At 72.5% G+C, this 56,158-nt stretch carries 51 protein-coding genes (1 of these 51 cut by a window edge); 27 read left to right on the top strand and 24 right to left on the bottom strand.

Annotation, left to right across the window (positions count from 1 at the left end; all coding sequences use genetic code 11):
- Window positions 1-1,351 carry the 3' portion of a prenyltransferase/squalene oxidase repeat-containing protein gene (locus ACWEVS_RS33240; protein WP_452554636.1) on the top strand. The gene continues 296 nt to the left of window position 1, outside the view, so the window shows 1,351 of its 1,647 coding nt (coding positions 297-1,647); the start codon falls outside the window, past its left edge; it ends in the stop codon at window positions 1,349-1,351.
- On the opposite strand, the gene ACWEVS_RS33235 is transcribed toward ACWEVS_RS33240, so the two are convergent.
- Entirely contained in the window at window positions 1,348-2,382 is a 1,035-nt protein-coding gene (locus tag ACWEVS_RS33235; protein WP_452554634.1) for a terpene synthase family protein, read from the bottom strand. The genes ACWEVS_RS33240 and ACWEVS_RS33235 overlap by 4 nt on opposite strands.
- Before the next feature lie 206 nt (window positions 2,383-2,588).
- On the opposite strand from ACWEVS_RS33235, the gene ACWEVS_RS33230 reads away from it, so the two are divergent.
- The 5 genes from ACWEVS_RS33230 to ACWEVS_RS33210 all read left to right on the top strand — a co-directional run bounded on the left by ACWEVS_RS33230 (window position 2,589) and on the right by ACWEVS_RS33210 (window position 8,437).
- Window positions 2,589-5,177: a nitrate- and nitrite sensing domain-containing protein gene (locus tag ACWEVS_RS33230; RefSeq protein ID WP_452554632.1), complete on the top strand. Its 2,589-nt coding sequence runs from the start codon at window positions 2,589-2,591 to the stop codon at window positions 5,175-5,177.
- Entirely contained in the window at window positions 5,174-5,590 is a 417-nt protein-coding gene (locus ACWEVS_RS33225; protein ID WP_449918828.1) for a roadblock/LC7 domain-containing protein, read from the top strand. Before ACWEVS_RS33230 ends, ACWEVS_RS33225 begins: the two co-directional genes overlap by 4 nt.
- The gene (locus ACWEVS_RS33220; protein WP_354908079.1) at window positions 5,587-5,964 is read left to right on the top strand and encodes a DUF742 domain-containing protein; all 378 of its coding nucleotides are present in this window, start codon (window positions 5,587-5,589) and stop codon (window positions 5,962-5,964) included. Before ACWEVS_RS33225 ends, ACWEVS_RS33220 begins: the two co-directional genes overlap by 4 nt.
- Window positions 5,945-6,532: a GTP-binding protein gene (locus tag ACWEVS_RS33215; RefSeq protein WP_354908080.1), complete on the top strand. Its 588-nt coding sequence runs from the start codon at window positions 5,945-5,947 to the stop codon at window positions 6,530-6,532. The genes ACWEVS_RS33220 and ACWEVS_RS33215 overlap by 20 nt, the downstream gene beginning before the upstream one ends.
- A 351-nt stretch (window positions 6,533-6,883) precedes the next feature.
- The gene (locus ACWEVS_RS33210) at window positions 6,884-8,437 is read left to right on the top strand and encodes an amidohydrolase family protein (RefSeq protein ID WP_452554630.1); all 1,554 of its coding nucleotides are present in this window, start codon (window positions 6,884-6,886) and stop codon (window positions 8,435-8,437) included.
- A gap of 32 nt (window positions 8,438-8,469) precedes the next feature.
- Here ACWEVS_RS33210 and glpK (ACWEVS_RS33205) read toward each other — a convergent pair whose 3' ends face one another.
- Together glpK (ACWEVS_RS33205) and ACWEVS_RS33200 are read right to left on the bottom strand one after the other, a co-directional pair.
- Window positions 8,470-9,978, bottom strand: coding sequence for a glycerol kinase GlpK (gene glpK / locus ACWEVS_RS33205; RefSeq protein ID WP_452554628.1), 1,509 nt, complete (start codon window positions 9,976-9,978; stop codon window positions 8,470-8,472).
- A gap of 35 nt (window positions 9,979-10,013) precedes the next feature.
- Window positions 10,014-10,781, bottom strand: a complete 768-nt coding sequence (locus ACWEVS_RS33200) for an IclR family transcriptional regulator (protein WP_452554626.1) — start codon at window positions 10,779-10,781, stop codon at window positions 10,014-10,016.
- Window positions 10,782-11,084: 303 nt separating this feature from the next.
- Between ACWEVS_RS33200 and ACWEVS_RS33195 the strand changes: the two genes are divergently transcribed.
- The 3 genes from ACWEVS_RS33195 to ACWEVS_RS33185 all read left to right on the top strand — a co-directional run bounded on the left by ACWEVS_RS33195 (window position 11,085) and on the right by ACWEVS_RS33185 (window position 15,234).
- Complete coding sequence (locus tag ACWEVS_RS33195; protein ID WP_452554624.1) at window positions 11,085-11,912, top strand: MIP/aquaporin family protein; 828 nt, start codon at window positions 11,085-11,087, stop codon at window positions 11,910-11,912.
- Between the two features lie 33 nt (window positions 11,913-11,945).
- Window positions 11,946-13,463, top strand: coding sequence for a glycerol kinase GlpK (gene glpK / locus ACWEVS_RS33190; RefSeq protein WP_452554622.1), 1,518 nt, complete (start codon window positions 11,946-11,948; stop codon window positions 13,461-13,463).
- Between the two features lie 70 nt (window positions 13,464-13,533).
- Entirely contained in the window at window positions 13,534-15,234 is a 1,701-nt protein-coding gene (locus ACWEVS_RS33185) for a glycerol-3-phosphate dehydrogenase/oxidase (protein ID WP_452554620.1), read from the top strand.
- Window positions 15,235-15,377: 143 nt separating this feature from the next.
- On the opposite strand, the gene ACWEVS_RS33180 is transcribed toward ACWEVS_RS33185, so the two are convergent.
- The 7 genes from ACWEVS_RS33180 to ACWEVS_RS33150 form a co-directional block, all read right to left on the bottom strand.
- A complete protein-coding gene (locus ACWEVS_RS33180; RefSeq protein ID WP_452414928.1) occupies window positions 15,378-16,481 on the bottom strand; it encodes a methyltransferase domain-containing protein in 1,104 nt (367 codons plus the stop codon).
- Between the two features lie 130 nt (window positions 16,482-16,611).
- The gene (gene clpB, locus ACWEVS_RS33175; RefSeq protein WP_452554618.1) at window positions 16,612-19,227 is read right to left on the bottom strand and encodes an ATP-dependent chaperone ClpB; all 2,616 of its coding nucleotides are present in this window, start codon (window positions 19,225-19,227) and stop codon (window positions 16,612-16,614) included.
- Window position 19,228: 1 nt separating this feature from the next.
- Window positions 19,229-19,534, bottom strand: coding sequence for a chaperone modulator CbpM (locus ACWEVS_RS33170; protein WP_354908092.1), 306 nt, complete (start codon window positions 19,532-19,534; stop codon window positions 19,229-19,231).
- Window positions 19,531-20,454: a DnaJ C-terminal domain-containing protein gene (locus ACWEVS_RS33165; protein WP_452554616.1), complete on the bottom strand. Its 924-nt coding sequence runs from the start codon at window positions 20,452-20,454 to the stop codon at window positions 19,531-19,533. The genes ACWEVS_RS33170 and ACWEVS_RS33165 overlap by 4 nt, the downstream gene beginning before the upstream one ends.
- Window positions 20,454-20,933 carry a nucleotide exchange factor GrpE gene (locus tag ACWEVS_RS33160; RefSeq protein WP_449919707.1) on the bottom strand — a complete coding sequence of 160 codons (480 nt, stop codon included), beginning with the start codon at window positions 20,931-20,933 and terminating at the stop codon, window positions 20,454-20,456. Before ACWEVS_RS33160 ends, ACWEVS_RS33165 begins: the two co-directional genes overlap by 1 nt.
- 5 nt (window positions 20,934-20,938) lie before the next feature.
- On the bottom strand, window positions 20,939-22,843 hold the full coding sequence (gene dnaK, locus ACWEVS_RS33155) for a molecular chaperone DnaK (protein ID WP_452554614.1): 1,905 nt from the start codon (window positions 22,841-22,843) through the stop codon (window positions 20,939-20,941).
- A 24-nt stretch (window positions 22,844-22,867) separates the two neighbouring features.
- Entirely contained in the window at window positions 22,868-23,317 is a 450-nt protein-coding gene (locus ACWEVS_RS33150) for a general stress protein (protein ID WP_452554612.1), read from the bottom strand.
- A gap of 251 nt (window positions 23,318-23,568) precedes the next feature.
- Between ACWEVS_RS33150 and ACWEVS_RS33145 the strand changes: the two genes are divergently transcribed.
- Window positions 23,569-26,328: a helix-turn-helix transcriptional regulator gene (locus ACWEVS_RS33145; protein ID WP_452554610.1), complete on the top strand. Its 2,760-nt coding sequence runs from the start codon at window positions 23,569-23,571 to the stop codon at window positions 26,326-26,328.
- A gap of 20 nt (window positions 26,329-26,348) precedes the next feature.
- On the opposite strand, the gene ACWEVS_RS33140 is transcribed toward ACWEVS_RS33145, so the two are convergent.
- The 4 genes from ACWEVS_RS33140 to ACWEVS_RS33125 form a co-directional block, all read right to left on the bottom strand.
- Window positions 26,349-27,518 carry a zinc-dependent alcohol dehydrogenase gene (locus ACWEVS_RS33140; protein WP_452554608.1) on the bottom strand — a complete coding sequence of 390 codons (1,170 nt, stop codon included), beginning with the start codon at window positions 27,516-27,518 and terminating at the stop codon, window positions 26,349-26,351.
- Window positions 27,515-28,423, bottom strand: coding sequence for an SRPBCC family protein (locus ACWEVS_RS33135; RefSeq protein WP_452554606.1), 909 nt, complete (start codon window positions 28,421-28,423; stop codon window positions 27,515-27,517). Before ACWEVS_RS33135 ends, ACWEVS_RS33140 begins: the two co-directional genes overlap by 4 nt.
- A 189-nt stretch (window positions 28,424-28,612) precedes the next feature.
- Window positions 28,613-29,092, bottom strand: coding sequence for a Dps family protein (locus ACWEVS_RS33130; RefSeq protein ID WP_354908102.1), 480 nt, complete (start codon window positions 29,090-29,092; stop codon window positions 28,613-28,615).
- A gap of 129 nt (window positions 29,093-29,221) precedes the next feature.
- A complete protein-coding gene (locus ACWEVS_RS33125) occupies window positions 29,222-30,334 on the bottom strand; it encodes a glycosyltransferase (protein WP_452554603.1) in 1,113 nt (370 codons plus the stop codon).
- A 267-nt stretch (window positions 30,335-30,601) separates the two neighbouring features.
- Here ACWEVS_RS33125 and ACWEVS_RS33120 point away from each other — a divergent pair, with 267 nt between their 5' ends.
- Window positions 30,602-31,387, top strand: a complete 786-nt coding sequence (locus tag ACWEVS_RS33120; protein ID WP_449918861.1) for a SigB/SigF/SigG family RNA polymerase sigma factor — start codon at window positions 30,602-30,604, stop codon at window positions 31,385-31,387.
- Window positions 31,388-31,509: 122 nt separating this feature from the next.
- On the opposite strand, the gene ACWEVS_RS33115 is transcribed toward ACWEVS_RS33120, so the two are convergent.
- A complete protein-coding gene (locus ACWEVS_RS33115) occupies window positions 31,510-32,751 on the bottom strand; it encodes an MFS transporter (RefSeq protein WP_452554601.1) in 1,242 nt (413 codons plus the stop codon).
- 103 nt (window positions 32,752-32,854) lie between these two features.
- On the opposite strand from ACWEVS_RS33115, the gene ACWEVS_RS33110 reads away from it, so the two are divergent.
- A complete protein-coding gene (locus tag ACWEVS_RS33110) occupies window positions 32,855-33,400 on the top strand; it encodes a CGNR zinc finger domain-containing protein (RefSeq protein WP_452415030.1) in 546 nt (181 codons plus the stop codon).
- 174 nt (window positions 33,401-33,574) lie between these two features.
- Here ACWEVS_RS33110 and ACWEVS_RS33105 read toward each other — a convergent pair whose 3' ends face one another.
- A complete protein-coding gene (locus ACWEVS_RS33105) occupies window positions 33,575-34,177 on the bottom strand; it encodes a cadmium resistance transporter (RefSeq protein ID WP_452554599.1) in 603 nt (200 codons plus the stop codon).
- A gap of 227 nt (window positions 34,178-34,404) precedes the next feature.
- On the opposite strand from ACWEVS_RS33105, the gene ACWEVS_RS33100 reads away from it, so the two are divergent.
- From ACWEVS_RS33100 to ACWEVS_RS33090, 3 genes are all read left to right on the top strand, one after another.
- Window positions 34,405-35,307: a DNA-3-methyladenine glycosylase family protein gene (locus ACWEVS_RS33100; protein WP_452554597.1), complete on the top strand. Its 903-nt coding sequence runs from the start codon at window positions 34,405-34,407 to the stop codon at window positions 35,305-35,307.
- A gap of 82 nt (window positions 35,308-35,389) precedes the next feature.
- Complete coding sequence (locus tag ACWEVS_RS33095) at window positions 35,390-36,946, top strand: phospholipase (RefSeq protein ID WP_452554595.1); 1,557 nt, start codon at window positions 35,390-35,392, stop codon at window positions 36,944-36,946.
- Between the two features lie 80 nt (window positions 36,947-37,026).
- Window positions 37,027-37,227, top strand: coding sequence for a hypothetical protein (locus ACWEVS_RS33090; RefSeq protein ID WP_452414915.1), 201 nt, complete (start codon window positions 37,027-37,029; stop codon window positions 37,225-37,227).
- A 35-nt stretch (window positions 37,228-37,262) separates the two neighbouring features.
- On the opposite strand, the gene ACWEVS_RS33085 is transcribed toward ACWEVS_RS33090, so the two are convergent.
- Entirely contained in the window at window positions 37,263-37,796 is a 534-nt protein-coding gene (locus ACWEVS_RS33085) for an NUDIX hydrolase (RefSeq protein WP_449918870.1), read from the bottom strand.
- A 192-nt stretch (window positions 37,797-37,988) separates the two neighbouring features.
- Between ACWEVS_RS33085 and ACWEVS_RS33080 the strand changes: the two genes are divergently transcribed.
- Window positions 37,989-38,621, top strand: a complete 633-nt coding sequence (locus ACWEVS_RS33080; protein ID WP_449918873.1) for an RNA polymerase sigma factor — start codon at window positions 37,989-37,991, stop codon at window positions 38,619-38,621.
- Window positions 38,622-38,701: 80 nt separating this feature from the next.
- On the top strand, window positions 38,702-38,941 hold the full coding sequence (locus tag ACWEVS_RS33075) for an anti-sigma factor family protein (RefSeq protein ID WP_449918875.1): 240 nt from the start codon (window positions 38,702-38,704) through the stop codon (window positions 38,939-38,941).
- A gap of 31 nt (window positions 38,942-38,972) precedes the next feature.
- Here the strand turns inward: ACWEVS_RS33075 and ACWEVS_RS33070 are convergent, their stop codons facing one another.
- Window positions 38,973-39,179, bottom strand: coding sequence for an anti-sigma factor family protein (locus ACWEVS_RS33070; protein WP_452554593.1), 207 nt, complete (start codon window positions 39,177-39,179; stop codon window positions 38,973-38,975).
- A gap of 138 nt (window positions 39,180-39,317) precedes the next feature.
- On the opposite strand from ACWEVS_RS33070, the gene egtA reads away from it, so the two are divergent.
- From egtA to ACWEVS_RS33035, 7 genes are all read left to right on the top strand, one after another.
- Window positions 39,318-40,559, top strand: coding sequence for an ergothioneine biosynthesis glutamate--cysteine ligase EgtA (gene egtA, locus ACWEVS_RS33065; RefSeq protein ID WP_452554591.1), 1,242 nt, complete (start codon window positions 39,318-39,320; stop codon window positions 40,557-40,559).
- Window positions 40,556-41,848: an ergothioneine biosynthesis protein EgtB gene (gene egtB, locus ACWEVS_RS33060; protein WP_452554589.1), complete on the top strand. Its 1,293-nt coding sequence runs from the start codon at window positions 40,556-40,558 to the stop codon at window positions 41,846-41,848. Before egtA ends, egtB begins: the two co-directional genes overlap by 4 nt.
- Complete coding sequence (gene egtC, locus ACWEVS_RS33055; protein ID WP_354908121.1) at window positions 41,848-42,567, top strand: ergothioneine biosynthesis protein EgtC; 720 nt, start codon at window positions 41,848-41,850, stop codon at window positions 42,565-42,567. The genes egtB and egtC overlap by 1 nt, the downstream gene beginning before the upstream one ends.
- Before the next feature lie 19 nt (window positions 42,568-42,586).
- Window positions 42,587-43,570: an L-histidine N(alpha)-methyltransferase gene (egtD, locus tag ACWEVS_RS33050; protein WP_449918885.1), complete on the top strand. Its 984-nt coding sequence runs from the start codon at window positions 42,587-42,589 to the stop codon at window positions 43,568-43,570.
- 387 nt (window positions 43,571-43,957) lie between these two features.
- Complete coding sequence (locus ACWEVS_RS33045; RefSeq protein WP_452554587.1) at window positions 43,958-45,673, top strand: ABC transporter ATP-binding protein; 1,716 nt, start codon at window positions 43,958-43,960, stop codon at window positions 45,671-45,673.
- Window positions 45,670-47,385: an ABC transporter ATP-binding protein gene (locus ACWEVS_RS33040; protein WP_452554585.1), complete on the top strand. Its 1,716-nt coding sequence runs from the start codon at window positions 45,670-45,672 to the stop codon at window positions 47,383-47,385. Before ACWEVS_RS33045 ends, ACWEVS_RS33040 begins: the two co-directional genes overlap by 4 nt.
- Window positions 47,386-47,626: 241 nt before the next feature.
- The gene (locus ACWEVS_RS33035) at window positions 47,627-48,343 is read left to right on the top strand and encodes a DUF4097 family beta strand repeat-containing protein (protein ID WP_449918890.1); all 717 of its coding nucleotides are present in this window, start codon (window positions 47,627-47,629) and stop codon (window positions 48,341-48,343) included.
- 14 nt (window positions 48,344-48,357) lie between these two features.
- Here ACWEVS_RS33035 and ACWEVS_RS33030 read toward each other — a convergent pair whose 3' ends face one another.
- The 4 genes from ACWEVS_RS33030 to ACWEVS_RS33015 all read right to left on the bottom strand — a co-directional run bounded on the left by ACWEVS_RS33030 (window position 48,358) and on the right by ACWEVS_RS33015 (window position 51,922).
- On the bottom strand, window positions 48,358-49,248 hold the full coding sequence (locus ACWEVS_RS33030; protein ID WP_354908127.1) for an NAD(P)-dependent oxidoreductase: 891 nt from the start codon (window positions 49,246-49,248) through the stop codon (window positions 48,358-48,360).
- Between the two features lie 60 nt (window positions 49,249-49,308).
- Window positions 49,309-50,169 (bottom strand): ACT domain-containing protein, encoded by an 861-nt coding sequence (locus tag ACWEVS_RS33025; protein WP_452554582.1) that lies wholly within the window; start codon window positions 50,167-50,169, stop codon window positions 49,309-49,311.
- 102 nt (window positions 50,170-50,271) lie between these two features.
- Window positions 50,272-51,417 (bottom strand): hypothetical protein, encoded by a 1,146-nt coding sequence (locus tag ACWEVS_RS33020; protein WP_452554580.1) that lies wholly within the window; start codon window positions 51,415-51,417, stop codon window positions 50,272-50,274.
- A 46-nt stretch (window positions 51,418-51,463) separates the two neighbouring features.
- Window positions 51,464-51,922 carry an Lrp/AsnC family transcriptional regulator gene (locus ACWEVS_RS33015; protein WP_354908132.1) on the bottom strand — a complete coding sequence of 153 codons (459 nt, stop codon included), beginning with the start codon at window positions 51,920-51,922 and terminating at the stop codon, window positions 51,464-51,466.
- Window positions 51,923-52,007: 85 nt separating this feature from the next.
- On the opposite strand from ACWEVS_RS33015, the gene ACWEVS_RS33010 reads away from it, so the two are divergent.
- Window positions 52,008-53,207: a M20 family metallopeptidase gene (locus ACWEVS_RS33010; RefSeq protein ID WP_452554578.1), complete on the top strand. Its 1,200-nt coding sequence runs from the start codon at window positions 52,008-52,010 to the stop codon at window positions 53,205-53,207.
- Window positions 53,208-53,232: 25 nt separating this feature from the next.
- Here ACWEVS_RS33010 and ACWEVS_RS33005 read toward each other — a convergent pair whose 3' ends face one another.
- The gene (locus tag ACWEVS_RS33005; protein WP_452414899.1) at window positions 53,233-53,673 is read right to left on the bottom strand and encodes a DUF4383 domain-containing protein; all 441 of its coding nucleotides are present in this window, start codon (window positions 53,671-53,673) and stop codon (window positions 53,233-53,235) included.
- Window positions 53,674-53,811: 138 nt separating this feature from the next.
- Window positions 53,812-54,309 carry a MarR family winged helix-turn-helix transcriptional regulator gene (locus tag ACWEVS_RS33000; RefSeq protein ID WP_452554576.1) on the bottom strand — a complete coding sequence of 166 codons (498 nt, stop codon included), beginning with the start codon at window positions 54,307-54,309 and terminating at the stop codon, window positions 53,812-53,814.
- A gap of 82 nt (window positions 54,310-54,391) precedes the next feature.
- Here ACWEVS_RS33000 and ACWEVS_RS32995 point away from each other — a divergent pair, with 82 nt between their 5' ends.
- Both ACWEVS_RS32995 and ACWEVS_RS32990 read left to right on the top strand, forming a co-directional pair.
- Window positions 54,392-55,612, top strand: coding sequence for a flavin-dependent oxidoreductase (locus ACWEVS_RS32995; RefSeq protein WP_452554574.1), 1,221 nt, complete (start codon window positions 54,392-54,394; stop codon window positions 55,610-55,612).
- Window positions 55,594-56,064: a DUF3237 domain-containing protein gene (locus tag ACWEVS_RS32990; RefSeq protein WP_452414897.1), complete on the top strand. Its 471-nt coding sequence runs from the start codon at window positions 55,594-55,596 to the stop codon at window positions 56,062-56,064. The genes ACWEVS_RS32995 and ACWEVS_RS32990 overlap by 19 nt, the downstream gene beginning before the upstream one ends.
- The last annotated feature ends 94 nt before the right edge of the window (window positions 56,065-56,158 follow it).

Raw genomic sequence — 56,158 nt, 5'->3', positions numbered from 1 at the left:
CGACCGGCACCCCTTCGAGTCCGAGGACGGCGACCGGCACGGCCTCGAAGGGGCTGAGCGGCACGGCCTCGAAGGGGCTGACCGGTACTCCCTCGGCGAGGCCGACCGGCGCCGCCTCGAGGAGGCGGCCCGGCGCGGCCTGCGTGCTCTGGCCGACTACCTGGGCGCGCGGCGGGAACTTCCCGACATGCCGGCGATCGAGCACATCGTGCCCTCGCTCGTGGCGCTCATCAACCAGCACGTGCAGGCGCTGCCCGGCCAGCCGCCGCTGCCGCTGCCCGACGACATGAGCTACGACACGCTCGCGCTGATCAGGTCGTGGATCGCGGCGGGGACGGAAGTCCCGGAGAAACTGCTGCACGCCCTGGAGATCGCGGGCCCGGCGGCCAGCGGCGCGCCCGCGGTCGCCCCGACGGCGATCGGCACCGTCGGGGCCTCGCCCGCGGCCACCGCGGCCTGGCTGGGAGAGCGCGGGTGGCGCGACGCGGACGACCCGGCGCGCGGCCACCTCGAGGCGCTCGCCCGGCGGCACGGCGGCCCCGTGCCCGTCGGGGTGCCGATCACGGTGTTCGAGCGGGGCTGGGTGCTCAGCTGGCTGATCCGCGCCGGAGTGCCGATCGACGTGCCGCCGGAGATGGTCGCCGATCTCAGGGCGGCGATCGGGCCCGCCGGGACGCCCGCCGGACCGGGGCTCCCGGCCGACGCCGACACGACGTCGGTGGCGCTGTACGCGCTGTCGCTGCTCGGCGCGCCGTACGAGCCGGACAGCCTGTGGGTCTTCCACTCCGGCACGCACTTCTCCACCTGGCCGGGGGAGCAGGGCTCCTCTGTCAGCGTCAACGCGCACGTGCTGGACGCCTTCGGCCAGTACGTCGCGCGCCGTCCCGCCGCCGCCGACCGCTACGGCGCGGCCATCACCGGAACGGCCGAGTGGATCCGGGACCGGCAGCGGTCCGACGGGAGCTGGGACGACCGCTGGCACGCGTCGCCGTACTACGCCACGGCCAGCTGCGCGCTGGCCCTCGACGAGTTCGGCGGCGAGGAGTCGGCGGCTGCCGTGCGCGCCGCCGCCGACTGGGTGCTGGACGGCCAGCGCGCCGACGGGTCGTGGGGGCGGTGGGAGGGCACCGCGGAGGAGACCGCCTACGCCATGATGACGCTGCTGCTGACCGGCCCGCGCGGGAGCGACCCGCGGCGTGCCGAGGCGGCGGCCCGCGGCCACGCCCATCTGGTGCGCTCGGCGGGTGCCGACCATCCGCCGCTGTGGCACGACAAGGACCTCTACACGCCGGTCGCCGTGGTCCGCGCCGCGGTGCTCGCCGCCTCCTACCTCGCCCAGCAGGCCTGCTAGGCCTCGTAGCCCTCGGCGTCGGCGGCCAGTTCGCCGACGGTGTAGGCGTGGGTGTCCCTGGCCAGGTACCAGTGGTTGTTGAACGTCACACTCCGCCGCTGGCCTTCGGCGATCCGTTCCAGTGCGGCGGGTATCGTCGCCAGCTCCGCCCGGAACGCCGCCTCCAGCTCGTCTATGGCGGTCATGACCTGGTGAACCGCCGCCGCGGCAGTCGTACCTGTACCCTCCAGAATGGCCACCGAGTTGGGCTTGCCCTCTGATTTCTCCCTCTCAAACGTCCTGATGTCGTTGGCGAGCCGGACACATGACGCGCCAAGCCGCGTCGTGGCCTCGACCGATGTCCAGTGTGAGGCGTCGGCGGGGAGGGGGCCGCAGACGGCCAGGGCGGCCGACCACCAGGTGGGGTACAGGATGGTGAGCAGCCCGTTGGCGAGATAGTCGTCGTACGAAGGCCACGGTTGCTTCGCGGCGGCCCACGCCCGTTCCCGAGCCATGGCCGCGCCCGCGAGTTCCAGCTGCCGTGCCAGGTTCGGGGCGTGGACCGCCGCGCCGGCGTACCCGTGAAAACGGGCGCACCACCGCGTCCACGCCGCCACCACCTGGCCCATCGGTGTCTCGGACGCCTCACGGCCGGCCTCGCCCGACAGGATCGCGGGAAGCCGGGTGAAGAACGCGGTGAACTCGGGTTCGGACCACTGGCCTGCGATGCTGTCGGCGATGTCGTCGACGCCAAACAGGATGGCGGTCAACGCCGCGAGGTCGGCGATCTGGCCACGGCGTGCGCGCGGAAACGCGGCTGCGGTCGTGAGGCAGCTGAAGGCCAGCCTGCTGGCCGAACTCTCACCGTCGGCGAACAGGACCGGAAAGGGACGCAGGAGCGCCGCGGCCTCGGGCACCGCGTCAAGCGCGGACCGAAGGACAACACCTCTGTCGGCTTCCGGTACGCCGGCAAGTTGGTTGGAGCTCTGGAGCAAGCGGTCCGCGAGGGGGTTGCGAATGCCGAAGTATGCCTCTGGGCTGGTGCCGCTCACTCGACGACTATATCCGTACACGATCTTACGCAGGCGTGAAAGTTACAATTGAAATCTTATTCTGTCAAGACATTTGTTGACTTGTATGACGATCATGACCCTTGCTAAAGTGCCGGGGTCGTTAGCGCCGCTATGCAACCATATGACTTCGCGGAGTAGGTACTATGCGCCCCCGCAATTCCCGCCTGCGCACCAAGATCACGGCCATGCTTCTCTCCCTGGCCGCACTCTGGGCGTTCGCGGCCTGGGTCACCCTGCGTGAAGGCATCAACCTGCTCTGGGTCGCACAGCTCGACAGCAGCGTGATAGGCCCCAGCGAGCCGCTGCTCGTCGAGCTTCAGAAGGAACGCAGAGCCTCAATGATGCATCTCGCGGAAGTCTCCACCGGATCCCAGGAGGAACTGCACAAGCAGCGCCAGCGAGCGGACAGGTTCCTGGCCGACTTCAGGACCGCGGCGCGGGCGGACATCGTCGAGTGGGCCACCGACGACGACGGCGAGCGGCGGCTCGACGAGCTGTTCGCCAAGCTCGACGGCCTCCCGAAGGTCAGGGCAGCTGTCGATGCCGGGCGCACCAGCCGGATCAAGGCCAGCAGCGCCTACGCCGACATCATCGACTCCTTTTATCCGCTGTACGGCTCGCTGGCCACCATCGATGACAAGACGGTCGCCAAGGACATTCGCACCCTCATGACGCTGAGCAGGGCGCGAGAGATCATGGCCACCGAAGACGCCCTGCTGGCCGGCGCGCTCGCCGCCGGGCGGTTGAGCGCCGAGGAGCACGCGCAGTTCATCAAGACCATGGGCGCCTGGCGCGTCGTCGCCGAGCAGGCGGCCGCCGAGCTGCCGAGCGCCGACCGGGCCGCCTACGACAAGCTTCTCAGCGGCCCGGTGTTCACCCGGCTGGGCGAGCTCGAGAACCTGCTCGCCGAATACGGCCAGAGCACCCAGAGCATCCCGTTCGGCGCCGAGCAGTGGAAGGCGACCACCGAGCAGGCCCTGGCCGACTTCAACACCATGGTGCTCACGGCCGGAGACGGCGTGGTCGACCGCGCGACGCCCGTCGCGGCCGGCGTCGTCGTGCGGCTGGTGCTGGCCGGCGGCCTGGGACTCATCGCGGTCATCGCCTCGATCGTCCTGTCCATCACCACGGCGCGGTCGCTGTTCGCGCAGCTGCAGAAACTCCGCGACGCGGCGCACGAGCTGTCCGACGAGCGGCTGCCCCGGGTGGTCGAACGCATCGGGCACGGCGAGCACGTCGACGTCGCCGTCGAGGCGCCCCCGCTCCAGTTCGGCGCCGACGAGATCGGCCAGGTCGGCCAGGCGTTCAACACCGTGCAGGAGACCGCCATCCGCATCGCCGCCGAGCAGGCCGCGCTGCGGCAGAGCATCCGCGACATCCTGCTCAGCCTGGCCCGCCGTACGCAGGGGCTGGTGCACCGGCAGCTCAGCGTGCTGGACGTGATGGAGCGGCGCGAGACCGACCCGGAGGACCTGAAGGAGCTCTTCCGGCTGGACCACCTGGCCATCCGCATGCGCCGCAACGCCGAGAACCTGATCGTGCTGTCCGGCGCCTCGCCGGCGCGTACCTGGCGCAACTCGGTGCCCATGGTCGACGTGGTCCGCGGCGCGCTGGCCGAGGTCGAGGACTACACGCGGGTGGACATCCTCCCGATGGGCGACGTCGTTCTCGTGGGCCGGGCCGTCGGTGACGTCATCCACCTGCTGGCCGAGCTCATCGAGAACGCCGCCTCGTTCTCCCCGCCCTACACCAACGTCCAGGTCGGCGGGCAGTTCGTGGCCAACGGCTACGTCGTGGAGGTCGAGGACCGCGGCCTCGGCATGAAGCCCGAGGACCTGGACGCCGCCAACGACCGCATCGCCAACCCGCCCGAGTTCCGCATCACCGGCACCACCGCGCGCCTCGGCCTGTACGTGGTCAGCCGCCTGGCCGAACGCCACGGGATCCAGGTGTCGCTGCGCTCCTCGGCGTACGGGGGGACCACGGTCGTGGTGCTGCTGCCGCGCGAGCTCGTCGAGACGGACCAGGGACGACCCGACGACGACCCGGAGGCCGACCTGCCCGCGGGTCTGCCGCGCAGGCAGACCGCGGCGCCCGCGGCCGGGCGCACGGCCACCTTCACCGCGCCCCGGCCGCGCACCGCGCAGCACTCCGACATGGCCCACCTGTCCGACCTGGCCCAGCTCTCCGAGATCGCACAGGTCTCCGACCTGGCACAGCGCTCCGGTACGGCCCAGCGCTCCGGTAGCGCGCAGCGCCCGCACCCGGATCTGGACCCGCACCCGGACCCGGACTCGCGCCCAGGACCGGACTCCCGCCCGCAGCTGGACCGCCGCCCGGTCCGGGACTCCCGCCCAGCGCCGGACTCCCGCCCGGAGCTCGACTCCCGCCCGGGGTCGCAGCCGCGCTCGGCGCCGCAGCTCCGCACGGTGCCGCCGCTCGGCGGCCCCGACACGACGCCCGCTCCCGGCGCCGCTGCGCCATCACCCGGCGCCGCGCCGTCCAGCACCGCGTCGCCCGCCGCCGACCTGCCCAAGTCCCCGCCGGCCGGCCGTACCCCGTCCGGGCTGCCGCTCAGGGTGCCCCAGGCCAACCTGGCCCCCGCGCTGCGCGACGAAGCCCCCGCCACGCCGCCGAGCCGGCAGGACGACGGTGACGAGCGCTCGCCGGAGGAGATCAGGGCCATGATGGGCTCGCTGCAGATGGGCAGCAAGCTCGGCAGGTCCGAGGCGGCCAAGCTCATGCAGGACGATCGGTCGGGAGACGACGAGTGACCAGTACCAGCCCAGATCTGAACTGGCTGCTGGACGATCTGATCAGCCGGGTCGGCAACACCGAGCACGCCATCGTGCTGTCCTCCGACGGGTTGCTGATGGCCTCCTCCGCGGGGTTGGAACGCACCGACGGCGAACACCTGTCCGCCGTGGCCTCCGGGGTGCAGAGCCTGGCCAGGGGAGTCGCCGAGCACGTGAAGGGCGGCGCGGTCCGCCAGACGGTCATCGAGTGGAAGTCCGGCTTCCTCATCGTCAGCGTGGCGGGGGAGCGGGCCTGCCTGGCCGTCCTCTGCGACCAGGCGGCCGACATCGGCCTGGTCGCCTACGAGATGGCCATGCTCGTCGCCCGCGTCGGCCAGTACCTCACCTCGGAGGCGCGCACCACTCTGGCGCAGGGCGGGGGCGAACGGTGAGCCGGCCGGACGAGCCCGCCGACGGCACCTGGGTCGATCCGCAGGTCGTCCGGCCCTACGTGGTCACGCGCGGGCGTACCCAGCCTGCCAGTGGCACGTTCGACATGATCTCCATGGCGCTCGCTCTGGGGCCGGTGCCGGGCCCGGAGTCCGGCCTGGACCCCGAGCACCTGTCGATCCTGCGGATCTGCCGCGTGCCGAAGTCCGTCGCCGAGATCGCCGCGGACCTCGACCTGCCCATCAACACGATCCGCGTGCTTCTCGGGGATCTGTACGAACGGAATCTCGTCTCCGCGCAGGAACCACACTACGAGGCGGACATGAACGACATGAACCTCTACCGGGCGGTGCTCGATGGCCTTCGGGCGCTCTGACGGGCCGCGCATGCCGACCGCGATCAAGATCCTGGTCGCGGGTGGCTTCGGCGCGGGCAAGACCACCATGGTGGGCGCGGTCTCCGAGATCAAGCCGTTGCGGACCGAGGAGGCCCTGACCGACCGCAGCGTCGGCGTGGACGACCTGTCCGGTGTGAGCGACAAGCGCACGACGACCGTCGCGATGGACTTCGGCCGCATCACGATCAGCAAGGACTACGTCCTCTACCTGTTCGGCACCCCCGGCCAGGAGCGGTTCTGGTTCGTCTGGGACGAGCTGGCCGAAGGCTCGCTGGGGGCCGTCGTGCTGGCCGACACCCGGCGCCTGGCCGACTGCTTCCCGTCGATCGACTACTTCGAACGGCGGGGCACGCCCTTCGTGGTCGCGGTGAACGCCTTCGAGGGCGCCCCCACCTACGAGCTGGACGAGGTACGGCTCGCGCTCCAGCTCAGCCCGTCGATCCCCATCGTGATGTGCGACGCCAGGAAGCGGCAGTCGAGCCGCGACGTGCTCGTCGCGCTGGTGAAGCACGCGGCCGAGATGCGCGTGGAGGCGGTCGGCGGCTGACCCGCGACCTCCGAGCCGCCTGAGCGTGGCGGCGGTCGGCGGCTGACCTGCGCATGCCGGTGGTCGGCGGCTGACCCGCGACCTTCGCACCGCGCGGCCCGGGCCAGGGCCCCGCGGCTGCGGGGTCGCCCCTCGCCGTCATGAATCTACTTTGTAAAGGGCCCGGGGTCCCTTCCGGCACAACTTGCGGAGTGTTTTGCTCCGCTATAGTGTGCCCACATATCGGAGTGATTTGCTCCGGTATGGAAGGGGACGGCAGCGGCGGCCCCTGCGTCGCGCCGAGCCTCGTCCCGGCAGGCGAGCCGTTCCCCGCTGACGGCCCGTGGCTCCGCACGGATGCGAGGAGAGCGAATGCACGACGACCGGGCGCACGACGGTGCCGCGACGCGGCGCGAGTTCCTGGGATGGCTGTCGAAGGCCGGGGTCCTGGTCGCCGGGGCGGGTGCGGCGACGGCGTCGTGGCCCGCGCCCGCCGGCGCCGCGACCGGCGGGCCGGGAGCCGGCATCACCGTGCTGCGCGACGCGACGGTGATCGACGGGCTCGGCGGGCCGCCCCTTCGGGACGCGACGGTCGTGCTGGCGGGCGACCGGATCGCGTGGGTCGGCCGGCGGACGGGCGCTCCCGTTCCCGCCGGGGCCAGGTCGGTCGACCTGCGCGGCAAGTACGTGATCCCGGGGCTGTGGGAGATGCACGCGCACACCGAGCTCGACAAGCTGGATCTGCACCTGCCGTTGTACCTGGCCAACGGGGTGACCGGCATCCGGGAGATGTGGGGTACCCCTGACCGTCACGACCTGCGGCGCAGGCTGGAGGCCAGCGACCTGGCCGGGCCGCGCATGGTGCTGGCGGGCAACATCCTCGACGGGCCGGAGTCGTTCCTCGGGGCCTTCCCCATCCGTACGGTCACCTCGGAGGCCGACGCCCACGAGGCGGTGCGGGAGACCCGGCGGGACGGTGCCGACCTGGTCAAGGTCTACTCCTTGCTGCCCCGGCACCTGTACGCCGCGATCGCGGACGAGGCCGGGCGGCAGGGCCTGCCGTTCGCCGGTCACCTGTCGGACCACGTGTCGCTCTGGGAGGCCGCCGAGCTCGGCCAGCGCAGCGTGGAGCACCTGTTCGGGACGTTCTTCGCGACGTCGCGCGACGAGGCCGCCTTCCGCCGCCTGATCGGCGGGACCCCGGTGGGGGCCAAGGGCGGGCCGTACCCCTGGTTCGTCTGGGTGCGGGAGCTGGAACGGCAGGCCGTCGCCACCTACGACGCGCGCAGGGCGGGGCGGCTGTTCGCCCGGCTGGCGGAGCGGGGCACCTGGCAGACCCCGACGTTGGCCGCGTCGCGTGTGTCCGCCTCGCCGGCGGGCACCTTTCGCGGCGACTGGCGGCTGAAGTACCTGCCGCGCGGTACCGAGGAGTACTGGGAGGGGGACCTCGGCGCCCCGGCCACGCCCGAGGAGGTCGCGTCGCAGCGTGAGTACTTCCAGGCGAGGTTGCGCGTCGTCGGTGAGATGCGCCGGGCGGGCGTGGGGATCCTCGCCGGGACCGACAGCAACCAGCCGTACGTCTTTCCCGGCTTCGGGCTGCACGACGAGCTGGGCCTGCTGGTCGAGGCGGGGCTGACGCCGATGCAGGCGCTGCGGAGCGCGACCTCGGACGCCGCGCGCCACCTGGGGTGGGAGCGGGACATGGGCACCGTCACCGCGGGGAAGCTGGCCGACCTGGTCGTCCTGGACGCCGACCCGCTGCGGGACATCGGGAACACGCGGCGGATCCACGCGGTGGTCAGCAGGGGCCGTCTCTTCTCCGCCGCCGAACGGGAGGGGATGCTGGCGGCGGTGGAGGCCGCGGCGAAGGAGCACCCGCCGGCGGGGACGACGGCCGCCGCGGGCGCGATGGCCGGATGCTGCTGACCGGCGACGGCGGCCCGGGGGCGGCGACGCGTTCAGCCGCCCGACTTCATCCAGCCGAACGTCCGCTCCACCGCCCGGTGCCAGTTGTCGTACTCGGTGGCGCGGCGCTCGGGCTCCATGCTGGGCAGCCACTGGGCGGCCCGGTGCCAGTTGCGGCGCAGCCCTTCCAGGTCCGCCCAGTAGCCGACCGCCAGCCCGGCCGCGTACGCGGCGCCGAGCGAGACGGTCTCGGCCACCATGGGGCGGACGACCGGCACGTCGAGCACGTCGGCGATGTACTGCATGAGGAGGTTGTCGGCGGTCATGCCGCCGTCGACCTTGAGGGTGCGCAGTTCCAGCCCTGAGTCGGCGTTCATGGCGTCGACGACTTCGCGTGTCTGCCACGCGGTGGCCTCCAGGACGGCTCTGGCCAGGTGACCCTTGGTGATGTAGGAGGTCAGGCCGACGATGACGCCGCGGGCCTCGCTGCGCCAGTGGGGGGCGAAGAGCCCGGCGAAGGCGGGGACGATGTAGCATCCGCCGTTGTCGTCCACGGTCCGGGCGAGGGTCTCGATCTCGGGGGCGCTGTTGATGAGGCCGAGCCCGTCGCGGAACCATTGGACGAGGGCGCCGGTGATGGCGATCGGGCCTTCGAGCGCGTAGACGGCGGGCTGGTCGCCCACCTGGTAGCCGACGGTGGTGAGCAGGCCGTGGCTGGAGCGGACGGGTTCGTGGCCGGTGTTGAGCAGCAGGAAGCTGCCGGTGCCGTAGGTGCACTTGGCGTCGCCGGGCGCGAAGCAGGTCTGGCCGAACAGCGCCGCCTGCTGGTCGCCGAGCGCGGCGGCGATGCGTATGCCCGGGAGCACGCGGCTGGCCAGGCCGTAGGTCTCGGTGGACGGCCGGATCTGCGGCAGCATGGCGCTCGGGATGCCGAAGAAGTCGAGCAGGTCGGGGTCCCAGGCCAGCGAGGCGAGGTCCATGAGGAGGGTACGGCTGGCGTTGGTGACGTCGGTGACGTGCAGGCCGTCCTGGGGGCCGCCGGTGAGGTTCCAGATGAGCCAGGTCTCCATCGTGCCGAACAGCACGTCGCCCCGTTCGGCTCGTTCGCGCAGCCCCGGGGTGTTGTCGAGCAGCCAGCGGATGCGGGGGGCGGAGAAGTAGGTGGCCAGCGGAAGTCCGCAGCGCTTCTGCACCATCGAGGCGTCGGGGCGGGCGGCGAACTGGTCGACGAGTGCGTCGGTGCGGGTGTCCTGCCAGACGATGGCGCGTCCGAGGGGTGCGCCGGTGCGCCGGTCCCACAGCAGCGTGGTCTCGCGCTGGTTGGCGATGCCGATCGCCACCACCTGGTCCAGGCCGATGCCCGCCTGGGAGAGCGCTTCGGGTGCGATGCGCTCCAGGTTGCGCCAGATCTGGACGGCGTCGTGCTCGACCCAGCCCGGTCGGGGGAAGTGCTGTCGATGTTCGCGTTGCGCCACCGACACCAGGCGCCCTCGTTGGTCGAAAACGATGCAGCGCGTGGATGTCGTGCCCTGATCGATGGACATCACGTAGCGCATGACCATGGCATCCTACCTCGGCAGATGGGGGTGGAGGGGGGTCACCAGCGGGCCGCGCCGAGGTCCCTGGAGACCGCGCGCGCCGCGTCGCGTACGAACGTCACCAGGGCGGCGTTCGGCTGTCCTTTGGTGTCGCAGATGCGTTCGACGGCGCCGGAGATCCCGATGGCGCCGACGACGAGTCCTCCGTGGCCGCGGATGGGCGCCGCGATGCCGGCCTCTCCGATGGTCATCTCCTCGACCTCGACGGCCCAGCCGACCTCGCGGACCTGAGCGACGGTGCGGGCCAGCGCCTTCGGCTGCACGACCGTCCGGCGGGTGAAGGCTTCCAGGACGCCGTCGCCGAGGGCGGCGGCGGCGCCGACGTCGTAGGCGAGCAGGACCTTGCCGAGCGCGGTGGCGTGCATGGGCAGCAGCGCGCCCACGTCGAGTGTCTGCAGGGTGTCGTCGGGTCTGAAGACGTGGTGGACGATGAGGATCTGGCCGTCGAGGAGGGTGCCGATGCGGACGGCCTCGCCGCTGCGGGCGGCCAGCGCGTCGGCCCAGTTGATCGCCCGCGAGCGGAGCTCGTTGACGTCGAGGTAGCTGGTGCCCAGGTGCAGCAGGGCGGCGCCGAGCTGGTACTTGCCCGTCGCGTCGTCCTGTTCGACGAAGCCCACCCGCTGCAGGGTGCGCAGCAGCCCGTGCGTGGTGCCTCTGGCCAGACCCAGCGCGTTGGCGATCTCACCGAGGCCGAGCCGGCCTGAGCTGCGCGCGATGAGACGCAGGATCGCCGCCGCCCGCTCGATGGACTGAACTGGACCTGGCATATGCCCGATCGTAGTGTGGCCGACAGATGTTCGACAATGTCGACACCCATGAGCGGGCAATCTACGCAATCGCCCACAGACGTGGACTTTTGTAGCCTGCGTCATAGTTCTCAGACTCTAACCCGGCGCGGCATCGCTGACTAGTGTTCGACATTGTCGACACCTTGCCGTTGACCCTCCGTTTTCTCTCACCTAGCGTCCACGGCAACCGTGAGGCCGGTCACACCACCTGGGACGACTACTCACGGCGACGGTCCGCTCCCGCCTTCCGCCGGGGGAGCACGGCACTGTGAGGAGAGAGAAATGGCCGAACGACTCAAGGCCCGCGGACTGCTCGGTGAAATGGCCGCCGAGTTCGCGGGCACCATGATCCTGATCCTCTTCGGGGTCGGCGTGGTGGCCCAGGTGGCCGCCGCGGGGATCGGCGCGCACGACAGCATCGCGTGGGCGTGGGGCCTCGGCGTCACTCTCGGCGTCTACGTCGCGGCCCGCGTCAGCGGCGCGCACCTCAACCCGGCCGTCACGGTCGCGCTGGCGGTGTTCAAGGGCTTCTCGTGGCGCAAGGTCCTGCCCTACTCGCTGGCGCAGACCGCGGGCGCGTTCGTGGCCGCCCTGATCGTCCGGTTCAACTACGCCGAGGTGCTGGCGAAGGTCGACCCCGGCTTCACCATCAAGACCCAGGGCGTCTTCTCGACGCTGCCCGGCAACGGGACGCTGCCCGTCGGCACGTGGGGCGCCTTCCGCGACCAGATCATCGGCACGGCCATCCTGCTGTTCCTCATCCTCGCCATCACCGACCTGCGCAACTCCTCTCCGGGGGCCAACCTCGCGCCCTTCGTGGTCGGCCTGCTCGTCGTGGCGATCGGCATGGCCTGGGGCACGAACGCCGGCTACGCGATCAACCCCGCCCGTGACTTCGGCCCGCGTCTGGCCTCGTTCCTGACCGGCTACGAGACCGCCTTCCACGACCAGTACGGCTCGCTCTACTTCTGGGTGCCGATCGTGGCCCCGGTGATCGGCGGGCTGATCGGCGCCGGCCTGTACGAGGTCCTGGTCGGCCGGTTCCTGCCGCCCGCACAAGAGCCCGAGGGCGCCCAGCCCGCGGCCAAGCCCGCCTACGAAGCAGTCTGAAACCCCCCACCCCATCCAGGAGGCACGATCGTCATGGCCGACTTCATCGGAGCCGTCGACCAGGGAACGACCAGCACCCGCTTCATGATCTTCGATCACGGCGGGAACGAGATCGCCCGGCACCAGCTCGAGCACCAGCAGATCATGCCGCAGGCCGGCTGGGTCGAGCACAACCCGACCGAGATCTGGGAGCGCACCCGCGCGGTGATCGAGACCGCGATGAACCAGGCGAACCTCGTCGCCTCCGACCTGGCCGCGCTGGGCATCACCAATCAGCGCGAGACCACGGTGGTCTGGAACAGGGTCACCGGCCGGCCGTACTACAACGCCATCGTCTGGCAGGACACCAGGACCGACCGGATCGCCGCCGCCCTGGACCAGGACGGCAGGGGTGAGGTCATCCGCCGCAAGGCCGGGCTGCCCCCGGCGACCTACTTCTCCGGCGGCAAGATCCAGTGGATCCTGGAGAACGTCGACGGCGTGCGCGAGGCGGCCGAGGCGGGGGACGCCCTCTTCGGCACCACCGACACCTGGCTGCTGTGGCACCTCACCGGCGGCCCCGACGGCGGCGTGCACGTCACGGACCCGACCAACGCCAGCCGTACCATGCTGATGGATCTCGAGACGCTCGACTGGGACGACGAGTTGCTGTCGTTCTTCGGCATCCCCCGGCGGATGCTGCCTGAGATCAAGCCGTCGTCCGACCCCCGCCTGTACGGCACGACCCTGGCGGGCGGGCCGCTCGGCGGCGAGGTCGCCCTGTCCGGCGACCTGGGCGACCAGCAGGCGGCCACCGTCGGCCAGGTCTGCTTCTCGCCCGGCGAGGCCAAGAACACCTACGGCACCGGCAACTTCCTGCTGCTCAACACCGGCCACGAGCCGGTCCGGTCGAAGCACGGCCTGCTGACCACCGTCTGCTACCAGTTCGGCCAGGACAAGCCGGTGTACGCGCTGGAGGGCTCGATCGCGGTCACCGGCTCGGCGGTGCAGTGGCTGCGCGACCAGCTCGGCATCATCTCCGGCGCGGCGCAGAGCGAGGCACTGGCCGCGCAGGTCGACGACAACGGCGGCGTGTACTTCGTGCCCGCATTCTCCGGGCTGTTCGCCCCCTACTGGCGCTCGGACGCCCGCGGCGCCATCGTCGGCCTGTCCCGCTTCAACACCAACGCCCACGTGGCGCGGGCCACCCTCGAGTCGATCTGCTACCAGAGCCGCGACGTCGTCGAGGCGATGCGGCAGGACTCCGGCGTCGCCCTCGACGTCCTGCGCGTGGACGGCGGGGTCACCGCCAACAACCTGTGCATGCAGCTGCAGGCCGACATCCTCGGCGTCCCGGTGTCCAAGCCGGTCGTGGCCGAGACCACGGCGCTCGGCGCCGCGTACGCCGCCGGCCTGGCCGTCGGTTTCTGGGAGTCGACCGACGAGCTCAAGCGCAACTGGAACGAGGACCGGCGCTGGCAGCCGACCTGGTCGGAGTCGCAGCGGTCCCGTGGATACGCCGGCTGGAAGAAGGCCGTCTCCCGCACCCTCGACTGGGTCGAGCTGGACTGACTGGCGGATCCGCGGGGGCCGGCCAGGTCCCCGCGGGTCCATCCCTCTGATCGACGCAAGGAGTTCTGCAATGACGTCTGTACCGCTTGGCCCGGCCCACCGCGCCGCCACGCTGCAGAGGATGCGTGAGACCGAGTTCGACGTGCTGGTCATCGGCGGCGGAGTGGTCGGGGCCGGAGCGGCGCTGGACGCGGTGTCCCGCGGCCTCACCGTCGCGCTGGTCGAGGCACGCGACTGGGCGGCCGGCACCTCCAGCCGGTCGAGCCGGCTGATCCACGGCGGCCTGCGCTACCTCCAGCAGCTGGACTTCCGGCTGGTCAGGGAGGCGCTCAAGGAGCGCGGCCTGCTGCTGACCCGGCTGGCGCCGCACCTGGTGCGGCCGGTGCCGTTCATGTTCCCGCTGCGGCACCGGGTGGCCGAGCGGCTCTACGTCGGCGCGGGCCTGGCCCTCTACGACGTTCTCGGCGGCGCCCGCACCATGCCCCGCCACCGGCACATGAGCCGCAGGAAGGCGCTGGCGGTGGCTCCCGGCCTGCGCCCCGAGTCCCTGGTCGGCGCCGTCCAGTACTTCGACGCGAAGGTGGACGACGCGCGTTTCACCATGATGCTCGCGCGCACCGCCGCCCAGTACGGCGCCGCCGTCATGACCGGGGCCCGCGTCACCGACCTGGTCCGCGACGGCGCCCGGGTGAGCGGGGCGCGCGTGCGCGACCTGGACAGCGGCGAGGAGATCCACGTCCGCGCCCGCCAGGTCGTCAACGCCACCGGCGTCTGGACCGACGAGACGCGCCAGATGGCCGGCGCCGACGGCAGGCCCACCGTGCAGGCGTCGAAGGGCGTCCACATCCTGGTCCGGCGCGACCGGATCCGCCTGGACACCGGCCTGATCATGCCGACCGAGAAGAGCGTCCTGTTCGTCATCCCCTGGGGACGTCACTGGATCATCGGCACCACCGACACCGCCTGGCGCCTGGACAAGGCGCACCCGGCGGCCAGCGGCGCCGACATCGACTACCTGCTCGACCACGTCAACTCGGTGCTGGCCACCCCGCTGGCCAGGGAGGACGTCGAGGGCGTCTACGCCGGCCTGCGCCCGCTGCCGGCCAGGGACGCGGCCAACACCGCCACGCTGTCGCGCGAGCACGCGGTCGCCCGTCCGGCGCCTGGCCTGGTGACCGTGGCCGGCGGCAAGTACACCACCTACCGGGTGATGGCCAAGGACGCCATCGACATGGCGGTGCGGGAGCTCGGCGGCGCGGTGCCCGCCTCCGTCACCGACCGGCTGCCCGTCCTCGGCGCCGTCGGCTTCGAGACGATGTGGAACGGCCGGCGCCACCTGGCGCGGCGCTACGGGCTGGACCTGGCCAAGGTCGAGCGGCTGCTGCGCCGGTACGGCTCGCTCACCGAGGAACTGCTGGAGCTGGTCGCCGGCGATCCGGTGCTGGGCGAGTGCGTGCCGGGGACCCGCGACTGTCTCAAGGCCGAGGTGGTCTACGCCGTCTCGCACGAGGGGGCCAGGCACCTGGAGGACGTGCTGGCCCGCCGTACCCGCATCGCGACCGAGGAGAAGGACCGGGGCCTGGCCGCCGCGCCCGAGGTCGCCGCGCTCATGGCGCGCGTGCTCGGCTGGGACGCGGACGACGTGTGGCGGGAGACCGAACACCACCGGCTGCACGTCCAGGCCCAGCTCGCGGCCGAGCGGCAGCAGGACGACCAGGCGGCCGACAGCGCCAGACTGGACGTCCCCGACCGTTCCGCGCTCTCCCGATGAGGGAAGGTCGTGGCGATGAGATGGTCGCGCTCGTCGTGCTGATCGACGTCGTCCTGGCGACGGCGGGACTGCTGCTGATGTGGCTGTGCACCCGGCCCCTTCCCGGTCGTGCCGTGAGCCGGGCGGCGGTACGGCGGGCGGCGTCAGCGGTCGAGCCGGTAGAGGCGGAAGAAGTCGTTGGCGACGGGCAGCACGGTGCATCCGCTGAAGCCCGCCTGCCCGGCGTACCGGTCCACGGTGGCGGCCCGCAGCACGGTGCCGACGGCCGCCGACGGCTGCTCGACGAGCTGGGTGGGCAGGCAGTGCGTGACGCTCCAGCCGTACATCATCCGCTCCACCGGGTCGCCGGGCGCGGTGAAGCGGTCGGCCACGCGCTCGTCGGCCACGAGCAGCACGCCGTCGTCGGCCAGCGCCTCGCGTATCGCCCGTAGCGTCTCCACCGGGCGCGACAGGTCGTGCAGGACCTCCATGAGGAGCACCAGGTCGTACGGCCCGCCGTCGCGCAGCGTTGCCGCGTCGGCCCGCACCAGACGGACGCGGTCGCCGAGACCGGCCTGCTCGGCGTGGGCGCGCGCGTCGGCGATCGAGGACTCGTCCGCGTCCACGCCGTCCACCCGCGCGTTCGGGAAGGCGCGGGCGGCCGCGATGGCGGCCCAGCCCTGCCCGCAGCCGACGTCGGCGATGCGCGGGCGCGGCGCCGACGTCAGCCGCTCGACGACGTCGGGCATGGCGGCGATCCAGGTGGCGGCCAGCTCGTGGGTGAAGGCGGGCCGGTTGATGTGTCCCTGGCCGTGGCGGAAGGCCGTCCCGTACGACTCGTACGGCACGCCGCCGCCGGTGCGGTAGGCCTGCGCCACCTGGGAGATGACGCCCCCGATCCCGGCGAGCATGTGCGCGAACGGCGCGGCGTGCGCCGGATCGTCGGCGTCGACCAGCACCGGGACGTACGCGGGGTCCAGGCGGTAGCGGCGCTCCTCGCCGGGCACGTCCGGGTCGGCCTCCAGCAGCCCGGCGACGGCCTGCTGCTCCAGCCACTCGGCGGCGTAGCGCGGCGCGATCCCGGCCCGCTCGCTCAGCTGCGCGGCCGTCAGCGGCCCGTGCTCCTGGAGGGCCCGGTAGAGGCCGAGCTCGCCCCCCAGGTAGACCGCGAACAGTTCGAGGGCGCCCAGGGTGTTCTCGAAGAGGCGCTCGACGAGCTGGGTGGTGCGGTCGGCGGCGGGTTCGACGCCGGTGTCCAAGGCGTTCATGATGACGTCCTCCGAGTGCGAAGCCGTGAGCGCCTGGCGAGGCAGGCGCGCGGGATGAGATCGCGTGCGGGGGATCGCGGGCCGCTCGGGGGACGGGTCCCGTGGAGGTCAGGCGTCTCGGCGCGCGCGGTCATCGGTGGGCGCCGAAGGTGACGACGAGCTCGCCGTCGCGCTCGTCGACGGTGATCGTGGAACCGTCGGCCACGTCGCCTGCCAGCAGCGCCCGGCCGATGCGGGTCTCCACCTCGCGGGCGATGAACCGGCGCAGCGGGCGCGCGCCGTACACCGGGTCGAAGCCCTGCTGGGCGATGAAGCGCCGGGCGCTGTCGGTCACCTCGAGCTTGAGGCGCCGGTCGGCCAGCCGGTCCCTGATGTCGTCGAACATCAGGTCGACGATGCGCTCGATCTCCGCCTGCGTGAGCGGCTTGAACAGGACGATGTCGTCGACCCTGTTGAGGAACTCCGGGCGGAAGTGGCGCCGCAGCTCCGCCATGACGTTCTCACGGTTCTCCGGCTTGATCTCCCCGTCCGGGGTGACGCCGTCGAGCAGGTACTGCGAGCCGATGTTCGACGTCATGATGATGACGGTGTTGCGGAAGTCGACCGTACGGCCCTGCGCGTCGGTGAGCCGCCCGTCGTCCAGCACCTGGAGCAGGGCGTTGAAGACGTCCGGGTGCGCCTTCTCGATCTCGTCGAACAGGACCACGGAGTACGGCTTGCGCCGGACCGCCTCGGTGAGCTGGCCGCCCTCCTCGTAGCCGACGTACCCGGGAGGCGCGCCCACCAGCCTGCTGACGGTGTGCCGCTCCTGGTACTCGCTCATGTCGAGCCTGATCATGTTCTCGTCGGTGTCGAACAGGCCCTCCGCCAGTGCCTTGGCCAGTTCGGTCTTCCCCACGCCCGTCGGGCCGAGGAAGATGAAGGACCCGATCGGCCGTCGCGGGTCCTTGATGCCGGACCGGGCGCGGATGATGGCGTCGGCCACCAGCTGCACCGCCTCGTCCTGCCCGATGACGCGCTGGTGCAGGATCTCGTCCAGCCGGAGCAGCTTGTCGCGCTCGCCCTCCTTGAGGCGGCTGACCGGGATGCCGGTCCAGCGCGAGACGATCGCGGCGATCTCGTCCTCGGTGACGACCTCGCGCAGCAGCCGGTGCCCGCCCTGCTTGGCCGCCAGCCGTTCCTCCTCGGCCGCCAGCCGGCGTTCCAGCTCCGGCAGCTTGCCGTGACGCAGTTCGGCGGCCAGGTTCAGGTCGTAGGCGCGCTCGGCCTCCTCGGCCTGCTGGCGTACGCGCTCGATCTCCTCGCGCAGCTCCTGGACCTTCTTCAGCGCCCGCCGTTCGGCCTCCCACTGGGCGCGCATGGAGCCGGCCTCGGACCGCAGGTCGGCCAGCTCCCTGCGCAGCGCCTCCAGGCGGGCCGTACCGGCCGGGTCGTCCTCCTTGGACAGCGCGGCCTCCTCGATCTCCAGGCGCATCACCCGCCGGGTCAGCTCGTCCAGCTCCGCGGGCATCGAGTCGATCTCGGTACGCAGCATGGCGCACGCCTCGTCGACCAGGTCGATCGCCTTGTCGGGCAGGAACCGGTCGGAGATGTAGCGGTGGCTGAGCACCACCGCCGCGATCAGCGCGCTGTCCTGGATCTTCACGCCGTGGAACACCTCGAGCCGCTCGCGCAGGCCGCGCAGGATCGAGATGGCGTCCTCGACGGAGGGCTCGTCGACGAGCACGGGCTGGAAGCGGCGTTCGAGGGCGGCGTCCTTCTCGATGTGCTTGCGGTACTCCTGCATCGTCGTGGCGCCGATCATGTGCAGCTCGCCGCGGGCGAGCATCGGCTTGAGCATGTTGCCGGCGTCCATGGCGCCTTCGGCCGCGCCGGCTCCCACCACGGTGTGCAGCTCGTCGATGAAGAGCAGGATCCGCCCTTCCGCGGCCTTGACCTCGTTCAACACGGCCTTGAGCCGTTCCTCGAACTCTCCCCGGTACTTGGCGCCTGCCACGAGCGAGCCCATGTCGAGGCTGAAGACCGTCTTGTCCTTGAGCCCCTCGGGCACGTCGCCCCGGTGGATGCGCTGGGCCAGCCCCTCGACGATGGCCGTCTTGCCCACTCCGGGGTCACCGACGAGCACGGGGTTGTTCTTCGTCTTGCGGGACAGGATCTGGATGACCCGGCGGATCTCCGCGTCCCGGCCGATCACCGGGTCGAGCCTGCCCGCGGCCGCGTCGGCCACCAGGTCGCGGCCGTACTTCTCGAGCGCCTCGTAGGCGACCTCGGGCATCGCCGAGGTGACCCGCTGGTTGCCGCGTATCGCGGTGAGCGCCTGGAGGAACCGGTCGCGCGTGATGCCGTGCTCACGCAGCAGCCGCCCACCGGCCGTCTGCGCGCCCTCGTCCAGCAGCGCGATCAGCAGGTGCTCCACCGACACGTACTCGTCCTTGAGCCGGTGCGCCTCCCGTTCGGCCGCGTCGAGCAGGCGGGACAGGCGCTGGGTGACGAAGACCTGGCCGGGGGCCGCGCCCGGCCCGCTCACGCGGGGACGGCGTGCGAGGTCGGCCTCCAGGTCGGCCTTGAGGCGGTCCGCGTCCGCGCCGGCCTGGCCCAGCAGGCGCGGCACGAGCTCGTCAGGGCGGTCGAGCAGGGCCAGGAGGAGATGCTCGCCGTCGACTTCGGTGTGCCCGAAACGCAGCGCCTTGGTCTGCGCGTCGTGCAGAGCCTCCTGGGATTTCTGCGTCAGGCGGTTGGGGTCCACATCACCCTCCTGTGCGTTGGTCGCGCAGTGCCGCTTCCAGCCGCGCGATGTGCTCGAGCAGGTCCACCACCAGGCCGACGGCGGCGTAGTTCAGCCCGAAGCAGGCGCGCAGCCGCTGGATGCGGCCCGCCAGGGCCACCTGCGAGACCGGGAACCACAGCCGGCCCGCGGCGTCGCGCCGCGCCTCGATCAGATCCAGGGCGACCAGCCGCCGCGCCAGCTCCGGATGCATCCCGGTGACGCGGGCGAAACCGTCGAGGTCCATCTCCGCCTCGACGGCGGTCCTCCGCACGAGCGCGTAGGTCATCGCGATCTCCTCGGGTCGAAGGACGAGCCGGCGGCCAGCTGCTCGAACAGGCGCTGCTCCTCCGCGGTGAGGCGCTCGGGCACCATGACGCGGGCCTCCGCGTACAGGTCGCCGGGCGCGCCGCGCGGGTTGGGCATCCCCTGTCCGCGCAGGCGCAGCCGGCGGCCGCTCGAGGTGCCCTTCGGCACCCTGACCTTGGCCTCGCCGCCGGGAGTGTCGACCGGTACGGTCGCCCCCAGCGCCGCCTCCCACGGCGTGAGCGGCAGCACGACGCGGATGTCGCGGCCTTCGACGCGGTAGCGCGGATGGTCGGCGATCCGGACGATCAGGTAGAGGTCCCCGGCGGGCGCGCCGCTCGCGCCGCGCCCGCCCTGGCCGGCCAGGCGGATGCGCTGGCCGTTCGTCACACCCTGCGGGATGCTGACGTCGATCTGGCGGCCGCCGCCGAGCGTGAGCTTCCTGCGGCCGCCGTGGTAGGCCTCCTCGACCGTGAGCGGCAGCTCCGCCTCCTGGTCGGCGCCGGGCGCGGGCCCCCACCCCCGGCCCCGCACGCCGCCGAACATCTCGCCGAAGAGGTCTTCGAGGTCCGCGTCGGTCCAGGTCGTCCTGCCGGCCCACGCGCCACCGGGCCCTGCCCCCGCCCCGGCCCCGGCGCCCGCGCGGGCGCGCCGCCAGGTGTCCGGGTCGACACCCTCGGGGACGCGGCGGAAGTCCTCCCCGAACGCGTCGTAACGGCGGCGCGTCTCCGGGTCGGACAGCACCTGGTAGGCCTCGGAGATCTCCTTGAACCGGTCCTCGGCCTGCGGGTCCTTGTTGACGTCCGGGTGGTAGGCGCGGGCCAGTCGGCGGTAGGCGCGCTGGATGTCGTCCTGGTCGGCCGTCCTGGGGACGCCGAGAGCCTCGTAGAAGTCGCGTGCCATCAGTCGGCCTTCGACACGATGACCGCGGCGGGACGCAGCTGGCGCTCGTCTTCGCCGTACCGGGGACGGACCACCTGGACGACCGTCCCCGGCGGGGTCTCCGTGCCGGCGATCGCGCCCACGGCCTCGTGGCGGGACGGGTCGAACGCCTCACCGGTGTCGTCACGGCGGGGGAAGCCCAGCCGTTCGAGGAGGGCGAGGGCGTGGTCGCGCACGACCTTGACGCCCTCGACGAGCGCGTCGTCCGGGCCGGCGTGCTGGAGCGCGAGATCGAGGTTGTCGAGGACGGGCAGCCACTGCCTGACCACCCGTGCCCGTTCGAGCTCCGCCTCCCTGGCCGCCCGCTTGCGGACGTTGTCGAGTTCGGCCAGCGCGCGCAGGCGCTGGTCCTCGAGCTCGGACACGCGGGACTCGAGCTGTTCGATCAGCGCCTTGTCGTCGTTCCGGGGTCCGGCAGGCGCGGCGTCGTGCTCGGACATGTCGATCACTCGGGAGTGGTGAACTCGGCGTCGATGACGTCGTCGTCGGCTCCGGCCGCGCCGCCGCCCTGTCCCCGCGCCCCCGGCGACGGGCTCTGACCGGCCGCGGCGCCCGCGCCGGCCGCGGCGGACAGGCCGTGGTAAATCTGCTGCAACTCCGAGGTGAGCGAGCGGAGCCGGTCGAGCGACGCCGCCTCCTTGACGGCCTGCCGGGCGTCGGCGACCAGCATCTCCGCACGGGCCTTGTCATGGGCGGCGACGTTCGGCCCGAGCTCGTTCAGGCGCCGTTCGACCTGGTAGGCGACGCTGTCGAGCTCGTTGCGGGCATCCACCAGCCCGCGCAGCCGCAGGTCCTCGGAGCGGTTGCGCTCGGCGTCCTGGATCATCCGCTCGACCTCGGACTTGTCCAGCGTCGAGCTCTCGCTGATGGTGATGCGCTGCTCGGCGCCGGTGTCCTTGTCCCGGGCGGAGACGTTGAGGATGCCGTTGGCGTCGACGTCGTAGGTCACCTCGATCTGCGGGACGCCGCGCGGCGCGGGCCGGATGTTCTCCAGCCTGAACCGGCCGAGCACGCGGTTGTCGGCCGCGCGCTCCCGCTCGCCCTGCAGCACGACGACGTCGACCGAGGGCTGGTCGTCCTCCGCGGTGCTGAACACCTCGGTACGGCGGGCGGGAATGGTCGTGTTCCGCTCGATGACCTTGGTCATCACGCCGCCCAGCGTCTCCACGCCCAGCGACAGCGGCGTGACGTCCAGCAGCAGGACGTCCTTGACCTCGCCCTTGATGACGGCGGCCTGGATGGCGGCGCCGATGGCGACCACCTCGTCCGGGTTCACCGACATGTTCGGGTCCTTGCCGCCGGTCAGCCGGCGCACGAGGTTCTGCACGGCGGGGATGCGCGTGGAGCCGCCGACGAGGATGACCTCGTCGATGTCGTCGGCGGTGAGCCTGGCGTCGGCCATCGCCTGCTTGACCGGCTCCAGGCACCGCTCCACGAGGTCGGCGGTGATCTGGTCGAACGTCGACCGCATCAGCGTGGTGTTCAGGTGCTTCGGGCCGGAGGCGTCGGCCGTGACGAACGGCAGGCTGATCGTGGTCTGGGTGACAGAGGAGAGCTCCACCTTCGCCTTCTCGGCCGCCTCGAACAGGCGCTGCAGCGCCTGGGGGTCGCGGCGCAGGTCGATGCCCTCCTGCCGCTGGAACTCGTCGGCGAGGTGGTCGACGATGCGCCGGTCGAAGTCGTCGCCGCCGAGGTGGGTGTCACCCGAGGTGGAGCGCACCTCGACGACTCCGTCCCCGATGGTGAGGATGCTGACGTCGAAGGTGCCGCCGCCCAGGTCGAACACGAGGACCGTCTCGTTCGCCTTCTTGTCCAGGCCGTAGGCCAGGGCCGCGGCGGTCGGCTCGTTGATGATGCGCAGGACCTCGATGCCGGCGATGCGTCCGGCGTCCTTGGTCGCCTGGCGCTGGGCGTCGTTGAAGTAGGCGGGAACGGTGATGACGGCCTCGGTCACCCGCTCGCCGAGATACTTGCCGGCGTCGTCGACGAGCTTGCGGATCACCAGCGCGGAGATCTCCTCAGGCGTGTACTGCTTGCCGCGGATCTCGAAGCGGGCCTCGCCGTTCGGGCCGGGCACGACGTCGAACGACACGGCCGTCTGCTCGCTGCTCACCTCGTCGAAGCGCCGGCCGATGAACCGCTTGGCGGAGTAGATCGTCCCCTTGGGGTTCAGGATCGCCTGCCGTCTGGCCAGCTGCCCGACCAGGCGTTCGCCCTGCTCGGTGAAGGCCACCACCGAGGGCGTCGTGCGCGATCCCTCGGAGTTGGGGATGACGGTGGGTTGCCCGCCCTCCATCGCGGCGATCACCGAGTTGGTGGTACCGAGATCGATGCCGACTGCCTTGGCCATCGGTATGTCTCCCCTCTGGGGTCGCTAGGCGGGGGGCGTCTGGAGCAGCGCCCGCGCGCGCTCGGCGTGCGCGGGGGCGACGAGCACCTCGTACCTGTCGGCCACCAGCTGGCTCGTCGCGACGAAGTCCCTCCGCCCGCCGGTGAACAGGTGCGAGATCAGCCCGAAGACGACACCGGCGATCGCTCCCCAGATCAGCCCCCAGACGATCACGGAGAACATGGACGCCGCCGTCGTCGCGAAGATCGCGAAGAAGATGCCGATCAGCAGGCCGAACCAGGCGCCCGACAGGGCGCCCAGCCCCGCCGCCCGCGGGTAGGTCATGCGGGCGAGCACCTTCTCCAGCAGCTTCAGGCCGGTCCCGACGATGGCGACCTCCCCCACGGGGAAGCGCTCGTCGGACAGCCGGTCGACCGCCCGCTCGGCCTCGAGGTAGCTGCCATAGCCGGCCACCGGTACGTAGCTCGCGATCACAGAGGTGGGTACGGGGCCGGAAGGTGATGTGGTCATTGACCTGGCCTGCCCTTCACTGGAAGTGGAGCCCACTCTTTCGAGGCTTGTTGCGGGCGGCGGGATTGACATCCCCCATTCGGGTAGACCTCTGGGAGCGAGGCAGTGCCGGAGCGAGTGCCGGCAGGAGCAGGCGTGAACGGGGGTGATGCCTGCACCACGCGCGTGGGGTGCGACCTGTTCGATGTCCGGGGGCGGCTCTGCGGAGTATCTGGATGCATGGACGCGAGCGCGAATGGCGCGCAGTCCTCGAGCTCTTCCAAGCGGCTGGACCTGGAGCCGGCGGGGTGCTGCTCCTCGACGGCGGCTTCGGCACGGGCAAGAGCAGGTTCCTCGCCGAGGTCGTGGCGACGGCCACGGAACGCGGCTTCGGGGCCGCGGTCGGGCAGGCCGAGGCGTTCGGCGGGCTCGTCCCGATGGCGCCGCTGCTCGCGGCGTTCGACGAGCCGCCGTCGGAGGCGATCGACTCGCCGGTCGTGCTGGTGGAGCGGTTGCGGGCCCGCGCCGAAGCGCTGGCGGGGATCCGTCCGGTTCTCGTCGCGCTCGACGACCTCCAGTGGGCCGACCCCGCGACGCTCATGGCCCTGCGGACCCTGCAGCGCCAGCTGTCGGCGCTGCCCATCGTCTGGTTGCTGGCCCGCAGCACCTGCGCGCGCAGGACGGAGGCCGAGCGGCTGTTCGCCCTCATGGAGGGGGAGGGCGCCGGCCGCGTCGAGCTCGGCCCGCTGCCCGCCGACGCCGTGGCCGAGCTGATCGCCGGCTTCCTGCCCGCGCCGCCCAGCCGCGAGCTGTCGGAACTGGCCGCCGGCGCGGCGGGCAACCCCCTCCTGCTGACCGAGCTGCTGGCCGGCCTGCGTGACGAGGAGTCGCTCCAGGTCGTGGGCGGGCAGACACGGCTCGTCTCGGGACGGCTGCCTGAGCGGCTCGTGCGGGCCGTGACGCGCTGTCTCGACGGGCTGAGCGGCCCGGCGCGCCAGGTGGTCGAGACCGCCGCGGTGCTGGGCCGCGCCTTCTCACCCGAGGACGTGGCCGACGTGCTCGGCCGGACGCCGGCCGGTCTCCTGCTCGCCGTACAGGAGGCCATCGACGCCGACATCCTCATGGGAACGACCGACGTCCTGGTCTTCCAGCAGGACATCCTCAGGAAAGCCGTCCTCCAGATGCTGCCCCCGCCCCTGCTCCAGGCCCTGCACCACCAGATCGGCGGGATCCTCCTGGAACGCGGCGGCCCCGCCATGGAGGCCGCGCACCTGCTGGTCGGCGGCCACGACGGCTACAGCCGTACCCTGGCCAGGCTGGACCAGGCGGTGGACGACCTGCTGGCCGACGCGCCCGAGGCGGCGGCCGCCGTCGCCCTGCGCGCCATGAACCTGACCGCCGACCACACGCCGCAACGGCTGGCCCGCACGTTGCGCACCGCCAGGGCGATGACCGAGGCGGGGCGGCTGGCGGAGGTCGTGGAGCTGGTCACGCAGGCTCTCATTCAGCCCCTGCAGCCGTCGGGCACGGCGCAGCTGCGCAGCGTGCTCGCGGCCACGCTCCTGCTGGGCGGCAAGGCGGCGGACGCGGCGCGGGAGGCGGAGCAGGCGCTGACGGCAGCCGACCTGCCGCGGCAGGCCCGGGACGAGGCGCGGATGGCCATGCTCCAGGCGCAGGTCGGAGCGTACGTGGGGGAGCAGGTCGTGCGGCAGGCCGAGGCCGTCCTCGGCGAGCCTGACCACCACGCCGACGTGCTCCTGGTCACCGCCACCACCCTTCTGGCGGTCGCGAGCTGGGAGGCCGGCCGGCTCGCCGAGGGCATCGGCCTGGCCCGCGAGGCGGTACGGCGGGCCGGCGCGGGCTCGGCGGCGGCCCGCCGTACGCACCCGCGGCTGGCGCTGGCCTCCATGCTGCTCGACGCCGGCCGGCTGGACGAGGCGCGGGCCGTCCTGCGGGCGGCCCGCGAGGAGGTCGAGGCGCTCGGCCACACCGCCTGGACGGCGGGCCCGGCCCTGCTGTCCGCGCGCCTGCGGCTGGCCGCCCATCACCTGGCCGAAGCGGTGGACGCGGCGGAGGCGGGCCTGCTGGCCGCCGACGCGCTCGGCACGCACCTGTTCTCCGCGGTCGGCGCGGCGGTGCTCGGCGCCGCCGCCCTGCGCCGGGGAGACCTGCGGGAGGCGGCCGCCCAGGTGGAGGGCGAGCACGCGCGGCTCGCGTGCTACGCCGGGTCCCAGGGGAGCATCCGCTGCGCGCTGCTCGCCGCCCAGGTCATGGAGGCGCAGGGCCATCCGCGCCGCGCCATGGCGTCGCTCGCCGGCGTCTACCCCATGATCGAGCGCAACCGCGCCCTCCTCGTCCTGGATCCGACCACCGCGGTCTGGCTGGTCCGCCTGGCGTTGCGGGTGGACGACCGGCCGCGCGCCGAAGCGGTCACCACGGCGATCGAGAAGCTGGCCGGCGACAACCCGGACGTCGTCCTGGCGGCGGCCGCGGCGGCCCACGCCCGCGGCCTGCTGGACGGCGACGTGCAGAGCCTGTCCGTCGCGGTGGACCTGGCCGCCGACGCCTACGCGCGGGCGTCGGCCAGGGAGGATCTCGGGGTGGCGCTCGCGCCCTTGGCGCGCGCCGACGAGGCGATCAGCACCTTCACCGACGCGCTCGCCGGATACCAGGCCACCGGAGCGGCCAGGGACGCCGCCCGGGTGCGCAGCCGGCTGCGCCTGCTGGGCGTACGGCACCGCCACTGGGCCCGCACCGATCACGCGAAGCTCGGCTGGGACAGCCTGACCGGCACGGAGAACTCCGTCGCCCGGCTGGTCGCCCAGGGGATGACCAACCGGCAGGTCGCCCAGCAGATGTTCATCAGCGCGCACACCGTCGCCTTCCACCTGCGGCAGATCTTCCGCAAGCTGGACATCGGCTCGCGCGTCGACCTGACCCGCTTCGTCGTCGAGGAGGACCGTCTGCACGACCGGTCCCAGCGGTCCCAGGACTAGGCGCAGGCCGCCGGTGCGGTTCAGAGCGTCAGGACGACCTTGTTGCACTCGTCCTGCTTGTTCTTGAAGAGCTCGAACCCGCGCGGTGCCTCCTGGAGCGGCAGGTGATGGGAGATGACGAAGCTGGGGTCGATCTCCCCGTCGCGGATGCGCTCCAGCAGCGGCTTCATGTAGCGCTGCACGTGACACTGGCCGGTGCGCAGGGTCAGGGACCGGTTCATCAGCGCGCCCATCGGGAACTTGTCGAGCAGCCCGCCGTAGACCCCGACGACCGACACCACCCCGCCGCTACGGCAGGCCAGGATGGCCTCGCGCAACGCGTACGGACGTTCGGTCTCCAGCCGGGCGGCCTGCTTGGCCCGGTCGTAGGCGTACATGGCGGGGGTGGGGTGGTGCGCCTCCATGCCGACCGCGTCGATGCAGGCGTCGGGCCCGCGCCCGCCGGTCATGTCGCGCAGCGCGTCGAGGACGTCGACCTCCTCGTAGTCGAGCGGGAGCGCGCCGGCCCGCTCGGCCCGCCTGAGCCGGTAGCCGAACCGGTCGATGCAGATGACCCTGTCGGCGCCCAGCAGGTAGGCGCTGAGCACGGCGAGCTGGCCGACCGGCCCCGCACCCCAGACGGCGACCGTGTGGCCCGGCTTGATGTCGCACATCTCGGCGCCCATGTAGGCGGTCGGCAGGATGTCGGACAGGAAGAGCACCTTGTCGTCCGGCAGGCCGTCCTCGATCTTGATCGGCCCGACGTCGGCGAACGGCACGCGCGCGTACTCCGCCTGGCCGCCGGCGAAGCCGCCCAGCATGTGGGAGTAGCCGAAGATGCCGGCGGTGGCGTGCCCCATGAGCTTCTCGGCCATGCCGGCGTTGGGGTTGGAGTTCTCGCACACCGAGTACAGCCCGTCCTCGCAGGCGAAGCAGTTGCCGCAGGCGATCGGGAACGGCACGACGACCCGGTCGCCGGGGCGCAGGTTCGACACGCCGGAGCCGACCTCCATGACCTCGCCCATGAACTCGTGGCCGAGGATGTCGCCCTTCTTCACCGTCGGGACGTAACCGTCGACCAGGTGCAGGTCGGAGCCGCAGATCGCGGTGGAGGTGACGCGGACGATCGCGTCGCGCGCGTTGAGTATCACCGGATCCGGCACGTCGAGCACCTCGACGGTGTTGCGGCCCGTGTAGCAGTTGGCCTTCATGATCGTCCTCCCACCGGTTGGGCGGGACGCTGCCTGCGTTGCCGCGGGGCGTGGGTGCCCTCGGGGCTGCCCTCGGACCGGAGCACCTCGCCCGTCTCCAGGATCTGCTTGAGGCGGCGCAGGTCGTCGCGGATGCGCTGCTCGGGATGCTCGCCGAGCATCCTGGCGACCGCGGCGCCGAGCGCGCGGCCCGGCCGGCCGTACCGCAGGGTGTACTCGACGACCGTGCCGCGCCCGGCGGGGCCGTCGGAGAAGCGCGCCGAGCCGCTGGCGGTGACGGACCGGCCGGGGGACGTCCAGGCGATCAGCTCGCCCACGCGGTCCTCGACGATCTCGGCCACCCACGACAGGTCGGCGGTCGGTCCCTTGCCCTGCCACCGCGAGCGGCGCTCGTCGAGCGGCTGCACCGACTCCAGGTGGGTCATGAACCTGGGCAGGTTGTCCAGGTCCCGGCAGAATCGGTAGACCAGGTCGCGCGGCCGGTTGACGGTGATCGAGGCGTGGATGGACAGCGGTTCCCTGCCGGAGCGCAGGCTGTCCAGCGTGGTGAACAGGTCGAGGGCCGTGATGCCGCCGACCGCGGCGGTCGCCGCCGCCAGCCGGCGCCGGTCGTCGCCCGAACGGGTGGTCATGGCCTTGCCCAGCAGCGCCAGGTCCAGCGCGTCGCCGGCCACCCGGGTCCAGGCCCATCGGGCAGGCCTGCGGCTGCCCAGCAGCAGCGCGGCCTGCACCAGCTCGCGCGCGCCGGCCGCCTTCGTCACCGCCTTCGCCGACGGGGAGCCGTCGATGCCGCTGACACGGCGGACGGCGTCCGGAGCGAGGAGGTGTGTCGCCCCCAGCCCCAGGCTGACCCACCCGAGCACCCGGGCGAGCTTGTCGGTTCTGTGGTGTTCATGTCGCGACATAGCCGATTGCTTCCGTTCTGTCGGGCGGTCGGGTGACGCGTCCGGTTTGGTGGGGATCTGCACCCTGAGCCCCCTGCCCGCCCGGTGGGTGTCAACCGTCCAGGTCTCGCCAAATGCCGTCCCCGATTCCGCCAACTCCGGCACCGCCCGGCCCCGGAAAGGCGGCCGATCCAGCGCCGCGGCCTGGCCTCAGCCGGTCCGGGAGAGCTGGGCCTCGAACATCCAGGCCTGCTTCTCCAGGTCGGCGGAGACGTCGATGAGGATGTCCTGCGTGACCGGATCGGCCTCGGCCACCGCGTCGATGCGGGCCCGCATGAGCTCCCCGACGCGGCGCAGCATGGCCACCGTCCGGCTCACGACGGTGTCGTCGGACAGCCAGCCGGCCTCGTCGGCGTCGGTGACCTCGCTGACCGCGACGGTCTTGGCGCGGCCGTCCGGGTTGACGCCGATCGCGGCGGCGCGCTCGGCGACGGTGTCCGCATGCGTGCGCGCGACCCCGACCACCTCGTCGAGCTGCAGGTGGATCGACCGGAACCGCGCGCCGACGAGGTTCCAGTGGTACTGCTTGGCGGTCAGGGAGATGTTGATGAGGTCGACCAGCGCTCCTTGCAGCGCGTCACCCGTGAGCTTGCGTTCGGCGTCCCCCAGCGGGCTCGTGATAACGGCCATGATCGCTGCCTCTTTCCTGTCTCCACGATGCGTCGTCCTGCTACCCGGCCGGTCCCCGGACAACCACCCGGGGTCGCCGGCGTCCTGTTCTGCCACCTCCCTCGGCGGCCCTGGGGGTCCGCGGCACGCTCAGGCCGCGGCCTTCTCGTAGACGCGCACGAGCTCGCGGCTCACGCGGTCCCAGGCGTACCGGGCGTTGGCGCGGTCGGTCCCGGCGAACCCCATCGCGGCCCGTCGCGTGGGGTCGGCCAGCAGCCGCCGGATCAGCCAGGCGGCCTCCGCGGGCCGGTCCGGTGCCACCAGCAGGCCGGTGACACCGTCGACCACGGAGTCGAGGTGGGTGCCGACGGCGGAGGCGATGACGGGGATCCCGCAGGCCATGGCCTCCAGGGCGACCCGCCCCTTGGGCGCCTGGTGCGGCAGGCTGAGCACGATGTCGCTGCCGCGCATGAGCTTGGGCATCGACGCGTGAGGCACCTGGCCGAGGAAGGTGACCCGGTCGGCGACGCCGTACCGCTGGGCCATCCGGCGCAGCTCGGTCAGCTCCGGGTCGTCGGCCAGCCGGTCGGGCGCGGGGCCGCCGGCGACGACGAGCTCGACGTCAGGCACCGCGCGCAGCGCGTTCAGCGCGGTGTGCGCGCCCCGGTCGGGCGCGAGCGAGCCGACATGGAGCAGGCGCCCGCGTGACTGCCGGGCCTCGGCGACCGGGCGGCGGCGGAACCTGTCCACCTCCACGCCGTACGGCACGACCTCGATGCGCTCGCGCGGCACGCCGGACCTGACCAGGCTCGACCTCTCCTCCTCCGACCGGGCCACCACGGCGTCCGCCCGCCGGCCGAGCGCCCGCTGCAGCTTCAGCTGCCCGGCGGCGTCGCCGCCCCGGCGGTGGAGGAACGTCTGCGCCACCGGCAGGCCCAGCCCGCTGCTGCCGGCCATGGCAGCCAGGCCGCAGGTCCAGGCGTGCGCGTGGACGACGTCGGGACGGTCGGCGGTCCACTGCCGGCGCAGCGAGTCGCCCAGCTCGGCCAGGTACGGCGTGAGCTCCTCGGAGGTCAGCTCACGCGCGGGACCCACCTCGAGGTAGCGGACGGTGACGCCCTTGCCGATGCGCGCCGCGGGCCTGGCGTCGCTGCTGCGGCGGCTGTAGAGGGTCACGTCGTGGTCGCGCCCCAGTTCCCTGGCGACGGACAGCAGCTCGGCGCGCTTGGCGAGGGATTCGGCGGCGACAATGGCGATCTTCATGGCACACCCGTTCGAGGAATGACGAACGAAAAAGGGGTGTGCCTGCGTCTTAGGCACCGCCGTGGAGGCAGAAGAGTTGTACCACGATCCCGCCGGATCCCAAACCTCGAAATTCATCTGAATCTTGATGATTGAACCGCTCGAAGGTGGGGCATACTCGGCGCCATAAGTCCAGCAGAGGGCTTGACCGCCGTTGAGGCGAGGTGTGCCCCTGCGCGGATTCATTCTGGCGGGCCGCCTGCATCCCCTTTCTGAAGGAGTAGCACCGTGACCGTCCAGAATGTCGTTCGCGCCGATGACGTGACCGCCGAGGACCTCCTCGAGGAGATGGCCCGGCCAGAGACGTCCCCCGCGGATCGTGAGCGGCTGTGCGAGCGCCTCGTCCAGATGCACCGGCCGCTGGTCCTGGAGATCACCCGGAAGTACCGCTACCGGGGCGAGCCGTACGAGGACATCCTCCAGGCCGCCTACCTCGGCCTCATGAAGGCGATCAACGGTTTCGACGCCTCGCTCGGCCACGCGTTCAAGGGCTACGCCGCCGTCACCATGAGCGGCGAGGTGAAGCGCCACTTCCGCGACCGCGCCTGGGCCATCCGGGTGCCGCGCGTCTACCAGGACCGCCGCGCCGAGCTGAACCGGCTGGTCGGCGAGCTGACCCAGGAGCTCGGCACGTCGCCCACCGTGGCCCAGCTCGCCGAGCGGATGAACATCTCGCAGGAGGACGTCCTGCTCACCCTCGACGCCTCGGCCGCCTACAGCACGCTGTCGCTCGACGCCCCGGTCGGGTCCGCCGGTGGCGACGACGTCGCCTCCCTCGGCGAGATGATCCCCGACGAGGACGGCGCCCTCGCCACCCTGGTCGACACCGAAGCGGTCAGGCCGCTCATCGACGCCCTGCCCGACCGGGAGCGGAACATCCTGCTGCTGCGCTACTTCGGCAACATGACCCAGGCCGAGATCGCCGAGGAGTTCGGCATCTCGCAGATGCACGTCTCCCGGATCCTGCGCAAGGTCCTCGACCAGCTCCGCGGCGAGCTGACGGCCGCCGTGTAGGCGGCCCCCGCGCGCCGGGGCAGGGGCGACGGGCCGGCGGCCGGCCGGGCGGGCACCCGGCGGGCTCCGCGATCGGCCGGGCGGCACCCGGCGGGCTCCGCGACCGGCCGGGCGGCATCGGCTCAGGCGACGGGCTCCGCGATCGGCTGGACGGCGGCCGACAGGTCGGTGCGCAGCGCGAACGGCACGAAGCCGGCCAGGGTGACCAGCGCGAGGCCGGTGGCGGCGGCGAACACCGTCCGCACGTCCCACAGCTCCGCCCCGAGCCCGGCCAGCGCGGCGCCGGCCGGGATGACGCCCCAGCTCAGCACCCGCGACGCGGCGTAGACGCGGCCCAGCAGGTCGGGCGGGGTCAGGTTCTGCCGGACGGTGGCCACGAGGATCCGCCAGACGCTCGACCCCGCTCCTGCGACCACCACGCCCGCGGCGACCAGCCACGCGTCCGCGCCCAGCGCCACGGGCGCCACCAGCAGGACGGTGCCGACGGCGTCGGCGACGAGGAGCGTGGTCACCCCGTACCGGCGGCGCAGCGGCTCGACCAGCATCGAGGCCAGCAGCCCGCCGACGGCCATCGCCGTCATCAGCAGGCCGTACTGGACCGCGGTGAGGCCGAGCGGGCCGGGGCTGACGGCGTACACGACGAGCAGTGCCGTGGCGGCCGCCCAGACGACGTTCATCGCGGCGGTGAAGAGCGTCAGCGTCCGCACCACCGGCTGCCGCCACAGGAAGCGGAACCCGGCGACCACCTGGCCCGCGCCGCCGCCGGTCCGGCCGTCCGCCGGCGCGCGGCGGAGCGTCATCGCGGCGAGCCCCACGGCGGCCAGGACGTACAGAGCCGCGCTCGCGCCGGTGGCCAGCGCCAGCGTGAGGGCCGCCAGCAGGCCCGCGAGCGGGGGTCCCGCCAGCTGGTTGGTGACGTTGACGGTCGCCTCGATCCTGGCGTTCGCCCTGGAACGGCCTACCGGCTCGACGACCATGGGGACGGTCGAGGTCAGCGCCGTGTCGGCGAGCGTCTCCGCCGCGCCGAGCAGTACCGCGGCGGCCAGGATCAACGGAAGCGAGAGCGCGCCGGCCAGGTGACCGGCGGTGAGAGCGGCCAGCACGAGCCCCCGGACGAGGTTGACGGCGCCCAGCAGCAGGCGCCGGTCGAGGCGGTCGACCAGCCAGCCGGCGTGCAGGCCGAAGACCGGCCAGGCCAGCGTCAGCGCCGTCGTCACGGCCGCCACCCCGCCGGGCGAGGCGCCGACCGCCAGGGCGAGCAGGGGGAGCGCGAACAGCGCCACGCCGTCACCCAGGTTGGCGGCGCCGGTGCCGAACCACAGCCCGTTGAAGGACCGGCCCAGCGAGACGGGGAGGACGCGCATGCATTCTCACCTTTCAAAGTGGTTTGAAGGGTCATAGCGTGCTGGAGTCCCGTCTCACCTGTCAACAGCGTTTGATTGGTGAGATAATCGGCGGGTGATCGACATGGAACTGGTCGGCAACGCCCTCTGCCTGGACTTCGCCAACACGGTCAACAGCCGCCCGGTGGCCCGGCGCGACTGGCTGGCTGTCCCCGAGCAGGCGCTGACCTGGGCGCGGGCGGCCGGCCATCCGATCGAACGGCAGGCGGACCTCGCCGCCGCCCTGCCCGGCGCGCGCGAGCTCCGCGAGTCGGTGTTCCGGGTGTTCGACCCGCTGACCCGCGGGGCCGACCCGCCCCGCGCCGACCTCGATGCCGTCACCGCCGTGTACGCCGACGGCCTCGCCCACGCCCGGCTCGAGCGCGCCGACGGCCGCTTCGGCTTCGCGTGGCCCGCACCGCGCACCCCCAGGACCCTGCTCTGGGAGGTCGCCGCCTCCGCCGTCGCCCTGCTGTCCCGCGGGCCGCTGGAACGGCTCGGCGCGTGCCCGTCATGCTGCTGGCTGTTCCTCGACACCAGCAAGAACGGCCGCCGCCGATGGTGCAGCATGACCACCTGCGGCAGCCGCGACAAGGCGCGGCGGTACTACGCGACCCGCACGTCACCCTGAGCGCCCCGACCCGCGGTTCCGCGCGGGCGGCAGGCGATGACTTCCGCACGCGCGGGCTGCGGTTCCGTGCGGGCGGCAGGCGATGACCCGCACCATCGCCCGCCCGGCGTCTCCCGCGCGCGGCGTCTCTCGTGCCCGACGTCTCCCGCGCCGGGAGCCGCTGTCCCGTCGGGCCTACAGGCCGAAGGCGCCGCCCGAGACCAGGATGACCACGCCGATGCCGATCAGGACCAGCGGCAGCAGGACGTGGCCCCAGCGGCTGAGGGTCCTGGCCACGAACGGGCGGGTGGCGAGGAAGCGCCCGGCGGCGCACCAGACGGCGACCAGGACCAGGAAGACGGCGACGTAGCCGGTCATCGCGCCGGCGCCCGCCGTGGCGAAGACGGGCACGTACACGCCGATGTTGTCGCCGCCGTTGGCGAAGGTGACCGCGGCCACCTCCAGCGCCCCGGGCCCGCCGCCGCGCGCTCCCGCCGGGTCGTCGCCGGCGCCGTCGCGGTGGTTGCGCCATTCCCGCCAGGCGGCCCTGACGCCGAGGGCCAGCGGCAGCAGGCCCAGGTAGGGGATGACCGGGTCGGGCAGGAAGGTCGCGCCGAAGGCGGCGGCCACGGCGACGACCAGGATCGCGAGGAAGCCCAGGTACTGTCCGGCCACGATCCGCGCGGCCGTACCTCGCCGCCCGGCACCCTGGGCGAAGAACAGCGCCAGGATCAGGATGTCGTCGACGTTGGTGACGGCGAACAGGCCGGCCGCCTGCCCGAGGATGCCTGCGTTCACAGGGCGACACGCTACAGCGCGGGCCGCGGCGGTCCGCCCGCGCGGGCGCCCGGAACCGCGCGGCATGCGTGCGGTTCCTGTCGGCGGGGGCTCGCGGCACCACGAACGGCACGGCGTGCGGCTCCTGTCGGCGGCGGCCCCCGGCGCCACGATCCGGCACGGCGTGCGGCTCCCGCCGGCGGCCGGCCCGCGGCACCGGGAATCGCGCGGCCTCCTACCATACGCGCATGACCACGCACGGATTCACGCTCACCGCCGAGGGCCCGTTCGACTTCGGCGCCTCGCTGCGCTTCGTCGAGGACTGGCCGGCCACCAGCGCGCTGCCCTCCGACGGGCGGGCGCTGCGCTTCGCCTACTGCGCGGAGTCCGACTGGCGGCCGATCGGCGTGACCGTGACGGCCGCGCCGGGCGGAGTCGCCGTCACCACGACGAGGGCGGCGGGAGCGGGGATCAGGGGCGAGGTGGCTCGCATCCTCTCCCTGGACGTGGACGGCTCCGGCTTCGCCGAGCTCGGCGAGGCCGACCCGGTGCTCGGCGATCTGCAGCGGCGCAGCCCGGGGCTGCGGCCGGTGTGCTTCTGGAGCCCGTGGGAGGCGGCGTGCTGGGCGGTGATCGTGCAGCGCTCGTCGATGCTCATCGCCTCCCGGCTCAAGCAGCGCATCGCCGATCGGTACGGCGCCACGATCACCCTGGACGGCCGGCCGTACGCGGCCTTCCCGCCGCCCATGGCGCTGGTGGAGGCGGGCGGCCTGGGCCTGCCCGCGCAGAAGGAGGAGTGGCTGCGCGGGCTGGCCCGCGCGGCGCTCGACGGCGTGCTCACCGCCGAGCACCTGCGCGCGCTGGCCCCCGAGGAGGCCCTGGCCGAGCTGCGCGGCCTGCCCGGCGTCGGCCCGTTCTCGGCGGGCCTGATCCTGATCCGCGGTGCCGGCGCGCCTGACGCGTTCCCCGGCGACGAGCCGCGCCTGTTCGCGATCCTGCGTGAGGCCTACGGCCTGCCGGAAGACGCGACACCGGCCGCGTACCGGAGGCTGGCCGAGTCGTGGCGCCCCTACCGCAGCTGGGCCTCCTTCCTGTTCCGGGCCGCCACCTACGGCGTCATGGACGACCGGTCGCCCGCCGGCGCCGGGTGAAGGCCTAGAGCGTGGGATCCGGGGCAGCTGCAAGGTCTTCGACGGAGCCGCACGGGAGGGGAGAGGTCCGCTGGCCGGGGAGATGAGGCTCGACGACTGGTTCCTCACCCGCGAGGAACGCAGGAACGACTGGACCAGGCTGGTGTCCTGGTCGGAGGGAAACCTGGTGCGCCCGCTCCTGCACGGCACGACCTACTTCGCCGAGCTCCACGCGGGACTGGCCGCTCTCGGCAAGGACGACCTGCTGATGTTCACCGACTGGCGCGGCGACCCCGACGAGCGGCTCCGACCGGACGGTCCCACGGTGGCGGCCGCGATGGCGGCGGCGGCCGAGAGGGGAGCCCTGGTCAGAGGGCTGATCTGGCGCTCGCACCTGGACGTCCTGCGCTTCAGCGCGGCCGAGAACCGGCACCTCGGCGAGCACATCGAGGCGGCCGGCGGCCAGGCGCTGCTCGACACCAGGGTCCGGCTCGGCGGCTCCCACCACCAGAAGTTCGTCGTCCTGCGCCATGACGGCGACCCGGACAGGGACGTGGCGTTCGTCGGCGGCATCGACCTGTGTCACAGCCGCCGCGACGACGCGCGGCATCTGGGCGACCCGCAGGCGGCGTCCATGCCGGCCACGTACGGCCCGCGCCCGCCGTGGCACGACGCCCAGGTGGCGATCAGCGGCCCCGCCGTCGCGGAGGTGGAGAAGGTCTTCCGCGAGCGGTGGGAGGACCCGGCGCCCGAGACCCGCCAACCGCTCAGGCGGCTGCGCGACCGCCTGGACCGGATGGCCGACGTGCCGCCGCTGCCCGAGCCGGCTCCGCCGCCGCTACCGGCCGGGACGCACGCCGTCCAGCTGCTGCGGACCTGTCCTTACCTGCGCCGCCGCTACCCGTTCGCGCCGGAGGGGGAACGCAGCGTGGCCAGGGCCTACCGCAAGGTGCTGGGCCGGGCGCGAACGCTGGTCTACCTGGAGGACCAGTACCTGTGGTCCACGGAGGTGATCGAGCCGTTCGCCCGGGCGCTGGAGCGGGAGCCGGAGCTCCGCATGATCATCGTGGTGCCCCGGCATCCCGACCAGGACGGCTGGCTGGCCGGCCCGGCCAGCCTGATCGGCAGGGCGGATGCGCTGACCCGGCTGATGCGCGCAGGACCCGGCCGGATCGCCGTCTACGACCTGGAGAACCACGCGGGCGCGCCGGTGTACGTGCACGCCAAGGTCTGCGTGGTCGACGACGTGTGGGCGAGCGTCGGCTCCGACAACGTCAACCTGCGTTCGTGGACGTTCGACTCCGAGCTGAGCTGCGCCGTGATCGACGAGCAGCCCGATCCGCGCCCGCCCGCCGGAGCGCGCCGGTTCGCCAGGGACCTGCGGCTCACGCTGGCCGCCGAGCATCTCGACCGTGACCCCGGCGAACTGGCCGATCTGTGCGACCCGAAGGGCGCGTTCGAGGCGTTCGCCGAGTCGGCCGCCCGGCTCGACGCCTGGCACCAGGGCGGCTGTCGCGGCCCCCGCCCGCCCGGCCGGCTGCGCCCGCATCCGAAACCGGAGCTCGGCCGCGTCCGCCGGGCGATGGCCATGCCGCTGTACCGGACGGTCGTGGACCCGGACGGCCGGCCGCCGCGCCTGCGCAGGACGAACGCGTTCTGAGCGCTGCCACACCGCCGACCCGTGCGTGACCTGTCCGGATATGGTGCTGAAGATCCCTTACCTGCTGTCACCGGAGTCCCGTGCCGCATGCCGAACGCCTCCGGGAGGGCGATCCCGCGATCGTGGGGCCCTACTGGCTGCTCGGCCGCCTCGGCGCCGGTGGGCAGGGCATCGTCTACCTGGCAAGGGGAAGGGCCGGCGCGCTGGTCGCCGTCAAGGTCCTGCGCGACGGGGCGCCGACGAGCGCCTGGCCAAGGAGATCGACGCGGCGCGGCGGGTGAAGCCGAACACTCGCACGGTGGCGTGGGGTGGAAACCTAGTGGGGCGTTCTGGTCTGGAGGAGGTCGGCCAGGAAGTGCAGCAGCGCCGCCAGGGTGGTGGCCGAGGTGATGGCCTGCTCGTCGATCAGCTGCTGGATGCGCAGCATCGGCAGCCACTCGGCGCGCCCGCCTTCCACGTCGTCGGCCGGGGCGGCGCCGGGCGCGGCCTGATGGGCGACGAAGACCAGGTGGTCGCAGTCGGCGACGTCACCGGCCGGGCGGATGCGGATCAGCGGCAGCAGCGGTCCGGGCCGCCAGCCGGTCTGCTCCTCCACGTGCCGGGCGGCGGCGGCCTCGGGCTGCTCGCCGGGGCCGATCTCGCCGAGCGGGATCTCCCATCCCCACGTGTCGGTGACGAGATGGTGGTGCCACCGCAGCAGGACGCGCCCGCCGCGGACGACCACCGCTCCGGCGGCCCGCGGGGTGCGGATGAAGGGCCGCTCGACGTGCTCGCCGTCGGTCAGCGCGACATCCACGACGCGAAGATCGACCCCGTTCGCCGCGTAGAGCAGCCGTTCCGAGCGCCGCATGGACCCGCACCTCCCCGCTTCGCCGGACTCGCTCTTCGAGGATACGCACAAGGTGGTCACGACCGCCCGGACGGGAAGAACGTCGGTGGGAGGAATTAACCTGGGCGGTGTCGGCCCGCCGCGGGGCGACGCCGGGCTGCGGCCCGGTCCCGATGTCATGAACGTCCCATCGTTCGACCGGGGGAGGCGATCGTGGGGTCTGTCTTGGGCGAAGGGCTGCCCCCGGACGACGTCGTCGTCACGGCTCTGCGCGCCGGCGACGAGGAGATGTTCGCGGCGGTGCTGGACACCTGGTCCGGGGGCCTGTTGCGGGTGGCGAGGTCCTACGTGTCCACCGACCACTCCGCTGAGGAGGTCGTCCAGGACACGTGGCTGGCGGTGATCGACGGGATCGACTGTTTCGAGGGCCGCTCCTCGGTCAAGACGTGGGTCTACCGCATCCTGGTCAACACCGCGAAGAAGCGCGGCGTGCGCGAGAGCCGTACGCTGCCGTGGAGCGCCTTCGAGCAGGACGGCGGCAGGTCCGCGGGCCACGGCCCGGTGCCGCCGGGCGGCTGGAAGGAGGTTCCGGGGGCATGGCCGACGCCCGAGGGCGAGGCGCTGGCCGCGGAGGTGCGCGGGCTGATCGCCGAAGCCCTGGGCAGGTTGCCGTCCCGGCAGCGGATCGTGATCACCCTGCGCGACGTGGAAGGCTGCACCTCCGACGAGGTGTGCGAGATCCTGGAGATCTCCGCGGCGAACCAGCGGGTGCTGCTGCACCGCGCCCGGGTGGCGGTGCGCGGCTGGTTGGCCGGCTATTTCGAGTCGGGGAAGCGGCCGGAATAGCGCGTAGGGCTTCCGCTGGCCCGTGCAGCGGCCACAATAAGTGAAACGGTTCAATTCCCAGGCGATAGGGCGGTCACGTCGTGAAGCGGTTCACCTGCGACGAACTGGTGGAAGTCATCACCGCCTACCTTGAGGACGCTCTCGACCAGCCGGCCCGTGACGGCGTCCGGCAGCATCTGACCTGCTGCGAGGCCTGCGCCCGCTACGTCGAGCAGTTCCGCGCCACCGTCGGCGTCCTGGGCGACCCGCCCCCGGAGAAGCTGCGGTCCGACGTGCGCGACCGGCTCATGGCCGCCTTCCGCGCGCGGAGCCGGTCATGAGGAGCCGGTCATGAGCAAGGTCATGAACCGGTCATGAGGCGAGGAAGCTCTCCCGCAGCGCGGTGACCACCGGCGCGGGGACGGCGCCGTCACGCAGGCAGCCGAGCGCCGCTATCGTCGCCCGCACCTGAGCCAGCCACCCCGAACACGCCGGGCACGCCGCCAGATGATCCGTGACGAGCCGCCGCCGCTCGGCGGGGAGCGCCGCCTCCAGATAGTCCGTGATCGATTCGAGCACGTCATCGCACCCGAGCTCGCCTCGTGCCCACCCCATGTGACCTAGTGCCGGTCGCGCTCCATCCGTTACGCGAATCCGCGTGTAACGATCGCGGGGCTCGCGGGTCTGTAGACCTGTGCGCCGTGCGAAGGGGAGACGATGATCGGGCTCACCGCCGAGGACACGCCGCTGCGGGACACCTCGGAGGTGGTGGACTTCGCGCGCCGCTGCTTCCGTCCCGCCACCGCCGACCATGTGGGCGTCGAGCTGGAGTTCCTGGTCTTCGACCGGACGGCGCCGGCCGCTCACGTCCCGCTGGCCAGGATCGAGCGGGCGCTGCCGGCGCTGACGGGCGGCAGCCGGGTGACGTTCGAGCCGGGCGGCCAGCTCGAACTGTCCGGCCCGCCGGGGCCGCTGCCGGACGCGCTGGCCCGCCTGTCCGCCGACGTGGCCGCCGTGCGCGCCGCCCTGCGCGCGGCGGGGCTGGCGCTGGCCGGGGTGGGTCTCGACCCGGTACGGCCGGCCCGCCGCCAGCTGCGCCTGCCCCGGTACGACGCGATGGCCGCCTTCCTCGGCGTGCCGTACGGGAGCCTGATGATGTGCTCGACCGCGTCGATCCAGGTCAACCTGGACCTGGGGGAGCGGCCCGCGACGCGATGGGCGCGGGCGCACGCCGTCGGCCCCGTGCTGACGGCGGCCTTCGCCAACTCGCCGCTGAGCGGCGGCAGGCCGTGCGGCTGGATGTCGGGCCGCCAGGCCGTCTGGGACCACCTCGACCGCACCAGGACCGCGCCCGTGCCTGCCTCGGGCGATCCGGGCGCGGACTGGGCCGACTACCTGCTGGAGGCCCGGCTCATGCTGGTGCGCGAGGACGAGGAGCGCTACCGCACGGTCAGCGACGGCTCGACGTTCGGCGACTGGCTGCGGTCGGGCGGCGGGCGGCGGCCCACCGTCGAGGACCTGCTCTACCACGCCACGACCGTCTTCCCCCCGGTGCGGCCCAGAGGCTGGCTCGAGATCCGCTACCTCGACGCGCAGCATCCGGCGACCTGGCCGGTCTGCGTGGCCGTGACCTGCGCCCTCGTCGCCGACGACCGGGCCGCCGACGCGGCGCTGGCCGCCACGGAGCCGTTCCAGGGGCCGCACCGCTACCAGGAGCTGAGCGGGGTGGCGGCGCGGTGCGGGCTGGCCGACCCGCGCCTGCGCAGGGCCGCCGAGGCGTGCTTCCGCGCCGCGCTGGAGGCGCTGCCCCGCCTCGGCGTGGACCCGGGCCTGGCCGGCGAGGTGGCCGCGTTCGCCGACCGGCATGTGACGACCGGCCGCTCCCCGGCGGCCGACCTGATGGATCCGGCGTCGACACGGCGCGTCCCGACCTGGCTGGACGATGAGGGATGGGGATGAACGATTTCAAGGAACGCATCGCGGCCGAGCTCGTCGCGGTGCGCGACCGGTCGCTCACCTACACGGCGGCGGACGACGACCTGCTGCTGCGTCAGCACTCGCCGCTGATGTCGCCGCTGGTGTGGGACCTGGCGCACGTGGGCAACTACGAGGAGCTCTGGGTGCTGCGCGCGGCCGGGGGCATCGACCCGCTCCGGCCGGAGATCGACGACATCTACGACGCGTTCAAGACCCCGCGCAAGGATCGCCCGAGCCTGCCCATCCTGGGTCCGGCCGAGGCGCGGCGCTACATCGAGGGCGTGCGCGGGCGGGTGCTCGACGTCCTCGACACCGTCGACCTCGACGGCCCCGACCCGCTGCACCGCGACGGCTTCGTGTTCGGCCTGGTGATCCAGCACGAGCACCAGCACGACGAGACCATGCTCGCCACGCTCCAGCTGTCCAGGCAGCCCGGCCTGGTGCGTGACGGCGAGCTCCCGCCGGGCCGCGACGCAGGCCCCGACGAGGTGTTCGTGCCGGCGGGCGCCTTCCTCATGGGCACCGCCACCCTGCCCTGGGCCTACGACAACGAACGGCCCGCCCACCGGGTCGACCTGCCCGCCTACTGGATCGACCGGCTGCCCGTCGGCAACCGCTCCTACGCGGAGTTCATCGGCGACGGCGGCTACGACGACCCGCGCTGGTGGTCCCCTGAGGGCTGGAAGTGGCGGCAGCGCAGCGGCGCCTTCGCCCCCCTGTTCTGGGTCAGGGACGGCGACGCCTGGTGGCGCACCCGCTTCGGCCGTCCCGAGCCGGTCCCGATGGACGAGCCGGTCCAGCACGTGTGCTGGTACGAAGCCGACGCCTACGCCCGCTGGGCGGGCAGACGGCTGCCCACCGAGGCCGAATGGGAGAAGGCCTGCGGCTGGGACCCGCGGGCGGAAAGCGCGCGCCGCTACCCGTGGGGCGAGCAGGCGCCCACCGCCGACCGGGCCAACCTCGGCCACCGCGCCGCCCGTCCCGCGCCGCTCGGCGCCTACCCGGCCGGCGCCAGCGCCTACGGGGCCGAGCAGATGGTGGGAGACGTGTGGGAGTGGACCTCCTCGTGGTTCCAGCCCTACCCCGGCTTCCGCAGCTTCCCGTACAAGGAGTACAGCGAGGTCTTCTTCGGCCACGAGTACCGAGTGCTGCGCGGCGGCTCGTGGGCGGCCGACCCGGCGGCGGTGCGCACCACGTTCAGGAACTGGGACTACCCGATCCGCCGGCAGATCTTCACCGGCTTCCGCTGCGCCCGCTCGGAGCAGACCTGATGTGCAGGCACGCGGCCTGGCTGGGCGCCGCCAGCCCGCTCAGCCGGCTCATCCACGAGCCCGAGCACGGCCTGCTGCGGCAGTCGTTCGCGCCGCGCCGCCAGCACCAGGGCCTGGTCAACGCCGACGGGTACGGCATGGGCTGGTACGACCCGGCGCGTGCCGAGCCGGTGCGCTATCGCCGGGCCGTACCCATCTGGACCGACGCCAACCTGCCGGCGCTGGCCGAGGTCGCCCGCTCGACCTGCCTGCTGGCGGCCGTCCGCTCGGCCACCGCGGGCATGCCGATCGAGGAGAGCGCCACGGCGCCGTTCACCGACGGGGGATGGCTGCTCAGCCTCAACGGCCGCGTCACCAGGGACGCGCTGCTCGATCTCGCCGACGACCTGCCAGACCGCGCGGAGAGCACGTGCGACGCCGCCTGGGTGGCCGCCGCGGTGTTCCTGCTCGGGCGCGCCGGGCTCGGCCTGGGCGAGGCGCTGGCCGAGGTCGTCGTCCGCGCCGGGGAGAAGGATCCCGGCGCCCGCCTGAACCTGCTCGCCTGCGACGGCGCGTCCATCGCCGCGACCGTCTGGGGCGACACGCTCTTCTACCACCCGCTCCACGACGGCGTGCTGGTGGCCAGTGAGCCGCTCGACGACCTGCCCGGATGGCAGGCCGTACCCGAGCGCAGCCTCATGACGGTCACCGGGACGGACGTCCGCGTGCAGCCGTTGTGATCTCACCCCAGGAGGCCCCGTGTTCGTCAGCCGGCCGACCTTCCACCGCGTGATCAACCATCTCGACCGCGACTACCTGCGCCAGGCGCTCGAGCACGACGTCAGGGCCGGCCTGACGTCGTCGCCCAAGTGGCTGCCGCCCAAGTGGTTCTACGACGCCGCGGGCAGCGAGCTGTTCTCCCGGATCACCCGGCTGCCCGAGTACTACCCGACCCGGCGCGAGCTGGCCATCCTGCGGGCGCGGGCGGCCGAGCTCGCCGCGGCCAGCGGCGCGGACACGCTGGTCGAGCTGGGCTCGGGCACCAGCGAGAAGACCGTTCTGCTGCTGGAGGCGCTCGAGGCGGCCGGCACGCTGCGCACCTACACGCCGGTGGACGTGGACGCGGTCACTCTCGCCGCGGCCGCGCGGCGGCTGGCCGAGCGCTTCCCCGGCCTGGACGTGCGCGCCGTGTGCGCCGACTTCGAACGCCATCTGGCGTTGCTGCCCCGCACCGGGCGGCGGATGGTGGCCTTCCTCGGCGGCACGATCGGCAACCTCGAACCGGCCGCGCGCGAGGTGTTCATGAAGGAACTGCGGGCCACGCTCCGCCCAGGCGACACCTTCCTGCTCGGGGCCGACCTGGTGAAGGACACCGGACGGCTGGTGGCGGCCTACGACGACGCGGCCGGGGTGACGGCCGCCTTCAACAGGAACGTCCTGCACGTGATCAACCGGGAGCTGGAGGCGGACTTCGAACCGGAGGCGTTCGCGCACGTGGCGCTGTACGACGCGCGCCACGACTGGATCGAGATGCGGCTGCGGGCGAGCCGTGACATGCGGGTGCGGATCGGCGGGCTAGGCCTGACCGTGGACTTCGTCGAGGGCGAGCAGATGCGTACCGAGATCAGCGCCAAGTTCCGGCCGGAGGGCCTGCGCAGGGAACTGGCCGCCGCCGGGTTCGAGGTGCGCCGCCGCTACACCGATCCCTCCGGGGACTTCACCCTGGTCCTGGCACAGGCCTGAGCACAGGGGGCGTCCGGTGTCTCCCCCGCCGGGCGCCGCGGGCAGGACCGCCGCCACCGTCCGGGTGAAGACTGCTCGTCGCCGCGTTCGCGTGCGAGGCGGACGGTGCGACTACTCCCTGCGTCGTAGTCCGGCTGATCGCTGATCCCGGAAGATGACTCCGCCTGTGGGACGACTCCGAACCGCGGCCGGACGACGATTGTCGGTCATGAGAGCCCCAGCAGGGACAGCCGCGGTCGCGACGGGACTGACGAAGGCGGGAGAGCGATGACCACCGCCGCCCTTGCCCAAGGAAGAGAGCAGTCCCCACCACCCCCGGATGCCCGCTCCCCGGCCGGACAGAGCATGGCGGGGCTGCTGCGCCCTCACCTCCGGAGTTTCGCCGCCGTGGTGATCCTGCAGGTGGTCGGCGCTGCCGCGGGTCTGGCGCCGCTGCTGGCGGTCGTCGAGTTGGGCCGGGCGCTGTTGTCGCCCGGCCCGATCGATCACGGTCATGTCTGGTTCGTCGTGGTCGCGGGCGCGGCCGGCTTGTTCGTCCGGCTGCTGTTCACGGCCGCGTCGTCCGGGATCGGACATGTCCTCGACGGCCAGGTGCAACTGTCGTTCCGCCGGCGACTGGCCGCGCGGCTGGGACGCGTGCCGATCGGCTGGTTCTCCCGGCGCCGGACGGGCGAGCTGGCCAAGGTCGTGGGGGAGGACGTGAGTGCCGTGCACCCGTTCATCGCCCACACCCCCGGCGAGCTGATCTCCGCGTTCGTGGTGCCGCTGGTGTCGCTGGTCTACCTGTTCACCGTCGACTGGCGGCTCACGCTGATCACGCTGATCCCGGTGGCGCTGGCGGTGGCGCTGGTCCCTCTGATGATGACCCCGGTCCGGCTGCGCGAGCAGAAGCAGTTCGACGAGGCCATGGGGCGGATCTCGAGCGCGGTCGTCGAGTTCGTGCAGGGCATCGCGGTGGTCAAGGCGTTCGGCGGATCCGGGCGCGCCCACCGTAAGTTCCGCACGGCCACGGACGATTTCGTCGACATCTTCTACCGGATGGTGCGCGGTCTCTCCGGGATCGCCGCGGGGATGCAGGTGGCGCTGTCGCCGCCGTTCGTGCTGCTGGTCGTGCTGATCGGCGGTGCGGCTCTGATCACGACCGGCGGCATGGCCCCGGCCGACCTGCTGCCCTTCCTGCTGCTGGGACTGGGGCTGACCGCTCCGGTGGCGGCTCTCGGCCACGGCTTCGACGACCTGCAGGCCGCCCGGCGCGCGGTCGGAAGGATCCGGGACGTGCTCGCGGTGCCGTCGCTACCGGAGCCCGCCCACCCGGTCGCGCCACAGGGTCACCGGGTGGAACTGCGTGACGTCCGCTTCGGTTACGAAACCGATCACGAGGTGCTGCGCGGGATCGACCTGGTGCTCGAGCCGGGGACGGTCACCGCGCTCGTCGGGCCGTCGGGAAGCGGGAAGTCCACGCTGGTCCAGCTGCTGCCGCGCTTCTTCGACCCGACCCACGGTTCGGTCGCCCTGGGCGGTGTCGATCTGCGCGAGCTCGGCAGCCGGGAGCTGTACCGGACGGTCTCCTTCGTCTTCCAGGACGTTCGCCTGCTGCGCGCGTCGGTCGCCGACAACATCGCGCTGGCGGTACCGCATGCCGACCTCGACGACGTGGTTCGCGCCGCCCGGCAGGCGAACATCCATGATCGGATCCTCGAGCTGCCGCGCGGATACGAGACGGTGATCGGCGACGACACCGGACTGTCGGGTGGCGAGGCGCAGCGGATCTCGATCGCCCGTGCACTGCTCGCCGACGCGCCTGTTCTGGTGCTCGACGAGGCGACCGCCTTCGCCGACCCGCAGACAGAGCTGGCGGTGCGCCGGGCCCTTTCGACGCTGGAAGGCGATCGGACGATCCTGGTCATCGCCCATCGCCTGGAGACGATCGCCGACGCCGACACCGTCGTGATGCTGGAGAACGGGTCGATCGTCGAGCGCGGCAGGCCCGCCGAGCTGCTGGCACAGAACGGGAAGTTCGCCGCGTTCTGGCGAACCCAGCGGTCGGCGGTCGCCGGCGACCTCGAAACCCACGTCGTACCGCAAGGAGACGAGACCCGATGATCCGCATGCTGTTGCGCGTGCTGGGACAGGAGTACGCCCGGCCGGTGCGTCGCACCGTGGCCCTGATGACGACGACCGCGGTGGTCGAGGGTTTGTCCTACGCGCTGCTGGTTCCGGTGCTGCGGGCACTGTTCGGGAGCAGCCCCGCAGACGCGCGGCCCTGGCTGATCGCGTTCGGGGCCGCGGTCGCGGTCTACGCGGTGCTGCGCTATGTCAGCGACCTGTCCGGATTCCGCGCCGGGACCACGCTGTTGCATGGCATGTATCACCGGCTCGGCGATCATCTGGCTCGCCTGCCCATCGGCTGGTACAGCGCGGGCCGCGTCGGGCAGGTGTCCGTCATGGCCAGCAGCGGCGTCCTGCAGGCGATGAGCGCGATCGCGCACCTGCTGGCACCGTTCGTCTCCGCCAGCGTGACTCCCGTGACGATCGTTGTCGTGATGCTCGCCTTCAACTGGCAGATGGGGCTGGCCGCGCTGGTCGCCGTACCGGTCGTGGCGGCGATCCAGGTCTGGACGGGACGCTCGATGGCCGCCACCGACGCCGAGCGCGCCGAACGCGACCACGAGGCCACCGGGCGGGTCATCGAATATCTGCAGGCCCAGCCGGTGCTGCGCGCCGGCGGCCGGACCGTCGAACGCTTCCGGTTGCTCGACGACTCGCTGCGCGAGCTGCAGCGCGCGTCCCGCCGTACCCTTCTGACGGCGCTGCCCGGCCTCTTGGGCCTGACGCTCACGGTGCAGGCGATGTTCACCGTGTTGCTGGTCCTGGGCGCCTACCTCGCCCTCGGCGGGAACATCGGCGCGGCGGAGATCCTGGCGATCCTGGTGCTGGCCGCCCGCTGCGCGGATCCGCTGCTGTCGCTGTCGGACATCGGTGGCAAAATCCGCGGCGCGCGTTCCGAACTGGCGAGGCTCGACACGGTGTTGCGCACCGAGCCGCTGCCGGAAGCCCCCGAACCGGTCCGGCCGGAACGCCATGACCTGCGGTTCGACTCCGTCGCCTTCCGTCACGGCGGGCGCACCGTGATCGACGAGGTGTCGTTGTCCGTGCCGGAGGGACAGCGGCTCGCCGTCGTCGGTCCGTCGGGTGCGGGCAAGAGCACCCTGCTGCAGTTGATCGCGCGGTTCTACGACGTGGACGCGGGCGCGGTGCGCGTGGGCGGTGTGGACGTGCGCGCGATCGACACCGAGGTGTTGATGGCGCAGATCGCCATCGTCTTCCAGGACGTCTATCTCTTCGACGGCACGATCGAGGAGAACGTACGGCTCGGCCGTCCCGACGCCGACGACGCCGAGGTGCGGGCGGCGGCGACCGCGGCGCGGCTGGACGAGGTGGTCGAGCGACTGCCCGGCGGATGGGCGACGAACGTGGGCGAGGGCGGCGCACTGCTGTCGGGTGGTGAGCGCCAGCGTGTCTCGATCGCGCGAGCGCTGCTGAAGAACGCGCCCATCGTGCTGCTGGACGAGGTGACCTCGGCACTGGACCCGGTGAACGAGGCGGCCGTCCACGAGGGTGTCGAGCGCCTGATGGCGGGCCGGACGGTGGTGATGGTGGCGCACCGGATGCGGACCGTCCGGCGCGCCGACCGGGTCGTCTTCCTGGACGGCGGCCGGATCGTGGAGGAAGGCACCCACGACGAGCTGCTGCGCCACGGCGGCCGCTACGCCGATTTCTGGGAACTGTCCATGACTCCGGCAGGGAGCGAATGAGCCGGTAGTCGGCCGGCGGCGGCGCGACCGTCTCGGGGACTTCCCCCAAGGGTGGGGCTGGCACTACCGACGAGGGGCGGGCCAGCGGCAATGCCGTCGCTCACAAGGGGTTCTAGAGTCTTCTGCGCGACCGGTTTCGTCGGCGGTCTCACGGCAGGAAGCAGCCCAGGCAGGGGTCCCCCCCGGGGACTCCGGGGATCACCCGAGTCCGGCACGGCTGGACCACGCAGAACGGGACATCATGACGATGCGGAGAGCGGCGGTGATCGCGGGCCTTCTCGGGCTCGTGGCGGTGTCGACCGGGTGCGGCACCAGTGTCTCGCTGGATGAGGCCGCCGTCTCGTACGACGTCACCGACGAGGTGGCGGCGCTGCACGTCGAAGTCGACTCCGGGACCGTCGACGTGGTCCAGTCGAACCGTCGGGGCATCCGCGTGACGGAGCGGCTGAGCTGGTACAAGAACAAGCCGCAGACCCGTCACCGGACGCGGGGTGACACGCTGGAGCTGACGTTCACCTGTCCCAACACGTGGGGGTGGGGCGCCATGGGCACGTCCTGCGACGTGAGCTACGAGGTGGAGGTGCCCAGGGGACTCCGCGTCAAGGTGGTTTCCGACTCGGGGAAGCTGACGCTGAAGAACCTGTCGGGTGACGTGGAAGCCGTCACCGACTCCGGGGCGATCGAGGCCACCGGGCTGACGGACGGGCGGGTGGTCACGAGAACCGACTCGGGCGATACGGAACTGGCCTTCGCCGGGCGGCCCGCTCGGGTCACGACCACCGCGGATTCCGGCCAGACCGTGATCCACGTGCCGCAGGGGCCGTACAACATCGTGGCCACGACGGACTCCGGCGACAAGGACATCAAGGTCGCCGGCGTTCCCTCGGCCGAGCGCACGATCGAGCTGTCCAGCGGCTCCGGGGACCTGGCCGTGGAGCAGCGACCAGCCGGCCAGTGACGTGAGGGACGCGATCAGGCCTCGTCGCCCGTGAGCCGGGCCGTCCTGGCCTCGAAGGCGTGGACCACCGCGGCCATGTCCGCCGCGCCGTGTCCCAGCGCCTGGGTCTCGCCGAACAGGGCAAGGCAGACGTCCAGCAGCGGCGAGGCGGTCCGGGAGTCGCGGGCCGCATCCACGATGAGCCGGTTGTTGTTGAGGACGTCCGCGATCGCCGCCTGCGGGCTGAAGTCACGCTCGACCAGCTTCGCCGCCTTGATCCTGGAGACGGCGCTGGCCATGGGCCCGGAGTCGAGCACGTGACGGAACACGTCCATGTCCAGGCCGTTCCTGGCGGCGAAGTGCGTGGCCTCCACCAGGCCGCCGACCATCGTGAGGAGGAAGAGGTTGACCGCGAGCTTCATCAGCAACGCCGAAGGGACGGCGCCGCACACCACTGTCTCCCGGCACATCGGCCCGAGCAGCGGCCGTACCTCCCGCACCGCCGCGGGCTCCCCGGCGAGCATGCCCACGAGCTGCCCGGCCTCGGCCGGCACCCGCGACCCTGAGACGGGCGCCTCGACGTAGGCGCCGCCCGCGGCGCGCACGTCCTGCTCCAGCGCCGCCGAATAGGCCGGCGCGGTCGTCCCCATGGGCACGACGACGTGCCCGGCGACCTTCGCCGCGAAGCCGGGTGTGCCGCGCTCCAGCACGGCGTCGAGCGCGTCCTCGTTCGCCAGCATCAGGATGACCACGCGTGCCCGGCCGAACACCTCGTCGGGGCTGGCCGCCTGCCGCGCGCCGGCCGCGCGCGCCGAGTCGCACCTGGCCGAGGAACGGCTCCACACCACCAAAGGCGTGCCCGCCCGGGCCAGGTTGACCGCCATCGGCTCGCCCATCAGTCCCAGGCCGAGGAAACCTACGTCCATACGCAGGTTGTACCGCCAGGCGGCGGCCCTCGTCTTGAACGGTCGTGCGCCCTCGCGCGCTCAGGTGGTGCCGCAGTAGCGGGCGCCTCTGGCGGCGGCGGCCAGGGCGGCGGCTCGGGCCGCCTCGGTGGGGGTGAAGGGCAGGCCGGGCCGCTTGAGCAGCAGGGCCCGTCCGGGGTGTACGGAGATCACCATCGTGCTGGTCAGCTCGCCGTCGTCGGCGAGGGTCTCGCCCGGCCGGCGCCACTCGACCCGCGTGGCCCTGAGCAGTTCCGCCATGGCCTGCGGGAGCCGTCCGGGGTCGTCGTGCACCCGCTGCGCCATCGTCAGTGCCTGGATGCCGGGGTCGATCAGGTCCTTGACCTGGGCGGGCACGACCAGCACGTCGAGGCCGCCCGCCTCGGACAGCGCGGCGTGCAGGACGCCGGGCGTCAGGTGGGTGGGCGCCTCGACGACGAACTCGTCGAGGGCGTCGCCGCCGGACGGCGTGATCGCGGTGCTGGCGGTGGGGGCGATGTGCAGCGCCAGGATGTTGCAGCCCAACCGGCCGAACGCGCCCGCCACCTCGCCCAGGCGGCCTGGACGCTCGACCACGCGCATCCGGATCCGCCACAGCGTCATCGCGCCGCCGTCGTCGTCGGCGGGAGGCGGCAGGGCGGGCGCGGACCGACGCCGCGCGGTCGCCGGCCGTCCGGTCTTCAGGCGCCGGTGCACGGCCGAGCCGGCGATCAGGGCGCCGCCGAGGCCCACCAGCACCACCGGTCCAGGATCGGTGTGCCCGAGGAGGGTGGCCAGCAGGTGGGCCATGCCCACCGCCACGAACAGCGCGGCCACCTCAAGGATCTCCCGCCACCAGGAGCGCGCGTCGTGCCGGCGGTCGGGTCCGGAGTTCGGATGGGTCGCCTTCGGTGCATCGCTCATGCCGGCCAGTCTCACCGCGCTGTGTTACGCCGCCGTGACCTGCGCGATTGCGCGGGATTAAGCCGTTCGCACCGGCCCGGCGCCACATGTCGGGCCGCCGCGCTACTTCGCGGTGAAGTCGGCGGCCCAGAACAGCCGTCCGGTGTCCGGGTCGCGCGCCAGCGCCCCGCGGCACTTGGCGTAGCTCGCGGGCAGGTCCTCGACGCTCCAGCTGCGGCCGTCGTAACGCAGGAGGACCGCGGACACCGTGGAGATGCGCGGCTGGACCCTGGTGTGTTCCGTGGCGACCATCCACAGCTTCCCGCGCCCGCCGCCGGTGATCATGCAGGCGCTTCCGGTCGGGGGAGGCGGCAGCACCGTCCAGCGCGTGCCGTCCCACCGCATGACCCGCGCGATGGAGGCGACCGTCGCCCACACCTCGTCGCGCGACACCGCCCTGATGGCGACGTCCCCGCCCCGGGTCGGAGCGACCGGGGTGGGGGTCGGACGCCAGCGGCGACCGTCCCAGTGCGCGATGGCGAGCGTGCCGTCCTTCTCGCCCACCGCCCACACGTCGTCCGGCGACAGCGCCTCGAGCCGGCTGATCGTCATGCCGCCGGGGGTGGGCACCTGCGACCAGCCGGAAGCCGTCCGCCTGGCCAGGTAGGGGTACGCGGGCCCCTCGTCGTCGACGTAGGCCTTCCCCGCCACCCACGCCTCGCGCGGGCCGGTCACGACCGCGCTGCCCAGCCCGAGCGAGAACCCCTTCGGGACGGCGGGGTCGGTGATGCGTGGCGCGCCCAGGTCGGTCCAGGTGTGGCCGTCCCACCGGTGAACGCCGGGGCGGTAGCTCTCGATCACCCAGACGTTGTCGCTCGACGAGGCGGCGATCAGATCGGGGGACCGCATGCCCGCCGGAGGCTTGACGGGGCGCCAGCCGCTGCCGTTCCAGTGCAGGACGACGGCCCTGGTCTCCTCGTGCCATCGCCGGGTGTCGCTCGGGGTACGGGCGCCCACCGCCCACACGTCGCGGGGGGTGATCGCCGCCACGTCGGCCAACGACCCTGACATGCGGCTCTTGACGTCCTTCTCGGACATGCCCATGGCGCGGGCGCTGAGCGCGTCCCATCGGACGTCGAGATAGGTGACGGAGGAGGTGACGCTCCTGGCCGGGGTGGGACGGGGTGGGCGCTCCCTGGCGGTGTCGACCGGGGTGGAGCAGGCCACCGCGGTCATGGCCACGGTCACGAGAGCGAATGCGCGTCCCATCACACCATGATCGTAGGCCTGGGTGCTTTCCGGTCGGCGGGCCTGGTCAGTCGAGCACCTTGATCTTCTTCATGGTCGGCTGGGAGATCACCCTGGCCACGCCGGGAATGCCGATGATCTTTCCGGTCTGGAACGCCTCGTAGGCCGCGTAGTCGGCGACCAGGACGCGCAGGTGATAGTCCGGTGTGGCGAACAGCCGGCGGAACTCGACGACCTCGTCGTAGGCGGCGATGGTCCTCTCCAGCTCCTCCAGGGTCTTGAGGTCGCTCACACCGACCTCGATGGAGACGATGACCTCGAGGCCGCCACCGAGGAGCTCGTGGTTGACGGTCGCCCGGTAGCCGCTGATGACGCCCGCCTCCTCCAGGCGTTTGACGCGGCGCAGGCAGGGGGGCGGCGTGAGCCCCACGCGCCGGGCGAGCTCGACGTTGGTCAACCGGCCGTCCTGCTGGAGCTGAAACAATATTTCTCGATCGATCGCGTCGAGGGTCACTTCATTGCTCATCTGCCGATCATATCGTCATAATCGACAACCATATGAGGCGGATATCCACCTAGAATTTCCCGTGACCGAGGGAAAGGTGGAGGCCATGACGATCGAGGTCTGGCTGGAGCGCCGAGCCGAGGACATGGCCAGCCTCCTCGGCCGCCTGGTGGCCGTCGACTCCGAGAACCCGCCCGGACGCGCCCTGCGTCGCTGCGCGGAGGTCCTGCGCGAGGAGATGGACCGCCTCGGCCTGGCGCCAGAGGTCATCCCGGTCGCCGACCCGGCCGGCGGGTCGGCGGACCCGTGCGTCGTGCGCGGCACCGCCGGCGACGGTGACAGGCTCGTCTACTTCCACGGCCACTTCGACGTGGTGCCGGCCCAGGACCGGGCGCAGTTCACGCCCGTACGCCGCGACGGCAGGATCATCGGGCGCGGCACGGCCGACATGAAGGGCGGCATCGTCAGCATGCTCTACGGCGCCGCGGCCGCCAAGGATCTCGGCCTGCTCGGCGCCGGCCGGATCGTGCTGCACCTGGTGTGCGACGAGGAGACCGGCAGCGTCGCCGGAGCCGGCCACCTGCGCGCGGCGGGGCTGATCGACCCGGCCGCGCTGGCCATGCTCACCGCCGAGCCCAGCGGCGGCGGCATCTGGAACGCCGCCCGCGGCGCCGTCTCCGTCCGCGTCGACATCCAGGGCCGCGAGGCCCACGTCGGACAGGCCCACCGCGGCGTGAACGCCTTCCAGCACATGCTGCACATCGCCCGCCCCGTCGAGCGCTACGCCGCCGAGCTGGCCGAACGGCACACCGGCTTTCCGCTGAACCCCGCCGACGCTCCCGGCAGCATGCTCGTCGTCGGCGGCTCGTCCGGCAGCGGTGCTAACTTCAACGTCGTCCCCGGCACGGCCTACTTCACCGTCGACGGCCGCTACAACCCCGAAGAGGACCTGGAGGCCGAGCTCAGGCGGCTGACCGCCCTCATCGAGGACGCCGCGCAAGAGGTCGGCGCCACCGTGTCGGTCCGCACGACCCAGCTGCAGCCCTCCGCCGGCACCGGCCAGGACCATCCCGCGGCCGCCACGCTGGCCCGCGTCGTCGGCGACGTCGAGGGTGCCCCGGCCCGGTTCGAGCTGTGCGCGGGCATTTTGGAGACCCGCTGGTACGCCCAGCTCGGCATCCCCGCCTTCGGCTACGGCCCGGGCCGCCTGGATGTCTCCCACGGGCCGGACGAGTACGTCGAGGAGGCCGCCATGCGCCGCTGCGCCGCCGTGTACGCCCGCTACGCGAGCGCCATGCTGGCATGACGGCCCCGGGGCCGACCTGCTGGAACTACCGGGAGGCCCTGGCGCGGCCCAGCAGGTAGCCCGCGGCGACCATGCCGACGCCCAGGAGCAGGTGCAGCCAGTTGTCGGCGGTGTTGAGCGGCACGAAGTTGGCCGGGCTTGTCTGGTCGACTGCCATGCCGTAGATCCACAGCAGCAGGTAGACCGCGCCGCCGCCGATCAGGTACGCGCGGGCGCCGGTCCACGTGCGGGCCAGCACGACGCCGGCGACCCCGAACAGCAGGTGGACGACGTTGTGCAGGACGGACACCTGGAACAGGCCCAGGAGCATGGCCTCGGAGTGGTGGCCGGCGACGGCCAGGCCGCCGTAGCCCGCGGTGATGCCCGGCACGAAGCCGAGCGCGCCGACCAGCAGGAACGCCACGCCGACGATGAGCGCGGCCAGTTGCACGGGTGTGCGTGCCGTCCTGGTGTGTGAGGTGGTCATGTGAGTCGTCTCCGTTCGCGTGTTCGCCGGGCCGGCGGGGGCCGTCGAGGTCCTCCGCCGGCGCCCTTCACGCAGGCATTCGGAGCGGTGCCGCGCATGGATGCCTGGTGGCCGCGTCGGTGCGCCGTCGGGTGCCGGTCAGGCGTCGGGGCGGCTGGCGATGATCGTGCGGATGAGGTCGGCGAGCTGTTCCCGCTGCTCCGCCGACAGGGGGGCGAACCATTCGCGCTCGCGCCGGTTGTGTTCCTCGAAGGCGCCGCTCACCGCCTGCCGTCCCGCCTCCGTGAGCGCCACCAGCACCGCCCGGCGGTCATCCGGTACGGCCTGCCGCTCGACCAGCCCCGCCGCCTCGAGGGTGTTGACGGCGTTGGAGACCGCCGAGCGCGTCATGGCCGAGAAGTCGGCCAGGTCGCTCACCCTGGACGGCCCCAGCAGCCAGAGCTTGAACATGAGCCGGAAGCCGGGCAGCGTCCACCCCTGGGGCCGGTGGATGCGCGATTCGAGGTCGGCCACGAGCACGTACGACAGGTGCAGCAGGTTGTAGGCGAGCCCGAAGGTCGAGGTGTCGACCTCGACGGGCAGTTTGGCGACGAGTTCGCGCGCGTGACGTTCGTACCAGACGTCCAGCCGTTCCATCCGGCGATCCTCCCACCCTCTTGCCCGCACCGATGATTATGCCCAAAATAGTTTTGGCCAAATCAATTTCCGGGAGTAGCTGATGCGCATCCTCATCATCGGCGGGGGCATCGGTGGCCTCGCGGCAGCGCTGAGCCTGCGCGCCGCCGGGTTCACCGAGATCACCGTGGCCGAGTCCGTGGCCGAGCTCCGTCCCCTGGGGGTCGGGATCAACCTGCTCCCGCATGCCGTACGGGAGCTGACCGAGCTGGGGCTCGCGCCGCAGCTCGAGCAGCGGGCCAGAGCCACCGCCGAGCTCGCCTACCACAACCGCTTCGGCTCCCTGATCTGGAGCGAGCCGCGCGGGCTGGCCGCCGGATACCGCTGGCCGCAGTACTCGATCCATCGCGGCGAGCTGCAGATGCTGCTGCTGCGCGAGGTCGAGGCGAGCGGCGTGCCGGTGCTCACCGGGCGCGAGCTGACCGGTTTCGGCGAGGCGGAGGCGCGGTTCGCCGACGGCTCGACGCTGGGGTTCGACCTGCTCGTCGGGGCCGACGGCATCCGCTCGACCGTGCGGGCGCACCTGTATCCGGACGAGGGTCCGCCGCCGTGGAACGGGCTCGTGCTGTGGCGCGGCACCACCCACGCCCCGCCGTTCCTCACCGGCCGATCGATGATCATGGCGGGCGACGGGGAGCGGAAGTTCGTCGCCTACCCCATCAAGGACGGCGACCCGCAGCTGATCAACTGGATCGCCGAGCGGCCCGTCGCAGGACAGGCGACCGACCGGGGCGACTGGAACAGGCGGGTACCGGCGGAAGAGGTCCTGTCGCACTTCACCGAGTGGCGGTTCGACTGGCTGGACGTCCCCGGGCTGATCGCCGGCGCCGAGGCGATCTACGAGTATCCGATGGTCGACCGCGACCCGCTGCCGCGCTGGACCCACGGCAGGGTCACCCTCCTCGGCGACGCCGCCCACGCCATGTACCCGATCGGGTCGAACGGAGCCTCCCAGGCCATCCTCGACGCCCGGGTGCTGGCCTTCCACCTGGCCGGGACCGGCGACGTCGACCAGGCTCTGGCCGCCTACGAGCGGGACCGGCGCCCGCCGACCACCGCGCTCTGCCTGGCCAACCGCGAGATGGGCCCCGAGGTCGTCATGAAGCTCGCCCACGAGCGGGCCCCCGGCGGCTTCGCCGACATCGAGCAGGTCATCCCGCGGGCCGAGCTCGCCGAGATCGCCGCCGGCTACAAGCGCAAGGCCGGTTTCGACCCCGAACTCCTCAACCAGCGCGCCTCCTACACATGTTCGACGAACCGGTAAGGCCGGGCCTGGAGCCGCTGGCCCGGTTCCGGGTCGAGCTGGCGGCGGTCAAGGACCTGGGCGAGACGCCGTGGGGGCACCGGCGGGTGATCGACGTGCTGGGCGGGTCGTTCGACGGACCCAGGATGGCCGGAACCGTCCTGCCCGGCGGAGCGGACTGGCAGGTGGTGCACGGCGACGGCAGCGCCACCATCGACGCCCGCTACACCCTGCGTACCCACGACGGCGCGCTGATCTGCATCCTCACCTCGGGCGTACGGCACGGCCCGCCCGAGGTGATCGCCGCGCTCGGCCGCGGAGAGCCCGTCGACCCGGCCGACTACTACTTCCGGCTCGCGGTCAGGTTCGAGACGGCCGCGCCCGGATACCTCTGGCTCAACCACACCCTCGCCGTCGCGTCCGGGCTGCGGGCGGCCACGGCCGTCCACTACGACGCCTACGCGCTGCGCTGACAGGAGGCGCCGTTGACACCATCAGCGGGCCGCGACGCGCGGCCGAGCGGCGGCGGGCCCCGGGCAAACCCCGGGGGGGCCGAGGAGAGGCGGG

It is taken from the genome of Nonomuraea sp. NPDC003754, from assembly GCF_053605785.1.
Note: the sequence above shows the minus strand (reverse complement) of the source record. Positions and strands in the feature narration are given on the sequence as shown.

Bases quoted from the DNA above. Each gene is read 5' to 3' on its own strand.
- ACWEVS_RS33230 (WP_452554632.1), top strand. From the start codon at position 2,589: ATGCTTCTCTCCCTGGCCGCACTCTGGGCGTTCGCGGCCTGGGTCACC.
- ACWEVS_RS33215 (WP_354908080.1), top strand. From the start codon at position 5,945: ATGGCCTTCGGGCGCTCTGACGGGCCGCGCATGCCGACCGCGATCAAG.
- ACWEVS_RS33210 (WP_452554630.1), top strand. From the start codon at position 6,884: ATGCACGACGACCGGGCGCACGACGGTGCCGCGACGCGGCGCGAGTTC.
- glpK (WP_452554628.1), bottom strand. From the start codon at position 9,978: ATGGTCATGCGCTACGTGATGTCCATCGATCAGGGCACGACATCCACG.
- ACWEVS_RS33200 (WP_452554626.1), bottom strand. From the start codon at position 10,781: ATGCCAGGTCCAGTTCAGTCCATCGAGCGGGCGGCGGCGATCCTGCGT.
- ACWEVS_RS33195 (WP_452554624.1), top strand. From the start codon at position 11,085: ATGGCCGAACGACTCAAGGCCCGCGGACTGCTCGGTGAAATGGCCGCC.
- glpK (WP_452554622.1), top strand. From the start codon at position 11,946: ATGGCCGACTTCATCGGAGCCGTCGACCAGGGAACGACCAGCACCCGC.
- ACWEVS_RS33185 (WP_452554620.1), top strand. From the start codon at position 13,534: ATGACGTCTGTACCGCTTGGCCCGGCCCACCGCGCCGCCACGCTGCAG.
- ACWEVS_RS33180 (WP_452414928.1), bottom strand. From the start codon at position 16,481: ATGAACGCCTTGGACACCGGCGTCGAACCCGCCGCCGACCGCACCACC.
- ACWEVS_RS33170 (WP_354908092.1), bottom strand. From the start codon at position 19,534: ATGACCTACGCGCTCGTGCGGAGGACCGCCGTCGAGGCGGAGATGGAC.
- ACWEVS_RS33165 (WP_452554616.1), bottom strand. From the start codon at position 20,454: ATGGCACGCGACTTCTACGAGGCTCTCGGCGTCCCCAGGACGGCCGAC.
- ACWEVS_RS33160 (WP_449919707.1), bottom strand. From the start codon at position 20,933: ATGTCCGAGCACGACGCCGCGCCTGCCGGACCCCGGAACGACGACAAG.
- dnaK (WP_452554614.1), bottom strand. From the start codon at position 22,843: ATGGCCAAGGCAGTCGGCATCGATCTCGGTACCACCAACTCGGTGATC.
- ACWEVS_RS33145 (WP_452554610.1), top strand. From the start codon at position 23,569: ATGCATGGACGCGAGCGCGAATGGCGCGCAGTCCTCGAGCTCTTCCAA.
- ACWEVS_RS33140 (WP_452554608.1), bottom strand. From the start codon at position 27,518: ATGAAGGCCAACTGCTACACGGGCCGCAACACCGTCGAGGTGCTCGAC.
- ACWEVS_RS33135 (WP_452554606.1), bottom strand. From the start codon at position 28,423: ATGTCGCGACATGAACACCACAGAACCGACAAGCTCGCCCGGGTGCTC.
- ACWEVS_RS33130 (WP_354908102.1), bottom strand. From the start codon at position 29,092: ATGGCCGTTATCACGAGCCCGCTGGGGGACGCCGAACGCAAGCTCACG.
- ACWEVS_RS33125 (WP_452554603.1), bottom strand. From the start codon at position 30,334: ATGAAGATCGCCATTGTCGCCGCCGAATCCCTCGCCAAGCGCGCCGAG.
- ACWEVS_RS33115 (WP_452554601.1), bottom strand. From the start codon at position 32,751: ATGCGCGTCCTCCCCGTCTCGCTGGGCCGGTCCTTCAACGGGCTGTGG.
- ACWEVS_RS33110 (WP_452415030.1), top strand. From the start codon at position 32,855: ATGGAACTGGTCGGCAACGCCCTCTGCCTGGACTTCGCCAACACGGTC.
- ACWEVS_RS33100 (WP_452554597.1), top strand. From the start codon at position 34,405: ATGACCACGCACGGATTCACGCTCACCGCCGAGGGCCCGTTCGACTTC.
- ACWEVS_RS33095 (WP_452554595.1), top strand. From the start codon at position 35,390: ATGAGGCTCGACGACTGGTTCCTCACCCGCGAGGAACGCAGGAACGAC.
- ACWEVS_RS33085 (WP_449918870.1), bottom strand. From the start codon at position 37,796: ATGCGGCGCTCGGAACGGCTGCTCTACGCGGCGAACGGGGTCGATCTT.
- egtA (WP_452554591.1), top strand. From the start codon at position 39,318: ATGATCGGGCTCACCGCCGAGGACACGCCGCTGCGGGACACCTCGGAG.
- egtB (WP_452554589.1), top strand. From the start codon at position 40,556: ATGAACGATTTCAAGGAACGCATCGCGGCCGAGCTCGTCGCGGTGCGC.
- egtC (WP_354908121.1), top strand. From the start codon at position 41,848: ATGTGCAGGCACGCGGCCTGGCTGGGCGCCGCCAGCCCGCTCAGCCGG.
- ACWEVS_RS33040 (WP_452554585.1), top strand. From the start codon at position 45,670: ATGATCCGCATGCTGTTGCGCGTGCTGGGACAGGAGTACGCCCGGCCG.
- ACWEVS_RS33035 (WP_449918890.1), top strand. From the start codon at position 47,627: ATGACGATGCGGAGAGCGGCGGTGATCGCGGGCCTTCTCGGGCTCGTG.
- ACWEVS_RS33030 (WP_354908127.1), bottom strand. From the start codon at position 49,248: ATGGACGTAGGTTTCCTCGGCCTGGGACTGATGGGCGAGCCGATGGCG.
- ACWEVS_RS33025 (WP_452554582.1), bottom strand. From the start codon at position 50,169: ATGAGCGATGCACCGAAGGCGACCCATCCGAACTCCGGACCCGACCGC.
- ACWEVS_RS33020 (WP_452554580.1), bottom strand. From the start codon at position 51,417: ATGGGACGCGCATTCGCTCTCGTGACCGTGGCCATGACCGCGGTGGCC.
- ACWEVS_RS33015 (WP_354908132.1), bottom strand. From the start codon at position 51,922: ATGAGCAATGAAGTGACCCTCGACGCGATCGATCGAGAAATATTGTTT.
- ACWEVS_RS33010 (WP_452554578.1), top strand. From the start codon at position 52,008: ATGACGATCGAGGTCTGGCTGGAGCGCCGAGCCGAGGACATGGCCAGC.
- ACWEVS_RS33005 (WP_452414899.1), bottom strand. From the start codon at position 53,673: ATGACCACCTCACACACCAGGACGGCACGCACACCCGTGCAACTGGCC.
- ACWEVS_RS33000 (WP_452554576.1), bottom strand. From the start codon at position 54,309: ATGGAACGGCTGGACGTCTGGTACGAACGTCACGCGCGCGAACTCGTC.
- ACWEVS_RS32995 (WP_452554574.1), top strand. From the start codon at position 54,392: ATGCGCATCCTCATCATCGGCGGGGGCATCGGTGGCCTCGCGGCAGCG.
- ACWEVS_RS32990 (WP_452414897.1), top strand. From the start codon at position 55,594: ATGTTCGACGAACCGGTAAGGCCGGGCCTGGAGCCGCTGGCCCGGTTC.